54 protein-coding genes (1 of these 54 cut by a window edge) are annotated in these 56,122 nt (G+C 72.9%); 18 read left to right on the top strand and 36 right to left on the bottom strand.

Going from position 1 to position 56,122, the window contains the following annotated elements:
- From ftsH to dacB, 5 genes are all read right to left on the bottom strand, one after another.
- On the bottom strand, positions 1-1,425 hold the 5' portion of the coding sequence (ftsH, locus tag ACZ34W_RS09190) for an ATP-dependent zinc metalloprotease FtsH (protein WP_329489122.1). It extends 627 nt beyond the left edge of the window; the window shows 1,425 of its 2,052 coding nt (coding positions 1-1,425); its start codon is at positions 1,423-1,425; its stop codon lies off the left edge, out of view.
- 231 nt (positions 1,426-1,656) lie between these two features.
- Positions 1,657-2,211, bottom strand: coding sequence for a hypoxanthine phosphoribosyltransferase (hpt, locus tag ACZ34W_RS09185; protein ID WP_030059589.1), 555 nt, complete (start codon positions 2,209-2,211; stop codon positions 1,657-1,659).
- Between the two features lie 71 nt (positions 2,212-2,282).
- Positions 2,283-3,407: a tRNA lysidine(34) synthetase TilS gene (gene tilS, locus ACZ34W_RS09180; RefSeq protein WP_329489121.1), complete on the bottom strand. Its 1,125-nt coding sequence runs from the start codon at positions 3,405-3,407 to the stop codon at positions 2,283-2,285.
- Positions 3,408-3,734: 327 nt separating this feature from the next.
- Positions 3,735-4,910 carry a zinc-dependent metalloprotease gene (locus ACZ34W_RS09175; RefSeq protein ID WP_329489120.1) on the bottom strand — a complete coding sequence of 392 codons (1,176 nt, stop codon included), beginning with the start codon at positions 4,908-4,910 and terminating at the stop codon, positions 3,735-3,737.
- A gap of 161 nt (positions 4,911-5,071) precedes the next feature.
- A complete protein-coding gene (dacB, locus tag ACZ34W_RS09170; protein WP_465602838.1) occupies positions 5,072-6,730 on the bottom strand; it encodes a D-alanyl-D-alanine carboxypeptidase/D-alanyl-D-alanine endopeptidase in 1,659 nt (552 codons plus the stop codon).
- 76 nt (positions 6,731-6,806) lie between these two features.
- On the opposite strand from dacB, the gene ACZ34W_RS09165 reads away from it, so the two are divergent.
- Positions 6,807-7,298, top strand: coding sequence for an inorganic diphosphatase (locus tag ACZ34W_RS09165; RefSeq protein ID WP_329492202.1), 492 nt, complete (start codon positions 6,807-6,809; stop codon positions 7,296-7,298).
- Between the two features lie 224 nt (positions 7,299-7,522).
- Positions 7,523-8,194: a biliverdin-producing heme oxygenase gene (locus tag ACZ34W_RS09160; protein ID WP_465602836.1), complete on the top strand. Its 672-nt coding sequence runs from the start codon at positions 7,523-7,525 to the stop codon at positions 8,192-8,194.
- Positions 8,195-8,309: 115 nt separating this feature from the next.
- Here the strand turns inward: ACZ34W_RS09160 and ACZ34W_RS09155 are convergent, their stop codons facing one another.
- Together ACZ34W_RS09155 and ACZ34W_RS09150 are read right to left on the bottom strand one after the other, a co-directional pair.
- Positions 8,310-9,977 (bottom strand): HtaA domain-containing protein, encoded by a 1,668-nt coding sequence (locus ACZ34W_RS09155; RefSeq protein ID WP_465602834.1) that lies wholly within the window; start codon positions 9,975-9,977, stop codon positions 8,310-8,312.
- Positions 9,978-10,017: 40 nt separating this feature from the next.
- On the bottom strand, positions 10,018-11,532 hold the full coding sequence (locus ACZ34W_RS09150) for an HtaA domain-containing protein (RefSeq protein WP_465602832.1): 1,515 nt from the start codon (positions 11,530-11,532) through the stop codon (positions 10,018-10,020).
- Positions 11,533-11,688: 156 nt separating this feature from the next.
- On the opposite strand from ACZ34W_RS09150, the gene ACZ34W_RS09145 reads away from it, so the two are divergent.
- From ACZ34W_RS09145 to ACZ34W_RS09135, 3 genes are read left to right on the top strand one after another with little or no spacing between them, the layout of a single operon-like run.
- Complete coding sequence (locus tag ACZ34W_RS09145; RefSeq protein ID WP_465602830.1) at positions 11,689-12,720, top strand: heme/hemin ABC transporter substrate-binding protein; 1,032 nt, start codon at positions 11,689-11,691, stop codon at positions 12,718-12,720.
- Entirely contained in the window at positions 12,717-13,784 is a 1,068-nt protein-coding gene (locus tag ACZ34W_RS09140) for a FecCD family ABC transporter permease (RefSeq protein ID WP_465602828.1), read from the top strand. Before ACZ34W_RS09145 ends, ACZ34W_RS09140 begins: the two co-directional genes overlap by 4 nt.
- Positions 13,781-14,602: a heme ABC transporter ATP-binding protein gene (locus ACZ34W_RS09135; RefSeq protein ID WP_465602826.1), complete on the top strand. Its 822-nt coding sequence runs from the start codon at positions 13,781-13,783 to the stop codon at positions 14,600-14,602. Before ACZ34W_RS09140 ends, ACZ34W_RS09135 begins: the two co-directional genes overlap by 4 nt.
- A gap of 100 nt (positions 14,603-14,702) precedes the next feature.
- On the opposite strand, the gene ACZ34W_RS09130 is transcribed toward ACZ34W_RS09135, so the two are convergent.
- From ACZ34W_RS09130 to ACZ34W_RS09120, 3 genes are all read right to left on the bottom strand, one after another.
- Positions 14,703-14,918, bottom strand: coding sequence for a dodecin (locus ACZ34W_RS09130; RefSeq protein WP_329489112.1), 216 nt, complete (start codon positions 14,916-14,918; stop codon positions 14,703-14,705).
- Between the two features lie 144 nt (positions 14,919-15,062).
- Complete coding sequence (locus tag ACZ34W_RS09125) at positions 15,063-16,022, bottom strand: asparaginase (RefSeq protein ID WP_359835494.1); 960 nt, start codon at positions 16,020-16,022, stop codon at positions 15,063-15,065.
- 76 nt (positions 16,023-16,098) lie between these two features.
- The gene (locus tag ACZ34W_RS09120; RefSeq protein ID WP_380385488.1) at positions 16,099-16,719 is read right to left on the bottom strand and encodes an RsiG family protein; all 621 of its coding nucleotides are present in this window, start codon (positions 16,717-16,719) and stop codon (positions 16,099-16,101) included.
- Between the two features lie 478 nt (positions 16,720-17,197).
- Between ACZ34W_RS09120 and dtd the strand changes: the two genes are divergently transcribed.
- Complete coding sequence (gene dtd, locus ACZ34W_RS09115) at positions 17,198-17,647, top strand: D-aminoacyl-tRNA deacylase (RefSeq protein WP_329489109.1); 450 nt, start codon at positions 17,198-17,200, stop codon at positions 17,645-17,647.
- A gap of 25 nt (positions 17,648-17,672) precedes the next feature.
- Here dtd and ygfZ read toward each other — a convergent pair whose 3' ends face one another.
- From ygfZ to ACZ34W_RS09100, 3 genes are all read right to left on the bottom strand, one after another.
- Positions 17,673-18,635, bottom strand: coding sequence for a CAF17-like 4Fe-4S cluster assembly/insertion protein YgfZ (gene ygfZ / locus ACZ34W_RS09110; protein WP_329489108.1), 963 nt, complete (start codon positions 18,633-18,635; stop codon positions 17,673-17,675).
- Between the two features lie 10 nt (positions 18,636-18,645).
- Positions 18,646-19,110, bottom strand: coding sequence for a Fur family transcriptional regulator (locus ACZ34W_RS09105; protein ID WP_329489107.1), 465 nt, complete (start codon positions 19,108-19,110; stop codon positions 18,646-18,648).
- Positions 19,111-19,239: 129 nt separating this feature from the next.
- Complete coding sequence (locus ACZ34W_RS09100) at positions 19,240-19,842, bottom strand: heme-binding beta-barrel domain-containing protein (RefSeq protein ID WP_329489106.1); 603 nt, start codon at positions 19,840-19,842, stop codon at positions 19,240-19,242.
- A 288-nt stretch (positions 19,843-20,130) separates the two neighbouring features.
- Here ACZ34W_RS09100 and ACZ34W_RS09095 point away from each other — a divergent pair, with 288 nt between their 5' ends.
- On the top strand, positions 20,131-20,514 hold the full coding sequence (locus tag ACZ34W_RS09095; RefSeq protein ID WP_329489105.1) for a DsrE family protein: 384 nt from the start codon (positions 20,131-20,133) through the stop codon (positions 20,512-20,514).
- Here ACZ34W_RS09095 and ACZ34W_RS09090 read toward each other — a convergent pair.
- The 7 genes from ACZ34W_RS09090 to ACZ34W_RS09060 all read right to left on the bottom strand — a co-directional run bounded on the left by ACZ34W_RS09090 (position 20,508) and on the right by ACZ34W_RS09060 (position 25,437).
- Positions 20,508-20,792 carry a DUF3099 domain-containing protein gene (locus ACZ34W_RS09090; protein WP_465602822.1) on the bottom strand — a complete coding sequence of 95 codons (285 nt, stop codon included), beginning with the start codon at positions 20,790-20,792 and terminating at the stop codon, positions 20,508-20,510. The genes ACZ34W_RS09095 and ACZ34W_RS09090 overlap by 7 nt on opposite strands.
- Positions 20,793-20,940: 148 nt before the next feature.
- On the bottom strand, positions 20,941-21,231 hold the full coding sequence (locus ACZ34W_RS09085) for a DUF1416 domain-containing protein (protein ID WP_093861460.1): 291 nt from the start codon (positions 21,229-21,231) through the stop codon (positions 20,941-20,943).
- Positions 21,232-21,271: 40 nt separating this feature from the next.
- The gene (locus ACZ34W_RS09080) at positions 21,272-22,105 is read right to left on the bottom strand and encodes a sulfurtransferase (protein ID WP_352293668.1); all 834 of its coding nucleotides are present in this window, start codon (positions 22,103-22,105) and stop codon (positions 21,272-21,274) included.
- A gap of 220 nt (positions 22,106-22,325) precedes the next feature.
- Complete coding sequence (locus ACZ34W_RS09075) at positions 22,326-22,406, bottom strand: Ms5788A family Cys-rich leader peptide (protein ID WP_350517234.1); 81 nt, start codon at positions 22,404-22,406, stop codon at positions 22,326-22,328.
- Positions 22,407-22,676: 270 nt separating this feature from the next.
- On the bottom strand, positions 22,677-23,360 hold the full coding sequence (locus ACZ34W_RS09070) for an LmeA family phospholipid-binding protein (RefSeq protein WP_329489102.1): 684 nt from the start codon (positions 23,358-23,360) through the stop codon (positions 22,677-22,679).
- Positions 23,361-23,623: 263 nt separating this feature from the next.
- Complete coding sequence (locus ACZ34W_RS09065; RefSeq protein WP_465602819.1) at positions 23,624-25,138, bottom strand: hypothetical protein; 1,515 nt, start codon at positions 25,136-25,138, stop codon at positions 23,624-23,626.
- A gap of 5 nt (positions 25,139-25,143) precedes the next feature.
- Positions 25,144-25,437: a MoaD/ThiS family protein gene (locus ACZ34W_RS09060; RefSeq protein ID WP_329489100.1), complete on the bottom strand. Its 294-nt coding sequence runs from the start codon at positions 25,435-25,437 to the stop codon at positions 25,144-25,146.
- A gap of 716 nt (positions 25,438-26,153) precedes the next feature.
- Between ACZ34W_RS09060 and ACZ34W_RS09055 the strand changes: the two genes are divergently transcribed.
- The 5 genes from ACZ34W_RS09055 to ACZ34W_RS09035 all read left to right on the top strand — a co-directional run bounded on the left by ACZ34W_RS09055 (position 26,154) and on the right by ACZ34W_RS09035 (position 31,748).
- Complete coding sequence (locus tag ACZ34W_RS09055) at positions 26,154-26,885, top strand: response regulator transcription factor (protein ID WP_329489099.1); 732 nt, start codon at positions 26,154-26,156, stop codon at positions 26,883-26,885.
- A 124-nt stretch (positions 26,886-27,009) separates the two neighbouring features.
- On the top strand, positions 27,010-28,068 hold the full coding sequence (locus tag ACZ34W_RS09050; RefSeq protein ID WP_359803847.1) for a LacI family DNA-binding transcriptional regulator: 1,059 nt from the start codon (positions 27,010-27,012) through the stop codon (positions 28,066-28,068).
- Between the two features lie 106 nt (positions 28,069-28,174).
- Positions 28,175-29,326, top strand: coding sequence for a S1C family serine protease (locus tag ACZ34W_RS09045; protein WP_465602816.1), 1,152 nt, complete (start codon positions 28,175-28,177; stop codon positions 29,324-29,326).
- A gap of 137 nt (positions 29,327-29,463) precedes the next feature.
- Positions 29,464-30,237 carry a response regulator transcription factor gene (locus ACZ34W_RS09040; protein WP_465602814.1) on the top strand — a complete coding sequence of 258 codons (774 nt, stop codon included), beginning with the start codon at positions 29,464-29,466 and terminating at the stop codon, positions 30,235-30,237.
- Positions 30,234-31,748: a sensor histidine kinase gene (locus ACZ34W_RS09035; RefSeq protein ID WP_329489095.1), complete on the top strand. Its 1,515-nt coding sequence runs from the start codon at positions 30,234-30,236 to the stop codon at positions 31,746-31,748. The genes ACZ34W_RS09040 and ACZ34W_RS09035 overlap by 4 nt, the downstream gene beginning before the upstream one ends.
- Before the next feature lie 72 nt (positions 31,749-31,820).
- Here ACZ34W_RS09035 and ACZ34W_RS09030 read toward each other — a convergent pair whose 3' ends face one another.
- From ACZ34W_RS09030 to ACZ34W_RS09005, 6 genes are all read right to left on the bottom strand, one after another.
- A complete protein-coding gene (locus tag ACZ34W_RS09030; RefSeq protein WP_380385463.1) occupies positions 31,821-33,614 on the bottom strand; it encodes a bifunctional metallophosphatase/5'-nucleotidase in 1,794 nt (597 codons plus the stop codon).
- A gap of 242 nt (positions 33,615-33,856) precedes the next feature.
- Positions 33,857-35,206: an ATP-binding protein gene (locus ACZ34W_RS09025; protein WP_329489094.1), complete on the bottom strand. Its 1,350-nt coding sequence runs from the start codon at positions 35,204-35,206 to the stop codon at positions 33,857-33,859.
- Positions 35,207-35,224: 18 nt separating this feature from the next.
- Positions 35,225-36,799: an SCO6880 family protein gene (locus ACZ34W_RS09020; RefSeq protein WP_329489093.1), complete on the bottom strand. Its 1,575-nt coding sequence runs from the start codon at positions 36,797-36,799 to the stop codon at positions 35,225-35,227.
- A gap of 7 nt (positions 36,800-36,806) precedes the next feature.
- A complete protein-coding gene (locus ACZ34W_RS09015; RefSeq protein WP_359803850.1) occupies positions 36,807-38,066 on the bottom strand; it encodes a hypothetical protein in 1,260 nt (419 codons plus the stop codon).
- 46 nt (positions 38,067-38,112) lie between these two features.
- Positions 38,113-38,931, bottom strand: a complete 819-nt coding sequence (locus ACZ34W_RS09010) for a DUF8175 domain-containg protein (RefSeq protein ID WP_465602811.1) — start codon at positions 38,929-38,931, stop codon at positions 38,113-38,115.
- Between the two features lie 169 nt (positions 38,932-39,100).
- Positions 39,101-39,451 carry a hypothetical protein gene (locus ACZ34W_RS09005; RefSeq protein WP_329489090.1) on the bottom strand — a complete coding sequence of 117 codons (351 nt, stop codon included), beginning with the start codon at positions 39,449-39,451 and terminating at the stop codon, positions 39,101-39,103.
- A gap of 248 nt (positions 39,452-39,699) precedes the next feature.
- Between ACZ34W_RS09005 and ACZ34W_RS09000 the strand changes: the two genes are divergently transcribed.
- Positions 39,700-40,896: a C40 family peptidase gene (locus ACZ34W_RS09000; RefSeq protein WP_465603077.1), complete on the top strand. Its 1,197-nt coding sequence runs from the start codon at positions 39,700-39,702 to the stop codon at positions 40,894-40,896.
- Positions 40,897-41,089: 193 nt separating this feature from the next.
- Positions 41,090-41,800, top strand: coding sequence for a phosphatase PAP2 family protein (locus ACZ34W_RS08995; RefSeq protein ID WP_465602809.1), 711 nt, complete (start codon positions 41,090-41,092; stop codon positions 41,798-41,800).
- Between the two features lie 55 nt (positions 41,801-41,855).
- Here ACZ34W_RS08995 and ACZ34W_RS08990 read toward each other — a convergent pair whose 3' ends face one another.
- Positions 41,856-42,053 (bottom strand): hypothetical protein, encoded by a 198-nt coding sequence (locus ACZ34W_RS08990; RefSeq protein WP_329492412.1) that lies wholly within the window; start codon positions 42,051-42,053, stop codon positions 41,856-41,858.
- Positions 42,054-42,220: 167 nt separating this feature from the next.
- On the opposite strand from ACZ34W_RS08990, the gene ACZ34W_RS08985 reads away from it, so the two are divergent.
- Together ACZ34W_RS08985 and ACZ34W_RS08980 are read left to right on the top strand one after the other, a co-directional pair.
- Positions 42,221-43,120 carry an SCO4651 family lipoprotein gene (locus ACZ34W_RS08985; protein ID WP_352293698.1) on the top strand — a complete coding sequence of 300 codons (900 nt, stop codon included), beginning with the start codon at positions 42,221-42,223 and terminating at the stop codon, positions 43,118-43,120.
- Positions 43,121-43,292: 172 nt separating this feature from the next.
- Positions 43,293-43,586, top strand: a complete 294-nt coding sequence (locus tag ACZ34W_RS08980; RefSeq protein WP_465602807.1) for a hypothetical protein — start codon at positions 43,293-43,295, stop codon at positions 43,584-43,586.
- Positions 43,587-43,608: 22 nt separating this feature from the next.
- Here ACZ34W_RS08980 and ACZ34W_RS08975 read toward each other — a convergent pair whose 3' ends face one another.
- Positions 43,609-44,013, bottom strand: coding sequence for a metal-sensitive transcriptional regulator (locus tag ACZ34W_RS08975; RefSeq protein WP_359835476.1), 405 nt, complete (start codon positions 44,011-44,013; stop codon positions 43,609-43,611).
- A 416-nt stretch (positions 44,014-44,429) separates the two neighbouring features.
- On the opposite strand from ACZ34W_RS08975, the gene ACZ34W_RS08970 reads away from it, so the two are divergent.
- Together ACZ34W_RS08970 and ACZ34W_RS08965 are read left to right on the top strand one after the other, a co-directional pair.
- Positions 44,430-45,050, top strand: a complete 621-nt coding sequence (locus ACZ34W_RS08970) for a DUF47 domain-containing protein (protein ID WP_329489086.1) — start codon at positions 44,430-44,432, stop codon at positions 45,048-45,050.
- Between the two features lie 5 nt (positions 45,051-45,055).
- Complete coding sequence (locus ACZ34W_RS08965; protein WP_352293704.1) at positions 45,056-46,051, top strand: inorganic phosphate transporter; 996 nt, start codon at positions 45,056-45,058, stop codon at positions 46,049-46,051.
- A gap of 133 nt (positions 46,052-46,184) precedes the next feature.
- On the opposite strand, the gene pstB is transcribed toward ACZ34W_RS08965, so the two are convergent.
- From pstB to mshD, 8 genes are all read right to left on the bottom strand, one after another.
- Positions 46,185-46,961 (bottom strand): phosphate ABC transporter ATP-binding protein PstB, encoded by a 777-nt coding sequence (gene pstB, locus ACZ34W_RS08960; protein WP_329489084.1) that lies wholly within the window; start codon positions 46,959-46,961, stop codon positions 46,185-46,187.
- A 67-nt stretch (positions 46,962-47,028) separates the two neighbouring features.
- Entirely contained in the window at positions 47,029-48,105 is a 1,077-nt protein-coding gene (pstA, locus tag ACZ34W_RS08955) for a phosphate ABC transporter permease PstA (protein ID WP_329489083.1), read from the bottom strand.
- Positions 48,102-49,082, bottom strand: a complete 981-nt coding sequence (pstC, locus tag ACZ34W_RS08950) for a phosphate ABC transporter permease subunit PstC (RefSeq protein WP_329489082.1) — start codon at positions 49,080-49,082, stop codon at positions 48,102-48,104. The genes pstA and pstC overlap by 4 nt, the downstream gene beginning before the upstream one ends.
- Before the next feature lie 149 nt (positions 49,083-49,231).
- A complete protein-coding gene (pstS, locus tag ACZ34W_RS08945) occupies positions 49,232-50,362 on the bottom strand; it encodes a phosphate ABC transporter substrate-binding protein PstS (RefSeq protein WP_465602803.1) in 1,131 nt (376 codons plus the stop codon).
- Between the two features lie 274 nt (positions 50,363-50,636).
- Positions 50,637-51,098 (bottom strand): NUDIX hydrolase, encoded by a 462-nt coding sequence (locus ACZ34W_RS08940; RefSeq protein WP_465603075.1) that lies wholly within the window; start codon positions 51,096-51,098, stop codon positions 50,637-50,639.
- 43 nt (positions 51,099-51,141) lie between these two features.
- Entirely contained in the window at positions 51,142-52,227 is a 1,086-nt protein-coding gene (locus tag ACZ34W_RS08935) for a CHAD domain-containing protein (protein WP_359803857.1), read from the bottom strand.
- 139 nt (positions 52,228-52,366) lie between these two features.
- Positions 52,367-54,544, bottom strand: coding sequence for an RNA degradosome polyphosphate kinase (locus tag ACZ34W_RS08930; RefSeq protein WP_329492196.1), 2,178 nt, complete (start codon positions 54,542-54,544; stop codon positions 52,367-52,369).
- Positions 54,545-54,970: 426 nt separating this feature from the next.
- Positions 54,971-56,008, bottom strand: a complete 1,038-nt coding sequence (mshD, locus tag ACZ34W_RS08925) for a mycothiol synthase (RefSeq protein WP_465602801.1) — start codon at positions 56,006-56,008, stop codon at positions 54,971-54,973.
- Positions 56,009-56,122 lie beyond the last annotated feature (114 nt).

Here is a 56,122-nt window from a genome sequence, read left to right as displayed (position 1 = left end):
GTAGCCGAGCGCCCGGCCGCGGGACAGGATGGTGATCTTGTGCACCGGGTCCGCGTTGGGGGAAGCCGCCGCGACCAGGGCGTGACCGCCCTCGTGGTACGCGGTGATCTTCTTCTCCTTCTCGGACATGATCCGGGTCCGCTTCTGCGGTCCGGCCACGACGCGGTCGATCGCCTCGTCCAGCGTGAAGTTGTCGACCAGCTTCTTGTCCGAGCGGGCGGTCAGCAGCGCCGCCTCGTTCAGGACGTTGGCCAGGTCGGCACCGGTGAAGCCGGGGGTGCGCTTGGCGACGGCCTTGAGGTCGACGTCCGGCGCGACCGGCTTGCCCTTCTGGTGCACCTTGAGGATGTCCAGACGGCCCTGGAGGTCGGGGCGCTCGACCGCGATCTGCCGGTCGAAGCGGCCCGGGCGCAGCAGCGCCGGGTCCAGGATGTCGGGGCGGTTGGTGGCCGCGATGAGGATCACGCCGCCCTTGACGTCGAAGCCGTCCATCTCGACCAGCAGCTGGTTGAGGGTCTGCTCGCGCTCGTCGTGACCGCCGCCGAGACCCGCACCGCGGTGCCGGCCGACGGCGTCGATCTCGTCGACGAAGACGATCGCCGGAGCGTTCGCCTTGGCCTGCTCGAAGAGGTCGCGGACGCGGCTGGCGCCGACACCCACGAACATCTCCACGAAGTCCGAGCCGGAGATCGAGTAGAACGGGACCCCGGCCTCGCCCGCGACGGCACGCGCCAGCAGGGTCTTGCCGGTACCGGGCGGGCCGTAGAGCAGCACGCCCTTCGGGATCTTGGCGCCGACCGCCTGGAACTTGGCCGGCTCCTGCAGGAACTCCTTGATCTCGTGGAGCTCCTCCACCGCCTCGTCCGCACCGGCGACGTCCGAGAACGTCGTCTTCGGCGTGTCCTTGGTGAGCAGCTTGGCCTTCGACTTGCCGAACTGCATGACGCGGGACCCGCCGCCCTGCATCTGGTTCATCAGGAACAGGAAGACCAGAACGATGATCACGATGGGCAGCATCGACAGCAGGAGGCTGACGAAGGTGCTCTGCTTCTCCGGGCTGACGGTGTAGCCCTCGGAGAGCGAGTTCTGGTCGTTGTCGTTGATCTGGGCCTGGAGCTTGTCGGCGAGCGCGACACCCTGGTCGCCGATGTACGAGGCCTGGAACTTGCTGCCGGACGGGGTCTTGCCCGTGCCGGCGTTGGACAGCGTGGCGCCGTCCTTCAGTTGGATCTTGATCGTGTTCGAGTCACCAGTGGTGATCTGCGCCGACTTGACCTGCTTGGCGTCGATCGCTGCGACGACCTGCCCGGTGTCCACCGTCTTGTAGCCGTTCGAGTCAGAAACGACCTGCATCAGCACGATGACGGCGAGGACGGCCAGCACGATCCACATGATCGGCGCACGGAAGTATCGCTTGACGTCCATCCATGCGGGGCGTTGCCGCCCCGTCCCTCCTGCCACTCGACGGCGCCGCGGGGCCTGGGCCGCCGGCGCATCCGGTTCTGCTCATGTGAAGAGCGGTTTTATTGGACCGTACCGCAGTCCGACCCGCCGGTGGCGGGAGCACAGCGACACGACCTACTTCTATTTCCCCCGATGCAACGGGCGGGAACGGTCCACTGTTCCCGTCCGTAGCCCGAACGGGCCCCGAAACCCTCAGCCGCCGTAGACGTGCGGGGCGAGGGTGCCGATGAAGGGGAGGTTGCGCAGCTTCTCCGCGTAGTCGAGCCCGTAGCCGACCACGAACTCGTTGGGAATGTCGAACCCGACGTACTTGACGTCGATCTCGACCTTGGCCGCGTCGGGCTTGCGCAGCAGCGTGCAGACCTCCAGCGAGGCCGGGCCGCGCGAGCCCAGGTTGCCCAGCAGCCAGGACAGCGTCAGCCCGGAGTCGATGATGTCCTCGACGATCAGGACGTCACGGCCGGCGATGTCGGTGTCGAGGTCCTTGAGGATCCGCACCACACCGGAGGACTTGGTGCCCATCCCGTACGAGGAGACGGCCATCCAGTCCATGGTCACCTGCGAGTGCAGCGCCCGGGCGAGGTCGGCCATCACCATCACGGCACCCTTGAGGACGCCGACGATCAGCAGGTCCTTGCCTGCGTAGTCCCGGTCGATGCGCTCGGCCAGCTCCAGGAGCTTGGCGTCGATCTCGTCCTTGCTGATGAGCACCTTCGCGAGGTCAGCGCCCATGTCGTTCTGGTCCACCGGGGATACGTCCTCAAACGTTCGGGGTCTGGATGGCCGGCGGCCCGGCGCCCCGGGAGCATGCCTGCCCGTCAGTCGCCCTGCCGCCGAAAGACCAGCGTGCCACACCTACGGGTGGCTTCGACGCCCCCGGGTAGGTGCAACGGCCCCTGGCCGCGCCAACCGGTGACCAGCAGATCGATCGTTTCGAGGTGGCGCGCGAAGAGGTCCCCGGCCGGGCAGCCCGCCCGCAGCGCGGCCCTGCGCAGTACCCGGCGGCGCACCGCGGGCGGCAGTTCGGCCAGCTTCCCGACGTCCAGGGTGCCCTCGCCGGTACGGAGATCGCGCTCGGCGAGCGCGGCCCACTGGTCCAGCGCGTCGGCGTCGTCGCGGAACAGCCGGGCGGTCCGGGCCAGCGCCTCGACCACGCCGCCGCCCAGGTGCTTCTCCAGCACCGGCAGGACCTCGTGCCGCACCCGGGAGCGGGTGTAGGCGGGGTCACAGTTGTGCGGGTCGTCCCAGACCGGGATCGCCTGGGCGGAACAGGCCTGGCGGGTGGCGGCCCGGTCGAGCTCCAGCAGCGGGCGGCGGTAGCGGCCCTTCTGGGCCGGCATGCCGGCCAGCGAGCGGGCACCGGAGCCGCGGGCGAGGCCCAGCAGGACCGTCTCCGCCTGGTCGTCGCGGGTGTGGCCGAGCAGGACGGCCACGGCGCCGTGACGCTCGGCGGCGGCGTCCAGGGCGGCGTAGCGGGCGTCCCGGGCGGCGGCCTCGGGGCCGCCGGCGCGGCCGACCCGGACCGGCACGGCCTCGACCGGGTCGAGCCCGAGCGAGCGGAGCCGCTCGGCGACCTGGGCGGCGCGGTCGGCGGAGCCGTTCTGGAGACCGTGGTCGACGGTGACGGCGCCGACCCGCAGGCCCAGCTTGGGGGCCTCGAAGGCGGCCGCGATGGCCAGCGCCATCGAGTCGGCGCCGCCGCTGACGGCGACCAGGACCAGCGGCGAGCCGGGCGCGGCCGGGGTGCGCGGCAGACCGGACGGGTGGCGGTGGGCGTTGCCGATCAGGGTGGTCCCGACGGCGGCGCCGACCAGCGGCGCACCGCTGGGGCGCTCGCGGGGCTCGCGGGGTGCGGCGAAGGTGGTGCCGGCCTCGGCGGCGAGGTCGGTGAGCGTGCGGCGTACGGCCAGGCGTATCGCGGCGACAGCGGGGTGTGGGCCCACGGCGGACGACTCCTTGACGGAGGGGACAGGACGGCGGTGGGCGCGGCGGGGGCCGCGCATCTGTGAGCGCCGTGTTACCGGGCGCTCACAGATGGTGGCAGAAAGGAGGCACCCGCTACGCCACCCGCGCCACCGGTACGACCACCGTCCCACGTACGGGTGAATGGAGAAACGTATCTTCACCCGCCATCTGCACGATTGGACCACTCGTACGAACGGCTTTGACCGCTGCCGACCGCCTCCGGCCCCGCCCGGAGCGCGCGCACGGAGAGTGACCGGAGCGAGTCCCCCGGCCGCCCGGGCCGAAGGGACGCTCCGGCGGGCGAGTCACCTCGCGACGCGGGCCACCCAGGCGGCGGGGTCGTGGATCTCGTCCTTGGTGGGCAGGGTGTTCGGGGACGTCCAGACCCGGTTGAAGCCGTCCATCCCGACCTGCTCCACCACGCCCCGCACGAAGACCGCGCCGTCCTGGTACTGGCGGAGCTTGGCGTCCATGCCGAGCAGTCGGCGCAGCACCAGGTCGAGCCGGTTGGCACCGCGGTCCCGGCGCTGCTGGAACTTCTCCCGGATCTCGGCCACGCTCGGCACCACGGCCGGGCCCACGCCGTCCATCACCACGTCCGCATGGCCCTCCAGCAGCGACATCACGGCCGTCAGACGGCCGAGGATCTCGCGCTGGGACGGCGACTGGACGATCTCCAGCAATCCGGTCGATCCGGCTTTCTCGCCCCGCCCGCCGAGGCCGGGCAGACCGCCGAGCGTGCCCGCCGCGTCCCGCAGCCGGTCCAGCAGCGCCCCCGGGTCGACGTCCGTCTCGGCCAGGAAGGACTGCACCTCGGACTGGATGTGGTCGCGCAGCCACGGCACCGCGGTGAACTGGGTGCGGTGGGTCTCCTCGTGCAGGCAGACCCAGAGCCGGAAGTCGGCCGGGTTCACGTCCAGCTCCCGCTCGACGTGCACGATGTTCGGCGCCACCAGCAGCAGCCGGCCCGGGCCGGGGCCCTCGGGGCCCAGCCGGGGCTTGTCGAAGAGCGCGGCCGGGCTGTCCGGCGCCTCCAGCGAGGGCTCGGCCGGGGCGAAGGTCTCGTACTGGCCGAGCACCTTGGTCGCCAGGAACGCCAGCAGGGCGCCGACCTCGATGCCGGTGGCCTTCTCCCCCACCGCGCCGAGGACCCCGGCCGCGGCGCTGCCGCTCCGGCGGGCCTGGAGCTTCTCCACCAGGGGCTGGACCACCGTCCGGAAGCCCGCGACGTTGGCCCGCACCCAACCGGGGCGGTCCACGATGAGCACCGGGGTCGCGGTGGCCGCACCGAGGCTGCTGGAGCGCATGCCCGTGAACGCCCGGACGTGCTCCTCCGCCTCCAGGGCGTGCCTGCGCAGTTCGGCGACCACGGCCGCCGCCTCCGCGCGGCTCACCTCCGGCCCCGGCCGTACCAGCCTGGTCGCGGTTGCGACCGCGAGATTCCAGTCGACCATGTCAGCACCGCCGCTCGCGCTCGTCATGCCCTCACCGTACGTGCTCCGGCCCATCGGGGGGAGCCACGGGAGCCCACGTCCTGCCGGACGGGTGCTCGGGACGGCCGGACTCCGGGCGGCGGCCGTGCGGGGCCGAACCCCCCGCCGGTGTACGGGGATCGGCCCCGGTCGGCGTCGCCGCGGGTGACTCAGTGGCAGCCGCAGGCCGCCAGTCTGGCCACGACGCGGTCCATCGCGGCGCGGGCGGTGTCGGCGGCCGCGGTGGTCTTCGTCATCACGGCGAAGGCGAGCAGCCGGCCTTCGGCGTCCACCACCGTGCCGGCCAGGGTGTTGACGCCGTTCAGGCTGCCGGTCTTGGCCCGGACCAGGCCGGCCGCCTCGGCCGCGCCGGAGCCGGCGCCGAAGCGCTTGCCGAGGGTGCCGGTGAATCCGGCGATCGGCAGGCCGGTGAGCACCGGACGCAGCGTCGGGTGATGCTCCGAGGAGGCCAGCGCGAGCAGTTGGACGAGGACGGCGGGCGGGATCGCGTTGCCCGTGCTCAGCCCGCTGCCGTCACCCAGCACCACCCCGGTCATCGGCACGCCGAGCCGGGCGAGCTCCTGGGTGACGGCGGTGGCGGCGCCCTCGAAGCTGGCCGGCTGGTGCGCGGCGAGCGCGGCCTGACGGGCGATCGCTTCGGCGAGGGTGTTGTCGGAGGTGGTGAGCAGGCGCTCGACCAGCCGGGCGACGGTCGGCGAATCGACCCGGCCGAGGACCGGCGCGGTGGCGGCCGCGGGGGCGGCGGCGGGCTTGGCCTTGCCGTCCACGGTGATGCCCTGGGCCTTCAGCTGGGCGGCGAAGGCGTCGGCGGCCTGGCCGGCCGGGTCGGCCACCCGGGCCGGCGCGTCCTCACGGCTCTTCGGGTCGACCTTGCCCTCGTCGATCATCAGCGGGGTGACCAGCGCGATGTTGGCAGCGTCGTAGTTCTTGTGCTGGGGGCTGCCCGCGTAGAGCGAGAGGTCGTAGTCCAGCTTGACGGCGGTGGTGCCGGCGGCCTTGAGGGCGGCGGCGGTCTGCCGGGCCAGGGCCTCCAGGGAGGCGGGGGCGGTGTCCGCGTCGGCGGGCGCGCCGCCGATCTGCACCTGGTCGGCGGGCAGCGCGGTGAGGGTCGGGTCACCACCACCCACGAGGGTGATCTCGCCGGGGTTCGCACCCTTGACGACCCGGGTGGCCAACCGGGTGTCCCCCGGGATCAGCGAGAGCGCCGCGACGGTGGTCGCCAGCTTGGTGGTGGAGGCCGGGGTGGCGGGCGCGTTCTCCCCCGAGCCGTAGAGCACCCGGCCGTCCGCCGCGTCCGCGACGGCGAAGCTGACGGTGCCCAGGTTGCGGTCCGCGAGCGCGGCGGCGAGCGCCTGCTGGAGCCCCTGGGCGGTCGGCAGCGCGGCGCCCGGTCCGGCCTCGGCCGAGGCCAGGACGGCCCCCGCGACCGGGGCCGGGCGGCCGGCGGCCGGGGTGGCGGACGTCCCCGTGGGAGAACCGGCGGGCCCGGCGGGCGGGGTGCCGGGCGGCGGGGTGGTGGACGGCCCGGCGGCCCCGGTCGGGCCGGTCGGCTCCGCCGCTCCCACCCGGTTCCGGCCCTGGTCGCCGCCGCGGTCGTGCCCGCGGTCGCCGTCGCGGCCACCGTCTCCGCCGTCGTGCTTCTTCCCGTCCTCGCCGTGGCCCGCGCTGTGCCCGCCGGCCGGAGGGGAGGGCTGGGCGTACGCGCCGCCGCCCGAGCCCAGCACCGTGCCGGCGACCAGTAGCGCCGCCCCGAACAACCCTGCGGCCGTCCCCCTGCGGCGGTCTCCCGCCCCGACCACTGCTCCCACCGACCGGCCCCTTTCCTGAGCACCCGCTCCCGTAGGAGACACTTGGATTCTGTCAGTCCCTACCTTGGAGGAACCGTTGGAGTTCGACGTCCTTATCGAAATCCCTAAGGGCTCGCGCAACAAGTACGAGGTCGACCACGAGAGCGGTCGCCTTCGTCTTGACCGGATGCTGTTCACCTCGACGCGCTACCCGGCCGACTACGGCTATGTCGAGGGCACCCTGGCGGACGACGGCGACCCCCTGGACGCCCTGGTCATCCTGGAGGAGCCGACCTTCCCCGGTTGCCTGATCAAGTGCCGCGTCATCGGCATGTTCAAGATGACGGACGAGGCCGGCGGCGACGACAAGCTGCTCTGCGTCCCGGCGACCGACCCCCGCTGGGAGCACCTGCAGGACATCCACCACGTGTCGGAGTTCGACCGTCTGGAGATCCAGCACTTCTTCGAGGTCTACAAGGACCTGGAGCCCGGCAAGTCCGTCGAGGGCGCCAACTGGGTCGGCCGCGCCGAGGCCGAGGCCGAGGTCACCGCGTCGATCAAGCGGCTTGCGGAGCAGGGCGGTCACTGAGCCCTCGTACCGATCTCGTTCGCAGGGCGGTTCGAGGTAGGTCGGGGCAGTCGGAGGCCGGGGTTCGCGGATTCGTCCGCGACCCCGGCCTTCGCCGTTCCCGGCCGCGCCCGGAGGCTCCCGCGCCGCTCCCGGACCGGCTTTGCCGACACTCTGTCGGCATGACGGCAACTTAGGTTAGGCTAACCAAAAAGTCGGAGCCCGTTCCGATCCCTGGAGGCCGCATGCCCACGCCCGAGCAGCCCGTCCCGTTCTCCACCGTGCTCCGCACCGCCAGCAGCGAGGAGCACGAGGCCGCGGAGCAGTCGTCCTTCATGAGCCGCCTGCTGGACGGACGGCTCGGCATCGACGCCTACGCCGACCTCACGGGCCAGCTCTGGTACGTCTACCGGGCCCTGGAGGGCCGGACCGCCGAGCTGGCGGACCACCCGGTGGCCGGACCGTTCATCGACCGGGCCCTGCTGCGCACCGCCGCCATCGAGCGCGACCTGGAGCACCTGCGCGGGCCCGGCTGGCGCGAGGGGCTGGCGCCGCTGCCCGCCACCGCCGCGTACGTGGCCCGGGTGGAGGAGCTGGCGGCCGAGTGGCCGGACGGGTACATCGCGCACCACTACACCCGCTACCTCGGCGACCTGTCGGGCGGTCAGATCATCCGCGGCATCGCCGAGAAGACCTGGGGATTCGAGCGCAAGGGCGACGGCGTGCGCTTCTACGTGTTCGAGGAGGTCGACAACCCGGCCGCCTTCAAGCGCGACTACCGGGCCAAGCTGGACGCCGCCGGACTCGCGCTGGACGACATCGAGCGCCGCCGGGTGGTCGAGGAGTGCAAGCGCGCCTTCGTGCTCAACGGCGCGATCTTCCACGACCTGGACGGGCGTTACCCGCTGAGCGCCTGACCACCGCCGCGCGGGAACGTCCCCGCACCGGTGCGCCCGCGCCCGACCGGACGGCGAAGCACCGGGCCCCGGCGAGCGGTTGCTCGCCGGGGCCCGGTGCTTCCTGGGCGCCGGATCAGGCCTGCGCGGCGGTCCGGCGGCGGGCCAGCACCGTGGCGCTGCCACCGAGCAGCAGCAGACCGGCCGCGGTGGCCAGCAGCGGCACCACCGGGGTGGCCGCCCCGGTGGAGGCCAGCGAGGCGCCGCCACCGGGGCTCAGCGAGGCGCCCACGCCGCTCCCCGCGGCGCCGCCGGAGCCACTGCCCGCCCCCGTACCCGTCCCCGCACCCGTGCCGGCACCGGCCGCCGGGCCGGTGGGCAGCTGGGCACCCTTGCCGAAGGCGAGCGCGACGGTGACCGGGTCGAGGGCCTCGCCGGCCGGGTAGCTGCCGAACGCGGGCACGCCCTCGGCGGTCAGCGTGGCCGGCACCCCGGAGAGCGTCACCACGCCGTTGACCGGGGCGAAGCTCGCCCCGGAGAGGTCCAGCCTGGCGATCCGGACGCCGGTGAGCGCGGTGTCGCCCTTCCCGTCCCGGGACTTCGCGTTGACGTCGGCGGTCAGGTAGGCGCCGTCCTTGTCGATCTTCAGGCCGAACCCGGCGAGGGTGGTGTCCAGCTGGTAGCCGCCGCCCTCCGGGTGGCCGAGGAAGCGGACCGAGCCGTTGAAACCGGCCGACACCGTGTGGGTCGCGGTGTCGTAGCTGCCGGTGCCGCCGCCGAAGCGGTAGTCCGCGGCGCCGCCGCCGAACTCCACCTTGCCGTTGGCCATCGTCGTCAGGTACTTGCGGAAGCTCTCCTTGACCGACCAGTCCAGGGTGGCGTTCACGATGGCGAGTTCGCCGTTCGGCGCGCCGGTGGCCGACGGCGAGCCCGGGGCGCTCGGCGACTTCGAGACGGACGGCGAACCGCTCGCGGAGGGCGAGCCCGGGACGGACGGCGAACCCGAGGCGCTCGGGGACTGCGAGGCCGACGCCGAACCGGTGGCGCTCGGCGACCGGGTGGCGGAGGGCGAACCGGTCGCGGACGGCGACCCCGAGGCGGACGGGGACTGCGAGGCGGACGGCGAGGCCGAGGGCGCGACGGTCGCCGTGACGGTCGGCGACGGCGTGGCCGGGCTCTGCTTCAGCAGCAGCGCCAGCGGGTCCATCGCGGCCCCGGCCTGGTAGAAGCCGGCGAACGCCTTGGCACCCTGCTCGGTGAGCGCGGCCGCCGTCGGCACGCCCGTGGTGGTGTCCCGGCCGACCGTGAACGTCACCAGCGGCACGTCGTCCCGGCGGGTGACCTCGGTGGCACCCATCGACTCCTTGGAGGCGGTGTCGGCGGTGAGCGTGCCGGTCGTCCCCGAGGTGAAGATCTTCAGGTCGCTCAGACCGACGTCCAGCGCGCCGTGGTGGGCGGTGAACCGGACGCCGCCGCTGAAAGCCGAGGTGAGCGCGTGGGTGGTGAGGTCGTAGGACGCGCTCGCCAGGCCGAAGTGGAGGCTGCCGTCGGCGTTGGTGGTGGCGCCGCCGGTCAGCTCCACGCTGCCGCCGCCGACCGGGCCGGTGACGTAGCCGCGGAAGCTGGCCTTGACCCCCCAGTCCAGCGCGCCGGTGTCGTACGTGACGCTGCCGGGCCCGCCGGCGCCGAAGGCCAGGGCGGGAGCCCCGAAGGCGGTCAGGCCGAGGCCCGCGGTGGCGGCGGCGAGGGCGGCCAGCCGGGTGCGGTTGCGGCGGCCTGCGGGCATGGCGGAACTGCGGGACATGGTGGGACTCCGTTCGGTGGGCAGGGGACGGGAACCGACGTCAGGCCGCGTCGGCGGGGGTGGCCCGGCGCCGGCGCCGGGCGAGCACCGCGGCGGTCGCGCCCAGTGCGACCACCAGGGCGCCGCCGGCCACCGCCACCGCCGGGACGCCGCCCGAGGAGGAGGACGCGGCGACGGGGGCGGCGGAGGCCGTGGTGGTGGCGGCGGGGCCCGGCGCGACCGGCGGGGCGCTGCCGATGTCGGGCAGCGGGGGGAGCGCGGCGGCCGGGTCGAGGGCGACGGCGAAGCTCAGCGGGTCCATCTCGGTACCCGCCGGGTAGAGCGTGCCGAAGGCCTTGGCGCCCGCCTCGGTGAGCTTGAGCGGGAGTTCGGCGGCCTTCAGCAGGCCCGCCTCGGACGTGAGCCCGGCCGGATCGAAGGCGGCCAGCTCGACCCCGGTCAGCGCCTGCGAACCGCCGTCCGGCGTACGGCCGGAGACGTCCGCGACCAGCCGGCCCCGACCGCCGGCCACCGTCACTCCCGGGTTGGCGAGGGTGAGGTCGAGCCCGTAGCCGTCGCCGCTCCGCACGCCGGTGAAGCGGACGCTGCCGGAGAAGGCGGCGGTGAGGGTGCCGGCCGCCGGGTCGTACCCGCCCTTGGCCGGGGTCCAGCGGAAGAACGCGCCGCCGTCGGCCGCGCCGCCGGCGAGCTCCCAGCGGCCCTGGGCGATCGCGCCGGTGACGTAGTCGCGGAAGGTCCGGCGCACCCCCCAGTCGAGGGCGCCGTTCGCGAACTCCGTCCGGGCCGGAGCCGCGGGGGCGGCCGCCGACGGGGGCGTCGACGCCGGGGCGGCCGTCGGCTGTTCCGGCGTCGCGGACGGCCGGTCGGCGGTCGGGGCGGCGGCCGGCGCGGACGGCGACGGGGCCGCCGGGGTCGGCTGGGCCGCCGGCAGGTTGACCGAGAGGTTGACCGGGTCCAGCGCCGTCCCGGCGGTGTAGAAGTTGCCGAAGGCCTTCGCTCCGGCATCGGTCAGCGTCGCGGGCACGTTGCCGAGCGTCAGGGTGCCGGCGGCGCCGCGCAGGTCGACCCCGGCCAGCGAGAGGTCGGCGAGCTTGGCCTGGCTCACGCTGCTGACCCGGCCGGTCTCCTCGGACTTGCTGCTGACGTCCGCGTACAGCCCGGCGCCACCGCCGGCGGCGGCCCGGAAGGTGAGCCGGCCGATGCTCAGGTCGAGCGCGTCGACGCCGTTCTCCTGGTGCCCGGTGAACCGGACCCCGCCGGAGAACGCGGCGCTCAGCGCGCCGGTGGCCGGGTCGTACGCGCCGGTGGCCGAGTGGAACCGGAAGGTGCTCCCGCCGACCGTGGCGGCGCCCCCGGTGAGCGCCCAACTCCCCTTGGCGATCGGGCCGGTGACGTAGGTCAGGAAGGACTGCCGGATCCCCCAGTCCAGCCGGCCGCCGGACACCCTGCCCTCCGCCGCCCCGGCCTGGACCGGCAGCAGCGCCACCGTCAGGAGGGCGGCGAGGGTGGCCACCAGGGTGGCGGCCAGGCGACGGAGCCGTCTGGGCAGAGGCACGGCGGATCACTCCTCGGCACGACTGGGGAGGGGTGGGCGCGGCGCCGACCCCCTTGCGGAACTCAGGTAAGGCTAACCTAATATATGGAGTCAAGAGTCCCGCCGATCTCCCCGGCCCGCCGCCGATGGCGACGCCAACTCCCACCGAAGGGACGCATGTTGAGCAGCAGCACGATCCGACCCCGGGTGGCCCGCGGCCCCCTCCTGCTGCTGGTGGCCCTCGGCATGCTGCTCGGGCTGACCGCCTGCGGATCGGGCGCCGGCGCCACCGGAGCGGCCGGCCGGGCCGCCGCCACCCGCGCCCCGGACACCGTGGAGCCACTGGCCGAGACGCCCGCTCCCCGGCTCCCGGTCACCGCCGCCTCCGCCGACGGCCGCCAGGTCACGGTGACCAGCGCCGAGCGGATCATCCCGCTCGACGGGAGCCTCGCCGAGATCGTGTTCAGCCTCGGCCTCGGCCCCAGGGTGGTCGCCCGGGACGTCTCCACCACCTTCCAGCAGGCCGCCGCGCTCCCGGTGATCACCCAGGCGCACGACGTCTCCGCCGAGGGCGTGCTCTCGCTGCACCCGACCGTCGTCCTCGCCGACCGCTCCACCGGCCCGGCCGAGGCGATCGCGCAGATCCGCGCGGCGGGCGTCCCGCTGATCGTCCTCGACGATGCCAAGAAGCTCGCCGACGTCGGCCCCCGGATCGACACCGTCGCCGCCGGCCTCGGCGTCCCGGACGCCGGACGGCAGCTCAAGGAGCGCACCGAGCAGCGGATCACCGAGGCGAAGGCCGCGCTGCCCACCGCCGGCCGACACCCCAAGGTCGCCTTCCTCTACCTGCGCGGCAGCGCCTCCGTCTTCCTCCTCGGCGGCCCGGACTCCGGCGCCGGCTCGCTGATCGAGGCCGTCGGCGGCGCGGACGCCGGCCAGGGCGCCGGGCTCACCGGCGACTTCACCCCGCTCACCGGCGAGGCCCTGGTCAAGGCCGCCCCCGACGCGATCCTGGTGATGAGCAAGGGCCTGGAGTCGGTCGGCGGCGTCGACGGCCTGCTGAAGCTGCCCGGCGTCGCCCAGACCCCGGCCGGGCTGGACCGCCGGATCGTCTCGATCGAGGACGGCCAGCTGCTCAGCTACGGCCCGCGCACCCCGCAGGTGCTCCGCGAGATCGCCGACCAGCTCTACCCGGCGGCCGCCAAGTGAGCACCGCCGTACGGAAGAAGGCCCTCGCACTGCCCGGACCCCGGCGCACCGCCGTGATCACCGCCGGTCTGGCCGCCGCCCTGGTGCTCTGCGCCCTGCTCGCGGCCGGCATCGGCGCCTACCGCATCCCGCTCGGCGACATCCTCGCCTCCTTCGGCCACCGGCTCGGCCTCGGCGGCCAGCCGCTCGACCGCGTCCCGGAGTCGGTGCTCTGGAACGTCCGCCTCCCCCGGGTGGTGCTCGCCCTGCTGGTCGGCGGCTCGCTCGGCTGCGCGGGCGCGTTGATGCAGGGCGTGTTCGGCAACCCGCTGGCCGAGCCCGCCGTGATCGGCGTCTCCTCCGGCGGCGCAGTGGGCGCGGTCGGCTGCATCGTGCTCGGCCTCGACGCCTTCGGCAACTGGACCGTCACCGCCTTCGCCTTCGCCACCGGCCTGCTGACGGTCTTCGCGGTGTACGCGATGTCCCGCTCCGGCGGCCGCACCGAGGTGGTCACGCTGATCCTCACCGGTGTCGCGGTGAACGCCTTCTGCGGAGCGCTGATCGGCCTCTTCCTCTTCACCGCCGACTCCGCCGCGATCAGCCAGGTGACGTTCTGGCAGCTCGGCTCGCTCTCCCAGGCCACCTGGGGCAAGGCGCTGGCGGTACTGCCGTTCGCACTCGTCGGCCTGGCCCTCGCCCCGCGCTACGCAAGGCAGTTGGACCTGCTGGCGCTCGGCGAACGGCCGGCCCGCCACCTCGGCGTGGACGTCGAGCGGATGCGCCTGGTGCTGATCACCCTGGTCGCCCTGCTCACCGCCGCCGCCGTCGCGGTCAGCGGCATCATCAGCTTCGTCGGCCTGGTCGTCCCGCACCTGCTGCGGATGCTGGCCGGACCGGGCCACCGGTTCCTGCTGCCCGCCTCCGCCCTCGGCGGTGCGCTCGTCCTGGTCGTCGGCGACCTCGCCGCCCGCACCCTGGCCGAGCCCGCCGAACTGCCGCTCGGCGTGCTCACCGCACTGATCGGCAGCCCGTTCTTCTTCTGGCTGCTGCGCCGCACCAGGACCAAGCAGGGAGGCTGGGCTTGAGGCTGCGGACCCGGCCCGAGGTACCCGGACGCCCCGCCCCGGGCACCGAGCTGCTCGCCGCCGAGGGCGTCCGGCTGACGGTCGGCGGGCGCGAGCTGCTGGCCGGCGCGGACGTCCGGGTGACGGCCGGCGAGGTGGTCGCCCTGCTCGGGCCGAACGGCGCCGGCAAGTCCACCCTGCTCTCCGTACTGGCCGGCGACCTCGCGCCGACCGCCGGCACCGTCCGGCTGCTCGACCGCCCGCTGGCCGGCTACCGGCCGGCCGAACTCGCCCGGCACCGCGCGCTGCTGCCGCAGTCGGCCGCCCTGTCCTTCCCGTTCCCCGCCGACGAGGTGGTCCGGATGGGCCGGGCCCCCTGGGCCGGCACGGCGGCCGCCGCCGAGGACGACGCGGTGGTCGCCGGGGCGATGGCCGCGACCGAGTCCACCGCCTTCGCCGGGCGGCCGTTCACCGCGCTCTCCGGCGGCGAGCGGGCCCGGGTGGCGCTGGCCCGGGTGCTGGCCCAGCGGACCGCGCTGCTGCTGCTCGACGAGCCCACCGCCGCCCTCGACCTGCGTCACCAGGAGCTGGTGCTGCGGGTCGCCCGGGCGCGGGCCGCCGCCGGGGACGGTGTGGTCGTCGTGCTGCACGACCTGTCGCTGGCGGCGGCCTACGCGGACCGGGTGGTGCTGCTGACCGCCGGTGCGACGATCGCCGACGGCCCGGTGGCCGAGGTGCTGCGCGCGCCGCTGCTCAGCGAGGTCTACGGGCACCCGGTGGAGGTGCTGGCGCACCCGCGCACGGGCGTCCCGCTGGTCCTGCCCGAGCGCGACCGCTGAGCAGGGGACGGGCGCCGGGCACGGGCGGGCGCCGAACTCCGGCGACCGCTGGACACGGCCGATCGCTGCGCACCGGGGCCCGGCGCGCGCCGGGCCCCGGTCAGGCGTCGTCGTCGAGCCGGAAACCGACCTTCAGACCGACCTGGTAGTGCTGGATCCGGCCCTCCGCCAGGTGCCCCCGGACCTGCGTCACCTCGAACCAGTCGAGGTTGCGCAGCGTCCGGGAGGCCCGCTCCACCCCGTTGCGGATGGCGGCGTCGATGCTCTCGGTCGAAGACCCGACGATCTCGGTCACCCGGTAGACGTGCTCGCTCATGACGGACTCCCTCACCTGTGCGACGGCCCCCGTCCACCGTGCACCGCCACCGGCCGGTCCGCACTCCGGCGCCCGCCGGGCGGGCCCGGGGCCCGTCCTCGGGAGCGCGGCGCCGCCCCCGTGCCGGGGAACCCGGGCACGGGCCTAGAAGGCCGCCCGGATCTCGCCCACCGGCACCCCACCGCCGAGCAGCGGCGCGGCCGCGATCCGCTCCACCGTGCCGTCCGCCGTGGTCACCCCGAGCCGGCGCAGCGCGGCCGCCAGAACCGGCCCGCGGGCCCGCTCGGCACCGTCATCGATCTTGAAGGCGAGAGCCCGGCCGTCCGGCAGCGCCACCGCCTGCACGGCCTCGGCCCCCATCTTGGACAGCGCGCCCGGCACCGCCCGCATCAGCCAGGTGTCGGCCCGGCGGGTGCCGGCCACGTACTCGGGGTGGGCGCGCATGGCGTCGGCCACCCGGCGCTGCGGCGTCCCCGGCTCGGCCCCCAGCAGCGCCCGGTAGCCGCGGGCCAGGCCGGTCAGGCTGACGGCCAGCAGCGGGGCGCCGCAGCCGTCCACCCCGGCGTGCGCCGCCGGCTCGCCGGTGGCCTCCGCCATGGCCTCGCGGGCCAGCACCTGGAGGGGGTGCGCCGGGTCGAGGTAGCTCTCGGTCGGCCAGTCGTTGGCGACGCAGGCGGCCAGCCAGCCGGCGTGCTTGCCGGAGCAGTCCATCAGGATCGGTGCGCGCCCGCCGCCGGACCGCAGGTGCAGCTCGGCCTCGGTCTCGTCGAGCGGCAGGTCGGCCGGGGTCCGCAGGGCGGACTCGTCCAGCCCCGCGTCACCCAGGATCCGCCGTACGCCGTCCAGGTGAAACGATTCCGCGGAGTGGCTGGAGGCGGCCAGCGCCAGCAGCTCGCCCTCGATCGCCAGGCCCGCCCGCAGGGTGGCCACCGCCTGGAACGGCTTGGCGCACGAACGCGGGAAGACCGGGGCGTCGGGGTCGCCCAGCGCGAAGTCCACCGAGCCGTCGGCGGCGAGCAGGACCAGCGATCCGTGGTGCCGGCCCTCGGTGAAGCCGGAGCGTATGACCTCGGCGAGCACGGGCAGGGCGACGGAGTGGGACATGGCGGAAGCCTTCCGGGGTGAGGGTGGGCCGGGGGCGAGCCGGACCGCACGCACCCGCCCCGGACACCTCACCCGGTCAGAGCGGGCCGCCCGCGAGCAGGTCGTCGACCCGCGCTTCCCCATCACGGTACCTGCGGGTGATCTCGGCACTGCAGCCGTCCGCCGTCCGCAGCAGCAGCTGCCGCCGGCCGGACACCTCGCGCTCGTGCGCGCGCAGCCGGTCCAGCGCGGCCAGCAGCTCCTCGGGCGGGTGCGCGGCCAGGTCGGCCAGCTGGACATCGCCCATCAGGGCGTCCGCCTCCAGCTGGGACTGCTGGCCGCGGGGCGGCCCCAGGGTGACGTGCCGGGCGGAGCGGCGGACCGTCGACGGGGCATCGGTGAGGATGGCCGGCAGCCGGTCCAACAGCGCGCCGCCCGCCGGGCTCTCACCCCCGGCCGCCACCAGGAGCGCGCCCGGCCGGCGGTCGAGTTCGGCCCGCAGGATGTCCATCCGACCGTGCAGCAGGCGCCGCAGATAGGAGAGGTCCGCCTCCTGCTCCAGGGTCTCCCGGCGCAGGGTGCGCAGCTGCTCCAGGCCCAACCGCCCCAGATCGGGCTCACCCTCCGTACCCGCTGCCGGGCCGGAGGAGCCCCCCACCGGCTCCGGCCCCTCGGGCGTCTGCCCGGACCGGCCCCGTGCCGTGCTGCTCGCGTCCATCAACCAACCACCTGCCGTCGTCCGATCCCGCCCGCTCGCGGCACCCCGTCGCCTGCCGCCGGTCCGACCCGTCCCCCGGGCGGGCCGTCGCGCGTACCCGCCGCGCACACCCGTCCGATGGCACGCGCGATCGCCCCCGAAAGGTTCCCGCCCCCGCCGATGCCACCCCACGGGGCGACACCACCAGAACGCCTGACCTACCGACTCGACCACCCGGCCGAACGGACCCGGCGCGGCGGACCTCTGGCGCCCCGGACCCTCGTACCGCCCCAGCGTGCCACCCCGCCCACCGCCGGTGCACCGCCCGTGCACCCGAACGGCCCCCTGGCGAACGGGGGTGGCTGATATGACCGGGGCTTTTCGCAGCGAGAGCGGCATCCCCTGGCGCGCAGGCGCGCACCACCCGGCGCGTACGGGCCTTGCGCACGCCCCTCAGGGGGCCGCCGGAACGCGCCGCCCGCTCCGGCACAATGGCCGCATGCGAGCAGTGGTGCAGCGAGTGACCGAGGCCAGGGTGACGGTGGCCGGCGAGACCGTCGGCGCGATCGAGGGACCGGGGCTCTGCGTCCTGGTCGGCGTCACCCACGAGGACACCCCCGCCAAGGCGGCCCAACTGGCCCGCAAGCTCTGGACGCTACGACTGCTGGAGCCGGACGAGGCCCGGGCCGACGGGGTCGAGCAGTCCTGCTCGGACCTGGGCGCGCCGCTCCTGGTGATCAGCCAGTTCACCCTCTACGGGGACGCCCGCAAGGGCCGCCGCCCCACCTGGAACGCCGCCGCCCCCGGCCCGGTCGCCGAGCCGCTGGTGGACGAGGTGGTCGCCCAACTGCGCGCCCTGGGCGCCAAGGTCGAGACCGGCCGCTTCGGCGCGGACATGCGGGTCGCACTGGTGAACGACGGCCCGTTCACCGTCCTGGTCGAGGTCTGACCGGACCGGGGCCCGACCGGCCCGGCTACTGCGGGACGATCACGTCCTGCGTCCCCGGCACCGTCCCGGCCAGCAGCACCGCGTCCACCGGGACGTTCCGCTTGACGATCGCCAGCGCGATCGGCCCCAGCTCGTGGTGGCGCGCCGAGGACGTCACGAAGCCCAGTGCCCGGCCGTCCGGGTCCGAGGCGAGCCGCACCTCGGTACCGTGCGGGGGCAGCGTCTCCTCGGTGCCGTCCAGGTGCAGGAAGACCAGCCGGCGCGGCGGCCGGCCCAGGTTGTGCACCCGGGCGACCGTCTCCTGGCCGCGGTAGCAGCCCTTCTGCAGGTGGACGGCGGTCGTCAGCCAGTCCACCTCGTGCGGGATGGTCCGGTGGTCGGTCTCGAAACCGAGCCGCGGCCGGTGGCCCTCGATCCGCAGCGCCTCGTACGCCCAGATCCCGGCCGCCGGGCCGTAGCCCCCGGTCAGCGCCGCCAGCTCGGCACGCGGCAGGAAGAGGTCCCGCCCGTAGGCCAGCTCGCGGACCGCCGCCGCGCCGTCCGCCGCGGCGGTGGAGCCGGCCGGCAGGTGGACCACCGCGTAGTCGGCGGTCGCGTCGGCGACCTCGACCCGGTAGAAGAACTTCATGCTCTCCAGGTAGCCGAGCAGTGCCTGCGCCGTTCCCGGCTCGACGTGCGCCCAGGTGGTGGTGCCGTCGTCGACCAGGTACAGGGCGTGCTCGACGTGTCCGTTCGGGGAGAGCACCAGCGCCTCGGTGGCCTGCTGCACGGGCAGCTCGCTGACGTGCTGGGTGAGCAGCAGGTGCAGCCAGGCCAGCCGGTCGTCGCCGGTCACGGTGATCACGCCGCGGTGGGAGAGGTCCACGAAGCCGCTGCCCCGCGCGAGGTTGCGTTGCTCGCGGAAGATGTCGCCGTAGTGGGCGGCCACGCCCTCGTCGGTTCCCTCGGCGGGGACGGCACCGGGCAGCGCAAGCAGCGGGCTCTTCATACCGGCCAGCTTACGGCCGGTCCTCGGCGAGCTTGGCGGTGCAGTCGGCGCAGCGGCCGAAGATGGCGAAATGCTTGAGGTCGGTGTCGAAGCCGTGCTGCTCGCGCAGGCTCTCGATCAGCGGGCGGGCGATCTCGGTACCGGTCTCGGTGACCTTCTCGCAGTCCCGGCAGACCAGGTGCAGGTGGTGGTGACGGCCCGCCAGGTGGTACGTCGGAGCGCCGTGGCCGAGGTGCGCGTGCGACACCAGGCCGAGCTCCTCCAGCAGCTCCAGGGTCCGGTAGACGGTGGAGATGTTGATGCCGCTGGCCGTCCGGCGGACGTGCCCGAGGATGTCGTCCGGAGTCGCGTGGTCGAGCACGTCGACCGCCTCCAGGACGAGCTGGCGCTGGGGCGTGAGGCGGTAGCCGCGCTGACGCAGATCGGCCTTCCAGTCGCCGGAGAGCTGCCAGTCTGTGGTGCCGGTGTCCGCCACGGTGCTGTCCCTGCCAAGGTCGGGGTCCTGATGCAAGTGTAGGGACCGGCCGTCGGCCGGTCCCTACCTCGTGCGCGGTGGGCTGTGGGCTGTGCCCGGCGGTGAGCCGTGCTCAGCGGTGAGCCGTGCTCAGCGGAAGAAGGCGATGCCGTCGTCCGGCAGGTCGTTGATGTCCTTGATCAGCTGGGCCGGGCTGAGCACCTTCTTCAGCTGCGCCGACATGTACGGGCGCAGCGGCACGTTCGGGGCGGCCTTCTCGCCGACCCAGAGCAGCTCCTCGTTGACGAAGCCGAAGAGACGCTTGCCGCCCGAGTACTCCGGCGAGCCCTCGATCCGGGCCACCGCGTCGGTGGAGACGTCGATCTGCGGCTTGCCGTCGGCCAGCTCGCCGTACCAGATCTCGACCGCGCCGTCGTCCCGGACGGAGGAGATCTCGATCCCGCGGGCACCGCTGGTGCCGTGCTGGTTGCTGGTCACGCGCCAGAACGCGTGCTCGTTCTCCAGCGGGCGGACCTTCTCGCCCTCGCTGTCCAGCACCCAGGTGCGGGAGCGGAACTCCAGGAACGGCCGGCCGTCGTGCCGGAAGACGATCTCCTGGCCGAAGTTGCACTTCTCCGCACCGGCGGCCTCCTCGCCGGGCAGCGGCGCGTAGACGCCCGCGCCCTCCCAGGTGCCGAGGAGGAAGGCGAGCGGGACGACGTCCTTGTGGAGGTCAGAGGGGATCTCGATCATGTTCCTGGTCGCTGTCGTCGACGATGTGGGGCAGCTTCAACCGTACGGCAGCCGGACTCAGCGCTGGCCCTGGTACAGCTTCATCACCGAGAAGATGGCGAACCAGGTGATCAGCACGGCCATGAGGGCCAGCAGACCGTCGAAGAAGATTTCCAGACCGGACACGGGGGGCTCCCAGGGCGGCGACAGTGTGGTGGATTTTGCTGGCGCTCACTCTATCCGCCGGGTGACGACGGGTCTCGGTGAGCCCCACCACGTCGGCATTTCGCCGGGATCTAGGGTGGCGGCATGTCCTCCGATACGAAGTCCGACTCGAAGAAGCTCGTCATCAAGGTCACCGCCGGTGCGGACGCGCCGGAGCGCTGCTCGCAGGCCTTCACGGTGGCGGCGGTGGCCGTCGCCAGCGGGATCGAGGTCTCGCTCTGGCTGACCGGCGAGTCGTCCTGGTTCGCCCTGCCGGGGCGGGCGGCGGAGTTCGAGCTGCCGCACGCGGCGCCGCTGCCGGACCTGCTGGAGTCGATCCTGGCGGCCGGCACCGTCACCCTCTGCACGCAGTGCGCGGCCCGGCGCGGGATCGAGCAGAAGGACACCGTCGAGGGCGTCCGGATCGCGGGCGCGCAGGTCTTCGTCAGCGAGATCATGGCGGACGGCGTGCAGGCCCTCGTCTACTGATCCGGCCCCCGCCGCCCCTCGTGGTCCGGGTGGTCCCGGTCGTGACCGGGGTCGCCCCACTTCGGGTCCTCCCAGCGCGGGTCGTTCCACCAGTCGTCCTCGGGGTCCCGCTTGTTCGCGAACACCGCGGCGGCGGGCGGGATCACCATCGCGACCACGCACATGCCGATCGCGGCCGGGACGGACCAGAACCGGACCACGCCCCAGGCCAGGACGAACAGCCCCAGGCAGACGCCCATCATGGCGAAGTAGTAGCGATGCCGCCGGCTCCCCTGCACGCTTCCACCGTACGACCGAGGGCCCCTGCGGAAGCAGGGGCCCTCGGGATCGGATCCGGCCGTTTCGGGCCGGATCCGGCGCACTCGGTCACCCGGAGCGCTCGGCGTGCGAAGCGCACGCGGGGCGCTCGGAGCGGGGTCAGAGCGCTCAGACGGCGATGGCGACCTCGGTCAGGTTACCCTGGGAGGCGACCACCTGGCGGTCCACGGTCTGCCCCGGGACGAGCGCGCGCAGCGTCCACTTGCCCGGGCGGGCGAAGAACCGGAACTGGCCGGTCGCCGAGGTGGGCACCTCGGCCGTGAACTCGCCGCCCTCGTCGAGCAGCCGGACGTAGCCGTTCACCGGCTCGCCGTCTCGGGTCACGGAACCCTGGATGATCGTCTCGTTCGCCACGTCAACTCCTGCCAGGTCCGGCCCACCGGCCTTCGCACCGCACATGTCTTGTCTTCCCTTCAGCCTTACGGGTGGAGCCGGCGGTTCAGTTGCCGAGCTCGATCGGCACGCCGACGAGGCTGCCGTACTCGGTCCAGGAGCCGTCGTAGTTCTTCACGTTCTCCTGGCCGAGCAGCTCGTGCAGCACGAACCAGGTGAGCGCGGAGCGCTCGCCGATGCGGCAGTAGGCGATGGTGTCCTTGGCCAGGTCGATGCCCTCGGCCTCGTACAGGGCCTTCAGCTCGTCGTCGCTCTTGAAGGTGCCGTCGTCGTTGGCGTTCTTGGCCCACGGGATGTTGCGGGCGCTCGGCACGTGGCCGGGGCGCTGCGACTGCTCCTGCGGGAGGTGGGCCGGGGCGAGCAGCTTGCCGGAGAACTCGTCGGGCGAGCGGACGTCGACCAGGTTGAGGGTGCCGATGGCGGCGATCACGTCGTCGCGGAAGGCACGGATCGAGGAGTCGACGGCCTGCGCCTTGTACTCGGTCGCGGGGCGGGCCGGCACCTCGGCGACCAGGTCGCGGGAGTCCAGCTCCCACTTCTTGCGGCCGCCGTCCAGCAGGCGGACATCGCCGTGGCCGTACAGCTTGAAGTACCAGTAGGCGTACGAGGCGAACCAGTTGTTGTTGCCGCCGTAGAGCACCACGATGTCGTCGTTGGCGATGCCCTTGGCGCTCAGCAGCGCCTCGAAGCCGGCCTGGTCGATGAAGTCGCGGCGGACCGGGTCCTGGAGGTCGCTCTTCCAGTCGATCCGGACGGCGTTGCGGATGTGGTTCTTGTCGTAGGCGGAGGTGTCTTCGTCGACCTCGACGATGACGACCTTCGGGTCGTCCAGGCGGGCCTGGACCCAGTCGGCGTCGACCAGGACGTCGCTGCGGCTCATGGTGGTGTTCTCCATCCGAGGGCGGTTTGCGGAAGGTGCTGCTGCGGGTGCTCGTCGGCGGCCGTTCCGAATTCATGTCCGAATAATGGGACGAACCAGGGAGGCGCACTGTTCCGAGCGGTGGTCTGCGGTGTGCAGCGGGAACGGCCGGTACGGGGTACCGGGCCAGATCACCGGGGAAATCGGCGGCGGGCGGGAAATGCCCTGCAAAGACGCCGAGTTAGCGCATTCGACACAGACAGGCGGCCACGCGGCACAGGTCTACCGCCCGCCGCTTCGTGAGGTCCGTCTGTCGCTTCATGCCGACGATGCTAGGGACACGGGGTACCCGCTGTCATCAGCGTATCGAATACTGAGACCAGATGGCTCAGATAACGAGATTTGACCTTCGTATGGTGGGCGGGAACCGGCCAACCGCCGTTCGGGGCCTCCGGGGGGACGGTCGGGGGCGGGAAGCACACCGCTCCACGGTCGGCGCTGGACAGCGCGTCTCGCGGAGCGGAACAGGGGCAAGGGGTACGGGGTATGGCGGTACGGGGCATGGCAGTGCGGGCCGGCGCTGCGGCCGGCGTCAGCCGATCAGGGTCACGCCGTCGCCCTGGAAGGACAGCTGGAGGCCCTCCTCCTTCGGGGTCACCCCGGACAGCTTCAGCCCGGCCGGGAGCTGGTCGAGGGTGAAACTGACCGGATCGACCTTCTGGTTGGTCAGGCCCGCCACCATCGCGGCCACCCCGCTGAGCTGGAACCCGTCCGTCGTGACGGTGTTGCCCTGGCTGTGCACCGAACCCTCGCCGACCGCGAGCGGGCCCAGCGCCGCCTTGATCCTGCCCGGCCCGCCGTACGACAGGCTCAACCGGGCGTTGGGGGCCACCGGCAGCTTCCCGGCGGCGGGCACCATCTCGGCGGCGGGCGGCAGCAGCTGGGCGAGGTCGGCGTAGGAGATCAGGCCGCTGCCGCTGCCCTTGGCCACCGTGGCGCTACGCAGGCTGTCGCTCACCGCGACGCCGGACAGCCGGGCCTCGAAGGAGTGCAGCGCCACCTGGTGGGTGCCGTCACCGACGGTCAGCCCGTCGGCCGAGATCCGGAGGTCGTCCACCTTCTTCGACAGCAGATCGGTGAGGAACGGGACGTCGCCGATCGACACGTCCGGCCGATGGCTCATCCGGCCGCTCTTCACCAGTTGCTCGGCGACCTCGTCCTCGGCCAGGCCCACGGCGATCCGGTCCGCGCCCACCAGCAGGCCGGAAAGGACCACCAAACCGATCGTCGCCTTCAGCCAACCGCGCATCGCTCTCCCCCGTCGTCGCCCGCCGCTGTCGTCGTACGCGTCGTTCTCTTCGTCGATCTCGTCTTACCGGTCGGTCCGGTCCTACTCGTCGGTCCGGTCGGCGCCACCGGGCCCGCGAGCGCCCCGCCCGGACGGCCGGCCGCCGCGACGGCCGCGCTCGCACGACCGTACGACGCCCGGCTCCGGACCATGGTTCCGGAACCGGGCGTCGCGGGGCGTGCCGCCGGACCTCAGCCCGCCAGCAGCCGGGTGGCGATCCAGATCAGCGGCGAGGCCACCGCCAGCGGCAGGGCCACGCCCGCCGTCATGTGCACGAAGCGGGACGGGAAGTCGTACCCGGCCACCCGGCGGCCGACCAGGGCGCCCAGACCCGCCAGCACGCCCAGCGCCGACGGGGCGCCGACGACCAGGCCGAACACCACGGCCGCCAGCAGTCCGAGCACCGGGCCCAGCTGCTTCGGACCGGGCAGCGGCGCCGCGGCCAGCACGGTGGCCAGCGCGACAGCGCCGACCGCCGCCGGCACCCAGTCCGCCAGCAGCAGCGCGGTGCAGAGCACCGTCACCACGCTGGCCGAACCGAGCACGGTGAGCGCGTAGAACCGCTCCTTCGGGTCCGAGGGGCGGAACGTCTGGAGCACCAGGACCAGCAGGAAGAACCCGCCCAGGGTGCCGACGACGGCTGCCGCCCCGCCGTCCGAGTCGGCCAGCAGAACCGCCACGTCGGCGGTGAGACCGGCCAGCACGGCGAGGGCGATGCCCTGACGGGCCGGCCACATGCCGTTCAGCCGGAACCAGCCGGCCGCGGTCAGCACCTGGAGCAGCGCGACGACCAGCGCCAGCGCCGGCTGCCCGATCGCCGCGCCCCCGGCCAGCAGCGCGGCCGCACCGGAGGTGATCAGGGCGGGCTGCAGGCCCGGGTCGATGATCGGCGAACCGGTCCGGACGGGCGCGGCGGAACCGGGCGCGACCGGTCCGGGCGCGGCGGTGCCTGGTCGACCCGGCACAGCGCCGTGCGGGGCACCGGCGCGGCGGCGGCCGGTGGGGGCACCGGGGCCGTCGGCGGGGGCCGTCGGGCGCTTGAGCGTCATGGTCGGCGAGTCGAGGACGTGCGCCGGGGCCGGGGCGGGGGCCGGGTTCGCGGCCGGGGCCGGCGCGGGCGGCATCGCGCCCGACACCACCACCGGTGGGAGCAGCGTCGTCGCCGCGTCGTCCATCGGCGGGACGGGCGGGAGCAGGGCCGTCGCCGCGTCGTCGACGGGCGGCTGGGCGTACGGCTGCTGCCCGAGCGGCGGCTGCCCGTACGGCTGCGGCTGTTGCCCGTACGGGGGTCCGGCCTGCTGCGGTCCGGCCTGCTGCTGACCGCCCGGCCGGGCCTGCTGACGCGGCTGCCCGTACGGCTGCTGCGGAGGCCGGGGCTGTCCGTACGGCGGGGGCTGCGGGGGCTGCTGCTGCCCGTACGGCTGCTGGGGCGGCTGCTGGGCGGGCCCGCCGCCGTACGGCGGCGGCTGCCCGGGAGCACCGGCCGGCGACCGTCTTCCCGGGTGCTCCGGCTGCCCCGGTGCCCGGCCCGCGGCGGGGCCGGGAGCGGGGGCGTACGGCCGGGCCACCTGCTCCTGCGGCTCCGGCGCGTACCCCTGCTCGGGGGCGTACGGGTGCTGGGACTGCGCCTGCGGCTGCTGCGGCTCCTGCCAGCCGCCCGGGCCGGCGCCCTGCGGGCCGCCGTTCACGTTGTTCGGGTCCGTCACGCCGCTCACCCTCCCGCGAACGGCGGGAGCACCTCGACCGTGCCGCCCTCGGTGAGGGACACCGTCGCGTGGTCACGGCCGCCGACGGGAGAGCCGTCGACCAGGTAGGAGCAGTGTCCGAGCAACCGGACGAGCTTCGGCCGGTCGGCGTGCCGCGTCCTGGCCGCCGCGAGTGCCTCCGCCAGGGTCGCCGCCTCGTACGGCTCCTCGGCCAGCCCGGCCTCCGACTTCGCCGCCGCCCAGTAGCGGATCGTCCCGCTCACCCGAGCGGCGCCCGCTGGTTCGGTGGTCGCGCCCATGGCAACCCCTTCTCGTCGTCCTCGCCCGGGCCCGGTGCCCCGGGCGGGTCCCCACCGGCGGCCGAACACCACTCGAAAGAGGTACGCGTACGGTGCCGCCGATACGCGTCCCATGATGGCGTGTCCGCCGACCCGACCGGCAATCGCCCTGGCCGCGCGGGTGCCGGCGCGCGCGACGCTGTGGTCAGGCTCACCCCCGGCGTGCCCGAAAAGGCCGAACGGCCGCTTTCGAGCCCTCCCGGCGAGAGAGCAGGTCGGCTATCCTCGACCCCTGAGGGATCCGGGCAGAGTCGCCCCCGGATCCTTTCGTGCTTTCAGGACGCCAGTACGGACGTTCTTGCGATTCGTCGGCCCACCCCCGGCGCGGAGCAGGAACCGCCCCGCCATTCCCGGCACAACGACGTACCGGGACCAGGACGGGGTGTCGGATCCCGGCTCCGGGCCGCCGCCCGGTACGGGACAGACCGGAAGGTTCACGGGATGGGCAGGGCAGAAACGGTGCACCAGGGGTTGCGGGACCTCCGACGCACGCCTCGTTCTGCCGTGCACGCCGGTGAATCCTCCGGTGGACGCCTGGCCTCCTCCCCCACCTCCCTCGCGTCGCCCGCCGCCGCCCCACCCGGGGCCCGCGCGCGACACCTCCCCGCACGTGCGCCAACCGGCTGTGGCGGCAGCCGTCACGCGACCGCGACGACCCGGAAAGGGGACTACCGGGTATGAGTTCTCTGCTCCTCCTCACCAACGCGCTGCAACCCTCCGCGGAGGTACTGCCGGCCCTCGGCCTGCTGCTCCACAACGTCCGGGTGGCGCCCGCCGAGGGCTCCGCCCTGGTGGACACCCCCAGCGCGGACGTCATCCTGGTCGACGGCCGGCGGGACCTGCCGCAGATCCGCAGCCTCTGCCAGCTGCTCCGCTCCACCGGCATCGGCTCACCGCTGATCCTGGTGGTCACCGAGGGCGGCCTGGCCGCCGTCACCGCGGAGTGGGGCATCGACGACGTCCTGCTGGACACCGCCGGCCCCGCCGAGGTGGAGGCCCGGCTGCGGCTCGCCCTCGGCCGCCTCCAGGTGACCACCGACGACAGCCCGATGGAGATCCGCAACGGCGACCTCTCGGTCGACGAGGCCACCTACTCCGCCAAGCTCAAGGGCCGGGTGCTCGACCTCACCTTCAAGGAGTTCGAGCTGCTCAAGTACCTCGCGCAGCACCCCGGCCGGGTCTTCACCCGGGCGCAGCTGCTCCAGGAGGTCTGGGGCTACGACTACTTCGGCGGCACCCGGACGGTCGACGTCCACGTCCGGCGCCTGCGGGCCAAGCTCGGCGTCGAGAACGAGCAGCTGATCGGCACCGTGCGCAACGTCGGCTACCGCTTCGTCGTCCCGGAGAAGCCGGACAAGGGCGAACGGCCGGACCTCGCACAGCGCTCCTCGGCCTCGCTGGAGGCCTGACCGTCGGCCGGGCGGCCGACCGCCGCCCGGCCTGTCCGGATTCGCCCCGCGCTGTCCTGCCGGCATCAGCCGGGCAGCCGAGGTACCACTGCCCGGGCGGACGCCACACGCGTAGACTCCTCCCGTGGCCAAAGTGACGCGCGACGATGTAGCCCGACTGGCTGGTACCTCGACCGCGGTCGTCAGCTACGTCATCAACAACGGGCCGCGCCCGGTCGCGCCCGCGACCAAGGAGAAGGTGCTCGCGGCGATCGAGCAGCTCGGCTACCGGCCGAACAGCGTCGCCCAGGCGATGGCCTCCCGCCGCACCAACCTGATCGGCATGGTCGTCCCCGACGCCCGCCAGCCGTTCTTCGCCGAGATGGCGCACGCCGTGGAACGCGCCGCCTCCGAGCGCGGCAAGCTCGTCCTGATCGGCAACTCCGACTACGTGGACGACCGCGAGGTGCACTACGTCCGCGCCTTCCTCGGCATGCGGGTCTCCGGCCTGATCCTGGTCAGCCAGGGCCCCTCGCAGCGGGCGGCCGAGGAGTTCGCCGCGATGGAGGGCGCCAAGGTGGTGCTCCTGCACCGCCGGCCCGAGGCGATCGACGACGTCGCGGTGGTCACCGACGACGTGGCCGGCGCCGAGGCCGTCGTCCGCCATCTGCTGGAGGAGCACGGGCACCCCTACGTGGCCTGCTTCGGCGGCCCGGTCGAGTCCCCCGCCCCCGGCGACCCGGTCATCGACCACGTCGAGGGCTGGCAGCGCGCCATGGACGCCCACGGCCTGCCTACCGAACCGCACCTGATCGACGCGCCCTTCCACCGCTACGGCGCCTACGAGGTCGCGCTCGGCCTGCTGGGCTCGGCCGAGCGGCCGCCCGCCGTCTTCTGTTCCACCGACGACCAGGCGATCGGCGTGCTGCGAGCCGCCCGCGAGCTCGGCCTGCGGGTCCCGGAGGACCTCGCGGTGGCCGGCTTCGACGACGTGCCCGAGGCCGCCTTCGCCGACCCGCCGCTGACCACCGTCGCCTCCGACCGCGACGCGATGGCCCGGGCCGCGGTGGACCTCGTCCTCGACGACTCGCTGATGGTGCCCGGCTCGGACACCGAGCGGGTCCGGAAGTTCCCGTCGCGCCTGGTCATCCGCCGTTCCTGCGGCTGCCGGCCGAGCGCGCCGCAGGAGACTCGGCCGTCCTAGCGGCGGTCCCGGCCTGACCAGGCTTTATGAGAAGTCAACGGGCTTCTCGGGGGCTTCTGACCCCGTTCTCATCGGATCCTCATCCGGCGGGCGGACGTTGGTCGGCATGAGCGATCAGCAGCACGGCAGCGAGCAGTACGACCCGTACCGGGCCCCGCACGGACACCCGCACCCCGCCGAGGTACCGGTCGTCCAGGGCACCGTCCTCGACAGCACGACCACCGGGTACCCGGCCGCCGGCCACCCCTCGGTCGGCACCCCGCCCCCTCCCCCGCCCGCGGCCCCGCCGATGCCGCCGGCGCCCCCGGCCGCCGACGGACCGACGTCCCACGGCGGGCACGGCGGGCACGGCGGCCGGGGCAGGCGCGGCCTCCTGCGCGGCCGGGTCGCGCTGGTCACCGCCGTCGCGGCGGTCGCCGCCGTCCTCGGCGGGGTGACCGGCGGTGTGGTCGCCGCCCAGGAACACGGCTCGGCCACCCGGACCGGCACCATCGCCAGCCCGGTCTCCGCCCGCTCGGACGGCAGCGCCGACGTCGCCGCGATCGCCTCGGCCGTCTCGCCGAGCGTCGTCCAGATCACCGTGAAGACCGCGAACGGCACCGCCACCGGCACCGGCGTGGTGCTCGACAAGGACGGCCGGATCCTCACCAACTACCACGTCGTCTCCGGCGCCTCCGACGGCGGTCAGGTCACCGTCACCTTCAAGGACGGCTCCACCGCCAAGGCCACCGTCACCGGCACCGACAAGTCGCTGGACGCCGCCGTGATCACCGCGAGCGGCGCCAAGGGCCTCAGCCCCGCCACCCTCGGCGACTCCTCCACCGTCGGGGTCGGTGACGCGGTCGTCGCCATCGGCAACCCGGAGGGCCTCACCGGCACCGTCACCTCCGGCATCATCAGCGCCGAGAACCGCGAGGTCACCGTCCAGGTCGACGAGGGCACCACCAGCGGCAACGGCGGCTTCGGCTTCCCGAACCTGCCCGGTCTGCGCGGCAGCACCCCGCAGCAGAACAGCGGTGAGACCGCGACCTACAAGGCCTTCCAGACCGACGCCGCGCTCAACCCCGGCAACTCCGGCGGCCCGCTGATCAACGCGAACGGCCAGGTCATCGGCATCAACTCGGCGATGTACTCGGCCGGCGGCTCCAGCTCCACGGCCGGCGGCGGCACCGCCGGCAGCGTCGGCCTCGGGTTCGCCATCCCGATCAACGACATCAAGCAGGTGCTGCCCGAGCTGCAGGCCGGGCAGAACATCTAGACGGACAATTACTCCGAGCAGGTCACCTCAGCACCCCAGCAACAGCACACCAGCAGCAGCACCCCAGCAGGCAGCAACCCAGCAGGCTCCCGACAGGCTCTCCACCGACGAGAGACGACGAGAAAGGGCAACCGCCCATGACCCCGGCCGCCGACGACCGCACCCCCGCCGAGCCCGGACCGGCCTCCGCCCGGCTCCTCGTGGTCGACGACGAACCCGCCCTCCGGGACGCCCTGGAGAGCAGCCTCGCCTTCGAGGGCTACGAGGTCGCCACCGCCACCGACGGCTACGAGGCGCTGGAGACCGTCGAGCGGGAGAAGCCCGACCTCGTCCTGCTGGACATCATGATGCCCCGGATGGACGGCCTCACCGCCGTCCGCCGGATGCGCTCGCGCGGCGACACCGTCCCGGTCCTGATGCTCACCGCCCGCGACGCCGTCGGCGACCGGGTCACCGGCCTGGACGTCGGCGCCGACGACTACCTCGCCAAGCCCTTCGAACTCGACGAACTGCTCGCCCGGGTCCGCGCCCTGCTCCGCCGCTACGCCCTCGCCACCGAGGCCGCCGCCCGCGCCGCGGCCGTCGAGGACGACAGCGAGGTCCTGGCCTTCGCCGACCTCCGGATGAACACCGCCACCCGCGAGGTCACCCGGGCCGGCAGGCCGGTCGAGCTGACCCGCACCGAGTTCATGCTGCTGGAGATGTTCCTCTCGCACCCCCGCCAGGTGCTCACCCGCGAGCAGATCCTCAAGGCGGTCTGGGGCTTCGACTTCGAGCCCTCCTCCAACTCCCTGGACGTCTACGTGATGTACCTGCGCCGCAAGACCGAGCAGGGCGGCATGCCCCGGATCATCCAGACCGTACGCGGCGTCGGCTACGCCCTCCGCCCGGCCGCCGGCACCACGGCGTGAGCGACACCGCCACCCCGCCCCCGCCCCTGCTACCGCCCCGCGTCCACCGCCGGCAGCGGCTCGCCCACTGGTACCGCGCCCAGTCCCTGCGCCGCCGGCTCACCTTCCTGACGGCGGCGGCGGTGGCGGTGGCGATCGCCCTGTCGGCACTGGCCTGCTGGTTCATCGTGGAGAAGCAGTTGTACGGGCAGGTGCGCAACGACCTGCGCAGCGTCCAACTACCGAAGGTCCGGCTCCCGGCGTACTGCCCCACCACTCCGGAAGAGGCTCTCAAGCAGGCCGCCCTGCCCTTCCCGCGCAACGGCAGCTCGCAGCAGGACCCGCCCAACTTCGCGTTCCGGGACACCCAGCTCGTCATGACCGACCCGGCCGGAGTCTGCCTGCCGCTCGGTGCCACGAGGGCGATCGCCCTCCAGCCGGACGATGCCAAGGTCCTCCAACTGCCGCCGAACCAGTCGATCTTCCGCAGCGGCCACTACACCAACGGCGCTCCCGCCCTGGTCCGGGTGTTCTGGGTCGGCACCGACAGGCCCGACGGACCACCCGTCCTGGTCATGATCGCCGCACCCACCGAACCGGTCGAGGAGTCCCTGCAGAACCTCGCCCTGATCCTCGGGGGCGTGGCCCTCGGCGGCATCATCCTCGCCGGGGTCGCCGGCCGGTTCGTGGCCCGCTCGGCGCTCAAGCCCGTCGACCGGCTCACCGACGTGGTCGAGCACATCGCCCGCACCGAGGAGGTCGGCAGCACGATCCCCGTGCACGGCAGCGACGAGATCGCCCGGCTCTCCGCCTCGTTCAACTCGATGAGCACCGCGCTCGCCAACTCCCGCGACCGCCAGACGCGGCTGATCGCCGACGCCGGGCACGAGCTCCGCACCCCGCTCACCTCACTGCGCACCAACGTCGACCTGATGATCCGCAGCGACGACACCGGCCGTCCGCTGCCCGCCGCGACCAGGACCAAGCTGCTCGGCAACATGAAGGCGCAGATGCAGGAGCTCACCGTCCTGATCGGCGACCTGCTCCAGCTCTCCCGGCCCGACACGCCCAAACCGGGCCGGATCCTGGCGGTGGTCGCCCTGCACGAGCTCGCCGACCGGGCCGTCGCCCGGGCGAAGCTGCGCGGTCCGGGGCTGGTCTTCGAGACCGACGTCGAGCCGTGGTTCGTCCAGGGCGACGCCGCCGCGCTGGAGCGCGCCGTGATCAACCTGCTGGACAACGCGGTCAAGTACAGCCCGCCCGGCGCCGCGATCGACGTCCGGCTCCACCAGGGCGTGCTGACCGTCCGGGACCACGGCCCCGGGATCCCGTCGGACGAGCTGCCGTACGTCTTCGACCGCTTCTGGCGCTCGCCGTCCTCGCGCCAGCTCCCCGGGTCCGGCCTGGGGCTGTCGATCGTCGCGCAGAGCGTGCGGGAGGCGGGCGGCGAGGTGTCGCTCGGCCCGGCGCACGACGGGGGCCCGGGCGCCCTGGCCACCGTCCGGCTGCCGGGCGGCCCCTCGGCCGACTAGCGGCCGGACCCGGACGGACGGAACGGGCGGGGCGCCCCGACAGCGCCCCGCCCGTTCCTCCGTCGGCTCCGGTCAGTCGTTGTCGACGCCCGGGCCGATGACCTTGATGCGGTCCTGCGCCGGCGCCTTCAGCGGCGCGGCCGCCGAGCTGTTGGCACCGAGGTAGGCGGCGAAGACGTCCAGGTCGGAGGCGCCGACCAGCTTGTCGGTGCCGGCCGCGAAGGCCGGGAAGCCGTCGCCGCCGCCGGCCAGGAACTCGTTGGCCGCGACGCGGTACTTGGCGGCCGGGTCGATCGCCGCACCGTTCAGCCGGATCGAGTCCACGAGCACCCGGTCCGCACCGGCCTTGCGCATGTCCAGGGTGTAGGTCAGGCCCTTGGAGGACTGCAGGACCTTCGGCGAGGCCGCGTTGGCACCGCTCACCTGCTGCTGGAGCAGCTGGACCAGCTGGGCGCCGGTCAGCGTCTTGACCTGCATCATGTTGGTGAACGGCTGGACGGTGAACGCCTCGCCGTAGGTCACCACGCCGTCGCCCTCGGCCCCACTCGCCTTGTAGACCAGGTCCGAGCGGATGCCGCCGGGGTTCATGAAGGCGAGCTGCGCCCCGCCCTTGTCGGCGGGCGCCAGGCCGGCCAGCTGGGCGTCGGCGATCACGTCACCGAGCGGCTTCTCCAGGTCGCTGTTGCCGCGGCCGTTGATGTCCGAGGCGATGTAGCCCAGCGGACGGTTGGCGATCGGCGCGGCCAGCTTGGAGTAGTGGTCGATCAGCGCCGTCATGTCCGGGGCCTTCTCGACCGTGCGGCGCACGATGTGGTTCTCGGCCTTGACCGAGGGGCGCACGATGGTGCCCGTGGTCTTGTCGAGCTTCAGGTCGATCTCGGTGTAGAGCCGGCCGAAGGAGGCGGCGCTGGTCACCGAGCGCGGCACGCCCTGCGGGTCGGGGATGGTGCAGGCGTAGGCGTTGTGGGTGTGACCGGTGACGATGGCGCCGATCGCCGGGTCCAGGTTCTTGGCGATGTCGACGATCGGGCCGGAGATGCCCTCGCCGGCGGCGCCGCAGTCGTAGTTGTAGGTGCTGCTGGCCGGCAGCCCGCCCTCGTGGATCAGGGCGACGATCGAGTTCACGCCCTGCTTCTTCAGCTCGGCCGCGTACTTGTTGATCGTGTCGACCTCGTCGCCGAACTTCAGGCCCTTGACGCCCTCGGCGGTGACGATGTTCGGCGTGCCCTCCAGGGTCGCGCCGATGAAGCCGACCTTGACGCCCTGCGACCTGGTCACCCAGTACGGGGCCAGGATCGGCTTGCCGGTCTTCTCGTTGGTGACGTTGGCGGCCAGGTAGTTGAAGTTGGCGCCCTTGAACTTGCGCCCCTCCTCGTAGCAGCCGTCCACCGGGTGGCAGCCGCCGTCCTGGAGGCGGATGAGCTCCTTGGAGCCCTCGTCGAACTCGTGGTTGCCGACCGCCGTGACGTCCAGGCCGAGCTTGTCCATCGCCTCGATGGTCGGCTCGTCGTGGAAGAGCGCCGAGGTCAGCGGGGAGGCTCCGACGATGTCACCGGCGGCGACGGTGATCGAGTCGTCCGCCGGGATCCGGGCCTGGCGCAGCGCGGTGGCCAGGTACTCGATGCCGCCGGCCGGGGTGCTGACCGGCTGACCGGTCGCCGGGTCGATCTCCCGGATGGTTCCGGACGAACCGGCCGGGGGCTCCAGGTTGCCGTGGAAGTCGTTGATCGCCAGCAGCTGGAGGTTGACGGTCTTGTGACGCTTGGCGTCCGCGGCCTGGGCGGCGGTCGGCATGGCCACGGTGCCGACGAGGCCGGCCGCGGCGACGGCGGCCAGAACGGCACGTCGGGATCTGACGGTGAGCATGAAGGTCCCCTGCACCTTGAGAGAGCGCCCGGCGGTCGACATGCGTGGACGGGCGACGGGAGGCGTTGCGCCAGTGCAGCCTAGAGTCAACGCGCGTAGCTGTCAGGACCCTGGACGTAACGACAGGGTTACCTGCTGACGAACCGTCGCCGCACGGCGGGCCGCCGGGCGGGCGCGCCGCAGCGGCCCGGAGCCGGACCGGGTTGACGCGGCGGGGGCTCCGGCGCACGCCGGAGCGGGGTTCAGAGACCTGGTTCGGATGCCAACTGGCGCTCTGCACGGGTCCGCTCGGCGACCGTGTCCTCCGTCATCGCGCGGTCGGTGTAGACCAATGGCCGCTCGGCCTCGGTGATGATGTGCTTCACCACCTGGACGTTGCCGTTGACGTCCCAGACCGCGATGCCGGGCGAGAGTGTGGGGATGATCTCAACCGCCCAGCGCGGCAGACCCAGCACCCGGCCGGTGGCTCTCGCCTCCTCGGCCTTCTGCATGTAGATCGTCCGGGTGGAGGCCATCTTGAGGATCGCCGAGGCCTCCTTGGCGGCCGCGCCGTCCACCACGTCGGACAGGTGGTGCACCACCGCCACGAAGGAGAGACCGAGCCGGCGCCCGAACTTCAGCAGGCGCTGGAACAGCTGGGCGACGAAGGGGCTGTTGATGATGTGCCAGGCCTCTTCCACCAGGAAGATCCGCTTGCGCCGGTCCGGCCTGATCCAGGTGTGCTCCAGCCAGACGCCGACGATCGCCATCAGGATCGGCATCGCGATCGAGTTCCGGTCGATGTGCGACAGGTCGAACACGATCAGCGGCGCGTCCAGGTCGATGCCGTCGGTGGTCGGCCCGTCGAACATGCCGCGCAGGTCACCGTCGACCAGCCGGTCCAGCACCAGGGCCACGTCCAGACCCCAGGACTGCACCTCGTCCACCCCGACCCCGAGCGACTCCACCGAGGCCAGCTCGGGACTGCGCAGGGTGTCGATGATGTCGTCCAGCACCGGCTGCCGGTCGGTCACCGAGGCGATCACATGGGCGTGCGCCGCCTTCAGCGCGAACCCCGCCCGCTCCTCCAACCCGCGCCCCATCGCCACCTCGACGATGGTGCGCAGCAGCGACAGCTGGCCGGTCTGGGTGATCGCCGGGTCCAGCGGGTTGAGCTTCACCCCGCCGTCCCGGGCCGCCATCGGGTCGAGCCGGATCGACTTTATGCCCAGCGCGTTGGCGATCAGGTTCCACTCGCCGACGCCGTCCTCGCCCTGCGCGTCCAGCACCACCACCTGCCGGTCACGGAACCGCAGCTGGCGCAGCACGTACGTCTTCTCCAGCGCGGACTTGCCGTTGCCCGACTCCCCGAGCACCAGCCAGTGCGGAGCCGGCAGCTGCTGCCCGTACAGCTGGAAGGGGTCGTAGACGTAGCCCTTGCCGCTGTACACCTCGCGGCCGATGATCACGCCGGAGTCACCCAGTCCCGGCGCGGCGGTGGGCAGGTAGACCGCCTGCGCCTGGCCGGTGGAGGTGCGCACCGGCAGCCGGGTGGTCTCCACCTTGCCGAACATCAGGCTGGTGAACGCGTCGGTGAGGTTGCCGATCGCCATGCGGGGCCTCCAGGTGGATCAGCGGCGGATGCCGGTGGCGAACGGCAGGGTGTTGACGAATGCCCGGTGGTGCTCGCGGTCGCACCACTCCAGCTTGAGGTAGCTCTTGCCGGCCGAGGCACGGATGGTCCGCTTGTCGCGGGCCAGCGCCTCCGGGTTGCGCGAGGAGACGGTGATGTAGCCGACCAGGTTGACCCCGGCCGCGCCGGAGGCCAGGTCGTCACCGCGCTGGTCGACCCGGCCGGTGTGGGCCAGGTCGCGCGGGTCGACCGTCCGGTTCATCTTCGCGGCGCGGCTGGCCTCCGCCTCGTCGTTGGTCTTCTCGGTGAGCATCCGCTCGATCGCGACGTCGGTGGGCTCCAGGTCCATCGTCACCGCGACCGTCCGGATCACGTCCGGGGTGTGCACCAGCAGCGGCGCCAGGAAGTTGACGCCCACCGGGGTCAGCGGCCACTCCTTGATCCACGCGGTGGCGTGGCACCAGGGCGCGCGGGTCGCCGACTCGCGGGTCTTCGCCTCCAGGTACTGCGGGTTCGTCGCGTCCAGCTCGGCCGGCCAGGCGTTGCGCCGGGACATCGCCTGGATGTGGTCGATCGGGTGGTCCGGGTCGTACATCGAGTGCAGCAGCGAGGAGAGCCGCGCCTGCCCGAGCGGCTGGCGCACCCGGATGTCGGCCTCCGCCAGCCGCGCGCAGATGTCCGTCAGCTCACGGGCCATCACCGCGGCCAGGCCCTCGTCGTCCCGGGCCCGCCGCCCGGTCGCCGTCCGGCCCATCGCGTGCGCCTCGGCGGCCAGGTCACGGGTGTAGTGCATGCAGGCCACCAGGTACGCCCGGTGCTGCTCGGAGGAGGTCGACACCATCGACTGCAGCTGGTCGTACGAGTCCTTCAGCCAGCCCGGCGCGTCGTGGTCACCGCGTCGCTCCACGTCCTTGGCGTGCGCGTCCGGGTCCGCCGGCAGCGTACGGGCCAGGATCTGCAGCCGCGTCACGAAGCCGTCGCCGTTGGCGACGTGCTTCAGCAGCGTGCCGAACCGGTCGACCAGGGCCTCCTGGTCCTCCGAGTCGCGCAGGCCGACGCCCGGGCCCTCGATCTCGATCGCGGCCGTCACCGTCCGCCGCTCCAGGTGCATCAGCACCCCGACCTCGTCCGGCCCGAACGGCGCGGCCAGCCAGCGCAGCCGCCCCACCCCGGGCGGCGGGCCGACCTCGACCTCCCGCCCGTCCATCCGGGTCCCGGCGTCCATCACGTCCGACTTCCACACCGCCCGGCCGCTGCGGACCGTCCGGCGGTAGGTGCGGTTGATCTCCACCCACTTGTAGAACGTCCGGCGCCGGTACGGCACGTACACCGCCGCGATCGCCAGCAGGGGCAGACCGACCAGACCCGCGATGCGCAGCGGCAGGATCGGCATCAGCAGACCCCAGAGCATGCCGAGGAACGCCCCGAAGATGATCAGGACGATCTCGCCGGACTCCCGGTTGCGGCCGATCGGCGCGTTCGGGCGGGCCTTGCCGATCAGGTAGGTGCGGCGCTGGTGCACGTACGGCTGGGCGTACTGGGCGCCGTACTGGCCGAGTGGTTCGCTGCTCACTTACCCGTCACCCTCCCTTCGCTGGATTGCTGTCGCGGGTCGAGGCCGAGGCCGGCGAGGCCTGCGGCGGCGGCGCGGGGGACCGCGTGGCGTGGGCGGCGATGCCCGGCGCGACCGAGCCGCCGCCCACCCCCGGGCTGCCGCCGCCCCCCTGCGCGCCGCGGTCGCCGTGCGTGCTGATGCCCTGCTTCACCAGGTTCGCCGTGCCGTTGATCATCGCCGACCCGGCCGACACCGCGCTGGCCCGGGCATGGCGCATGCTCATGATCTCGTCGCCGAAGCCCGGCACGAAACGGTAGACGGAGGCGCTCGCGAAGATCGAGAGGAAGAGGATCGCCAGGCCGGACAGCACCCGGGCGAAGTCGTCGTTGGCCCCGGCGCCGGTGGCCACCGCGCCGGCCAGCCCGAGGATGATCACGATGATCGGCTTCGCCAGGTCCACCGCCAACATCACCCCGGCCCAACGGCGCACGTGCTTCCACAGCTGCTTGTCGACCAGCCCCGCGTACACCGCCGTCCCCAGCAGCGCGCCCACGTACAGCATCGCCGCGCGGATCAGCAGCTCGACCCAGAGCACCGCCGCCGCCAGCACGGCCACCAGCGACACGATGATCAGGATCAGCGGGCCGCCGCCCATGTCACCCTTCTCCAGGGTGTCCGCGAACCCGCCCAGGTACGTCCCGGTGTCGGACTTCGTCCCCACCGCGATCGCCGTGGTCAGCCCGTCCGTCGCGCTCACCACGGTGTACAGGATCAGCGGCGTGAACGCGGAGGCCACCACGGTCAGCCACAGGAAGCCGATCGCCTCCGAGATCGCCGTCGTCAGGGGCGCGCCGCGCACCGCCCGCTTCGTCACCGCCAGCAGCCAGAGCACCAGCGTGATGATCGTCGAGGCGGCGAACACCACCGCGTACTGCTGCAGGAACGACGCGTTGGTGAAGTCCACCTGCGTCGTCCCGTCGATGGCCCCCGACAGCTTCCGCACCACCCAGGACGCCGCCTGCGCACACCCCTTCGCGAGCGCCCCGAGCGGATCGGTGACACTCCCGACGGTCCCTGAGCCGGGGATGACCACCGCCCCGTTCGGAGCACAGCCCGCATCGCTGCCGGGAATCGGCAGGTCGACCTTCTGACAGGTGGCGCTAGGGGACGGCGTCGCCGTCGGCGACGGCTCCGCGAAGGCGCGCTGCGCCGTCAGCAGCGCGGCCACCTGCACGGCGGCCAGCGCCCCCGCGAACGCGCCGGCCCGGCGGGCACCGGGGCGCACGGCGGAGGGGGCGACAGGACGTGCGGCACGGCGCCGCGGAGTGAACTCAACGGGCATAGCGGAAACCCCCGAACTGCTGGACGGCGCCGGTGATCTCCTCGGCGGTGGCGGCCTGCTGGTCGCCCGGCATCGGGGCTGGGCCCGGCCGGCTTGCGTAGTCGGCGAGCTTCCAGTCACTGCCCGCCCAGCGCAGGGTCAGGGTGAGGGTGAACCAGTTCTCCATGACCGGCTGGACGGAGCGCTCGCCGGCGAGCCCGGTGAGGCCCGTGCACCAGACCTCGATCTTGGCCTCGCCGTCGCTGTAACCCACCTGCTTGGCACCCACCGGGACGGTGCGGCTGACGAAGGTGAGCCCCTTCGGCGCGCGGCCCTGGGCGTCGAGGCCGTAGCGGGCCGCGGTGTCCCCGCCGAACCCCTGGTCCAGGCGGGTCTGGAGGGCCGCGACGGCCGACGGGTCGGCGATGGTGGCCACGATGGTGTGGCGGCTGTCGGTGCGGAACATGTCGGCCGAGCCGATGGCGACCGCGTAGTTGGTGGCGGCCGACTGCGCGCCCTGGTCGGTGTGCGGGAAGCCGCCGGCGATCCCGTTGGTCGTGGTGCCGACGGGCTGGTCCCCGCTGGGCGCCGGCCCGGCGCCGGAGGCGGCCGTGGGGGCGACGCCGTCGGCCGAGCGGGCGGGCCCGGAGCCGGGGTCGGCCTTGCCGCGGTTGGCGATGGAGATCGCCACCACCAGCAGGGTCACGACCACCAGGACGGCCAGCAGGGTCCGCAGCGGCCGGGGCTGACGGGCAGTCGGCTGGGACGAGGGCTGTTCGCCGACCGGCAGCCGCGTACGGGTGTGCGGCTGGTCGTCGGACAACGGCACGGCGGCCCTCCTGGTGCTGGGAGCCGGGGAGGCTCCGGGGGCCCCTCCGCCCGTGGGCGGGCGCGGAGGGAGGGGTGGTGGGGTGGACTCCCGACGAGGGCTCCGACGGAACCGGCGGCCGGGCGGGCGGACAGCCGTGCCGCCCACGCGCGCCCGAACTGTCCGATCGTCAGATGGCCATGCCGTACACAATGGTGAACAGAGTGCCAAGTGATCCAATGATGAACACGCCGGTCAGCCCGGCGATGATCAGTCCCTTGCCCTGTTCGGCACCGAAGCTGTCCCGCATCGCGGTCGCGCCGATCCGCTGCTTGGCCGCGCCCCAGACGGCCAGGCCGAGGCAGGCCAGGATCGCCACGGCCATGACGACCTCGACCATCACCCGGGCCTCCGACCCGAGACTCGCGAACGGGCCCCAGTCCGGGGCGATCCCGCCGATGATGGTGTCGATATTCGGCTTCTTAGGAGGGTCTTCGGCCAGGTGGCCGATCGCGAGTCTGTCCACGCTGCTCAGGTTCATTTCCATCTCACCGCCCGATCAGGCAAATTCAAGGGCCCAGACCCCGTCCGCGCGAAGGGTCGGTACCTATTCTTGGCCAGATCTGATGTCGACTTGGCTGCTTCTCGCGGATTGGTCGTGCGGCACCGGACACGTACGCGAGGATGTCCACCGTACGAAGGATAGCGCTCACTCTTTGTATCTCTGATGATTGCGGTGAGCAACGCCTTCCGGGACACTTCGACTGACGATTCGTCGGGATGGTGCTGATGGTACTCCGGAAGGCCGGTACGGCCGCCGCCGCTGCGGGAGTTGTAGCGGTCGGCTTCATCGGGCTGGTCACGGTTGCGACGTATGCGGCCAGTGGTGCGCCGCAGCAGTCGGCCAATCGCGCCACGCTCTCCCCGGGCACCGTTCCGGCGGCCTACCAGGGGCCGATCCAGCAGTGGGGCTCGCTCTGCCCGGAGATCTCCCCGCCGATGCTCGCGGCGCAGCTGTACCAGGAAAGCGGCTTTGACCCGGGTGCCCGATCGCCGGTCGGCGCGCAGGGAATGGCGCAGTTCATGCCGGCCACTTGGGGAACATACGGCACGGACGGCAACAATGACGGCAAGAAGGATGTCTGGGACCCGCTGGACGCGATCGCCTCGGCCGCCACGTTCGACTGCGCACTCGCCGACGACGTCGCCAAGGTCCCGGGCGACCGCCAGGCCAACCTGCTGGCCGCCTACAACGCCGGTCCGTACGCGGTCACGAAGTACGGCGGGATCCCGCCGTACAAGGAGACCCAGGGCTATGTGAAGAACATCCAGGCCATGGCCCGCAGCTTCACCGCGCCGACCGCGCCGGTGGCCGTCTCCCAGCAGTCGGCCGGGGCGATCTACTTCGCCCAGACCAAGCTCGGTACCCCGTACCTGTGGGGCGGCGAGGGCCTGCCCTCGCAGAACGGGCGGTTCGACTGCTCCGGGCTGACCCAGGCGGCGTACGCCAGCGTGGGAATCACGCTCCCCCGGGTCGCCAACGACCAGTGGTACGCCGGGCAGCACCCCTCGCGCGACCAGCTCCGCCCGGGGGACCTGGTGTTCTGGGCGACCGACCTGGGCGACCCGCGCACCATCCACCACGTCGGCATCTACGTCGGCGGCGGTTACATGATCAACGCCCCGCACACCGGCGCGGTGATCCGCTACGACAAGATCGACAGCAAGGAGTACATCGGCGCCACCCGGGTCACCTCGGACGGCGCCGAGGCGCTGCCGGTCCGCAACACCGACGGCAGCATCACCGGCCCCAGCCGCCCGGGCACCCCGGACTCCCCGGCCCCGTCGGCCCCCGCCGCCCCGGCCAACCAGGCCGCCCCCGCGCCGCCGTCCGCCCTCGGCGCGCCCGGCTCCGCGGCGACCCGCCGGGCGGTCGCGGCCGACCCCTCCCCGACAGGTGCAGGTCAAAACGCTGCAAAGAGCTGAACCCTCCGGGCCGCCGGGTGTGAGTGCGCTGTGGACGCTGAGTCAAGTTTCCATAACCGCGCGTTTCCGTGGAACGCTGTGCACCGGTTATGACGTTGTGTTCGTTGGCTCCACGTCAGCTCCCTGAACAGGGCGGGGACGGCGGGCCACGGCCGGATCGAACAGGTGCTGCGGAACCAGAAGGAGGTGCGGCGTGTCGACGCCGCTTGCCGACACGACCAACCCCGACCTCGGACTGCTCTACGCCGTCAACGGCCTGGCCAAGCGCTCCCCGCAGTGGTTGGACCACGCGGTCTCCTGGATCGGCGAGTACGGCATCCTGATCGGCCTGGCCCTGCTGGGGCTGGTCGGCTGGCTCCAGGCGCGACGCCGCCCGGACGCCCCGGTGGCCGTCGCCGGCCTGCTCTGGGCGCCGCTCGCGGTCGCCCTCGCCGAGCTGGCGAACCTGCCGATCGCCGCCATCGTCAACCGCCCGCGGCCGTTCGTCGACCACGCCGGGCTGGACGTGCTGGTGGAGGGCAAGGAGGGCACCCACTCCTTCGTGAGCGACCACTCGACGATGTCGATGGGCATCGCGGTGGCCCTGTTCCTGGTGAACCGGCGGCTGGGCTGGATCGCCGGCGGCCTCGCGCTGCTGCAGGGCTTCTGCCGGATGTACATGGGCGTCCACTACCCCACCGACGTGATCGGCGGCTTCGCGCTCGCCACCGCGGTGGTCCTGCTGCTGGCGCCGATCGCGATGGCCGTGCTGGTCCCGCTCTGCCACGCGCTGAGCCGCACCGCCGCCGCCCCGCTGATCCGGGCACCGCAGTCCGGCAACCGCCCGCGCGGCGGCCGACGGGGGCGGACGGGCGGCACCGTGACGTCCGGCGAGCAGCCGCCGGAGTCCGACCTCGCGGCCTAGCGGCGGGACTGTCGAGGCCGCGTCCGGCCGACGCCAGACCGTCGTCCTGCCGGCGCTAGACCGTCGTCCGGCCGGTGCCGTTCCCGGCCAGGTGGTCGGCGGCCTCGCGTCTGGTCAGGTCCCGGGAACGGCGGGCCGGTGAGAACCAGCCGCACGCGCAGGTCGCGAAGCAGAAGGAACCGCGCTCGCCGATCTCGACGCGGTGCTCGGGCATCCGGGCGGTGCCGGGCTCGGCCGGCAGCTCACTGTGCACGTGCTTCACCGTAACGCGCCCGGGACCCGGCGCGCGACGCCCGCCGTGCGCCGGGTGCCGCGTAACCCTTCGATGCCCAACTCGTTTGCCCGGAAAGAGCTCTGCCCACCCGGTGGTGGTGGCCGGCGGGGCAGTCGGGGCCCGAGGGGGTTGTCGCGAGGATGAAGATGACCGACCAGCAGCGCAGCGGCCGGCGGCACGGTCGCCCACTGCCCCACCTGCGCTCGGCGGCCGGCGCCGCCGTGCTCGCCGCCGCGCTCGCCGGGCTGGCCGGCTGCTCGGGCGCCACCGCCGACTCCGGCGGCTCGGCCGACCAGAAGGCGGGCGCCGACCGGCTCTCCGCCGACCCGGTGACGGCCGTCCGCAGCGCCGCCGACATCACCGGCCGGACGGGCTCCGCGCACACCGCGACCGAACTGGTCACCGAGTCGGCCGAGAAGAAAGCCGTCTTCACCGGCACCGGCGGCTACGACTACGTGAAGCGGATCGGGCGGCTGGAGGTCGCGGTGCCACCCGGCGCGGCGACCACCGGGAAGATCGTCGAGGTGGTCCTGCCGGGCACCGTCTACCTGCAGAACAGCGGCGCCAAGGTGCCCGAGGGCAAGTGGGTCAAGCTCGACGTGCGCCAGCTGCCGGACGGCAACCTGGTCAGCAGCGGCGCCACCGAACCGGCCTCCGCCGCGGGTGCGCTGCGCGGGGCGCAGAAGGCGGACCTGGTCGGCACCGAGACCGTCGACGGGGTCCCGCTGAAGCACTACCGGGGCACCCTGGACCTCGCCAAGGCCGCGGACGCGACCGGCGGCCGGGGCGGGGACGGCCTGCGGATGGGCTCCCAGACCTTCACGGTCAAGGACGTCCCGTACGACGCCTGGCTGGACGAGCAGGGGCGGCTGCACAAGGTGGTCGAGATCTTCACCTTCGCCGGCGTGGCCGGGTCCAAGGAGGCGAAGGACCAGGTGAAGGTGACGTCGACCACCACGCTGTCGGACTTCGGCAAACCGGTGGAGGCGGCCGAGCCGCCCGCCGCCGACATCTACGCGATGAAGCCCACGGAAAGCCCGAAGTAGCCGGCGGCGGGGACGCCGCCGGATCGGGTGGGCCACCCCGGGCAGCGCGGCCCACCCGTTTCGGCGGCGCCGAGATGGCCCGTCCGTGCCATGTGGACGGGCTGCGAAGTGCCTAGGCTGGACATCGGGTGGCTGCCGCCCGGGCTGGCGAGGCGCTGAAGGGGTGGTGCAGGTGGTGTCGTCCACGGGCGGCCGCAGCGGCGGCCACGAGGACGCGGCCCTCGACGAGATCGACCTGGCCGGCGAGCTGATGATCGCCGCCACGGCCAGCGACGGCGACCGGCTCCCGCCGGAGCGGATCGACGAGGTGCTGCTGCTGGACCGGCCCGACGGCGCCGCGGCCGCCGACCGGCCGTCGGAGGCGGGGCACCGGCCGCCCCAGGAGCGGGCGCCCGGACGCGTCGGCCGACGCTCCGGAGCCGGGCCCGCGGCGGGCCCCGGAACCGGTCGCCAGGGCAGCTCCTAGGCCCCCGCCCCCGGCCGAGGGGCTAGCTGCGCAGCAGCCGGCCGATCGCGGCGGTGGCCTCCGCCACCTTGGCGTCCAGCTCGGCGCCGCCCTCCTCGGCGGCCGCGGCGACGCAGTGCCGCAGGTGCTCCTCCAGCAGGGACAGCGCGAAGGACTGCAGGGCCTTGGTACCGGCCGACACCTGGGTCAGCACGTCGATGCAGTAGACGTCCTCGTCGACCATCCGCTGGAGGCCGCGGATCTGGCCCTCGATCCGGCGCAGGCGCTTGAGGTGGGCGTCCTTCTGGGCGCTGTACCCGTGCGGACCGTGTCCGCCGTGCCCACCGTGCTGTGCGGGCGCCTCCGGAGCGGCCGGCCCGGCGGCGGCGCCGTGCGGCTCGCCCCCCGGCGCCTGGTCCGGGTCGGTGCGCGCTTCCGTCGTGGTCATCGGCCCGCCTTCGTCTGGATGCCTGGGTGGCTGCGTCGGCCTCCAGTGTCCAACACCGGGGCCGGTCGTGGTGTTCCTCCGGCGCGGTCCACGGCCCGGAGCGGTCCCAGAGGGGCCCCAGAGCGGCCCCGGACGGGCTCCGGGCGGGGTCCGGCCGGGCCCCGGGGCCGGGCCGGAGGGTGGTTCCCCCGTCCGGGCCACACCCCGCTGTTCCGCGCGCACGGCAGGGGCAAACCGCGCGAGGTTCCGTCAGACTGGGGGCTCACGTCCGCACATGGGTGTGCGGGCCGGGTGCACCACTACGGCGACCAAACGGAAGCGGAGGATCCGCCTCCCCTCGCACCACCCCGTTTGCGCAATTGCGCTTGGTTGCACCTAGCATCGTTCAGTCCCTACCCCGCACATCGGAGATTTCCGTGCGTTTTAGCCTGACCCCGAAGGAGACGAGTTTCTACGACATGTTCGCCGCGGCCGCGGAGAACCTCGTCGTGGGATCGAAGCTCCTGCTGGAGCTGCTGGGATCAGACGTGTCGGCCCGCGCGGAGATCGTCGAGCGCATGCGCGCCGCCGAGCACGCCGGGGACGACACCACCCATGCGGTCTTCCACCAGCTGAACTCGTCGTTCATCACGCCCTTCGACCGCGAGGACATCTACAGCCTCGCCTCGTCGCTGGACGACATCATGGACTTCATGGAGGAGGCCGTCGACCTGGTCGTCCTCTACGACATCCAGACCCTGCCCAAGGGCATCGAACAGCAGATCGAGGTGCTGGCGCGCGCCGCCGAGCTCACCGCCGAGGCGATGCCGAACCTGCGCACCATGTCCAACCTCACCGAGTACTGGATCGAGGTCAACCGGCTGGAGAACCAGGCCGACCAGATCCACCGCAAGCTGCTCGCCCACCTGTTCTCCGGCCAGTACGACGCCATCGAGGTGCTCAAGCTCAAGCAGGTCGTGGACGTCCTTGAGGAGGCGGCGGACGCGTTCGAGCACGTCGCCAACACGGTGGAGACCATCGCCGTCAAGGAGTCCTGACCCCCGTGGACCTGGCTGCACTCATCGCCGTCCTCGGCGTTGCGTTCTTCTTCACCTACACCAACGGCTTCCACGACTCCGCGAACGCCATCGCCACCTCGGTCTCCACCCGGGCCCTCACCCCGCGGGCCGCGCTCGCGATGGCCGCGGTGATGAACCTGGCCGGCGCCTTCCTCGGCAGCGGCGTGGCGCACACCGTCTCCAAGGGCATCATCGCCACCCCGACCGGCAACCAGGGCATGGCGATCCTGTTCGCCGCCCTCGTCGGCGCGATCGCCTGGAACCTGGTCACCTGGTACTTCGGCCTGCCGTCCTCCTCCTCCCACGCGCTGTTCGGCGGCATGGTCGGGGCGGCCCTGGCCGGCGGCACCGAGGTGATCTGGAGCGGCGTCCTCGACAAGATCGTCATCCCGATGATCGTCTCGCCGATCGTCGGCCTGGTCGGCGGCTACCTCGTCATGCTGGCGATCCTGTGGATCTTCCGGCGGGCCAACCCGCACCGCGCCAAGCGCAACTTCCGGGTCGCGCAGACCGCCTCGGCCGCCGCCATGGCCCTCGCGCACGGTCTGCAGGACGCCCAGAAGACCATGGGCATCGTGGTCATGGCGCTCACCATCTCGGGCCACCACGACAGCAGTGACATCCCGGTCTGGGTGAAGATCTCCTGCGCCACGATGCTCTCGCTGGGCACCTACGCGGGCGGCTGGCGGATCATGCGGACCCTCGGCCGCAAGATCATCGAGCTGGACCCGCCGCAGGGCTTCGCCGCCGAGGCCACCGCCTCGACGGTCATGTACATCACCTCGTTCGTCTTCAAGGCGCCGATCTCCACCACCCACGTGATCACCTCGGCGATCATGGGCGTGGGCGCCACCAAGCGGATCCGCGCGGTCCGCTGGGGCGTCGCGAAGAACATCGTGCTCGGCTGGTTCATCACGATGCCGGCCGCGGCGATCGTCGCGGCGCTGATGTACTGGTTCGTCCACCTGTTCTGGGGCTGACGCCCCGGGCCGGGCAGGACGCGCCGGCGGACATGGCAAGGGCCCGCCCCCACGTCTCGGGGGCGGGCCCTTCCTCATACTTCGCGGCGGCACCGCCATGCAGCACCACGAAGCAGCTCTGGCTCCGGGCGGTCTAGCCGAAGCGGCCGGAGATGTAGTCCTCGGTCGCCTGCACGGACGGGTTGGAGAAGATCCGCTGGGTGTCGTCCAGCTCGATCAGCTTGCCCGGCTGGCCGACCCCGGCGAGGTTGAAGAAGGCGGTGCGGTCGCTGACGCGGGCCGCCTGCTGCATGTTGTGCGTCACGATCACGATCGTGAACTGGGACTTCAGCTCGCCGATCAGGTCCTCGATGGCGAGGGTGGAGATCGGGTCGAGCGCCGAGCAGGGCTCGTCCATCAGCAGGACCTGCGGCTCGACCGCGATGGCGCGGGCGATGCAGAGGCGCTGCTGCTGACCGCCGGAGAGGCCGGCACCCGGCTTGTTCAGCCGGTCCTTGACCTCGTTCCACAGGTTGGCGCCCTTGAGGGACTTCTCCACCACGCCGTCCAGGACGGACTTCTTGCGGACGCCCGCGAGCTTCAGCCCGGCGATCACGTTGTCGTAGATCGACATCGTCGGGAACGGGTTCGGCCGCTGGAACACCATGCCGACCGCCCGGCGGACGGCGACCGGGTCGACGTGCGAGCCGTAGAGGTTCTCGTCGTCCAGGAGCACCTTGCCCTCGACACGGGCGCCGGGGATCACCTCGTGCATCCGGTTGAGGGTCCGCAGGAAGGTGGACTTGCCGCAGCCCGAGGGGCCGATGAAGGCCGTCACCGAGCGGGGCTCGATGCTCATCGAGATGTCCTCGATGGCCTTGGTGGTGCCGTAGAAGGCGGACAGTCCGCTGACGTCGATGCGCTTGGCCATGATCGTTACTTCTCTCGCCCGCGGCCGGGGGCCGCTAATGAATTCTGGGTCGTACGTCAGTCGGCGCTCAGCGTCCGCCCTTGGGCGAACGCCAGCGTGCGATGCCCCGGGCGATGAGGTTGAGCCCCATCACGAAGGCGATCAGCACCAGCGCCGCGCCCCAGGCACGGGCGTAGCCGTAGTCGTTGTTCACCACCGCGTACTGCTGCCAGATGTACATCGGCAGCGACTGCTGCGGCCCGTTGAACGGGTCACTGTTGATGAAGTCCGCGCCGAAGACCAGCATCATCACCGGGGCGGTCTCGCCCGTGATGCGGGCGACCGCGAGCATCAGACCGGTGGTGATGCCGCCGATCGCGGTGGGGAGGACGATCCGCAGGATGGTCTTCCACTTCGGCACGCCGAGGGCGTACGACGCCTCGCGCAGCTCGTTCGGGACGAGCTTCAGCATCTCCTCGGTGGAACGGACCACGACCGGCATCATCAGGATCGCCAGCGCGAGGGAGCCCGAGAAGCCCGAGTAGGAGAAGCCGAGGGCGATGTTCCACAGGGACAGGATGAACAGACCGGCGACGATCGACGGGACACCCGTCATGACGTCGACGAAGAAGGTGACCGCCTTGGCGAGCCGGCCCCGGCCGTACTCGACCAGGTAGACGGCGGTCAGCAGACCGATCGGGGCGGCCATCGCGGTGGCCAGCAGGACCTGCTCGATGGTGCCGATCAGCGCGTGGTAGATGCCGCCGCCGGGGCCCGAGTAGCGGACGCCCTTCATCGAGTGCGTCAGGAAGTTGCCGTTCACCACCTCCGCGCCCTGCTGGACGGTGTAGATGGTGAGCGCGGCCAGCGGCACCACGGCCAGGATGAAGGCGACCCAGACCACCGAGGTGGCGAAGCGGTCCTTGGCCTGGCGGCGGCCCTCGACCCGGGCGGCGAGCCCGTAGCTGATCCCCAGGAACAGCAGCGCCGAGATGAGGCCCCACTGCAGGTGGCTCTCCAGCCCGCCGACCGCGCCGATCCCGCAGCCGAGCGCGATCGAGCCGGCGGCGACGGCGGCCGGGGTCCACCTGGGCAGGCGGTTGGAGGTCAGCGGGCGGCCGACCGGGCGGGTGTCCGCCGGAACGGACGTGGTCGCGGCGCTCATGCGTTGGCCCCCGAGTACTCCTTGCGGCGGGCGACGATCAGCCGCGCGGCACCGTTCACCACGAGGGTGATCACGAACAGGACGAGGCCGGAGGCCATCAGCGCGTCCCGGCCGAAGGGCTGGGCCTCGGCGAACTTCAGCGCGATGTTCTGCGCGAAGGTGCCACCGCCCGGGTCGAGCAGGTGGAGCGAGAGGACGTTGTTGGAGGAGAGCACCACCGCGACCGCGATGGTCTCGCCGAGCGCACGGCCGAGGCCGAGCATCGAGGCCGAGATGATGCCGGGGCGGCCGAACGGCAGCACCGCGGTGCGGATCATCTCCCAGCGGGTCGCGCCGAGCGCGAGCGCCGCCTCCTCGTGCATCCGCGGCACCTGCCGGAAGACCTCCCGGGTCACCGCGGTGATGATCGGCAGGATCATGATGGCCAGCAGGATGCCCACGGTGAACAGCGTGCGCGGCACGGTGCCGACCCGGGACTGGTCGAAGACGTACGTCCAGCCGAGGTACTCGTCCAGCCAGCTGGTCAGCCCGTAGAGGTGCGGCACCAGGAAGAGCGCGCCCCAGAGGCCGTAGATGATGCTGGGCACGGCGGCCAGCAGGTCCACCAGGTAGGCGAACGGCTGGGCGATCCGGCGCGGCGCGTAGTGCGAGATGAACAGCGCGATCCCGATGGCCACCGGGACGGCGATCGCCATCGCGAGCGCCGCGCTGATGATGGTGCCGAACGCCAGGACGGCGATGCCGAAGACGGGCTTCGCGGCGTCCGGCGTCCACTCGAAGGTGGTGAGGAAGTTGCCCTCGTTCTTGCTCAGCGCGATGCCCGCGCGCCAGGTCAGGAAGCCTGCGATGGCGGCCATGATGACCAGCAGCAGGATGCCCGACCCACGGGCGGCGTTCATGAAGATCTTGTCGCCGAGCCGGCTGTCACGCTTGCGGCGTTCCCTGCCTCGCGGGGCGGCAGGGGAGGATGAAGTCATGTGGTCTACTCCGGTCTGGTGGTGCTGCCCCGAGGGGGCGGCACCCTGGCGGCGGTGCCCCGGACGTGCTCATGGCGAAGTCGTGCTGTCCGGCGGAGCGGCCCCGGCCCCCTCGTCCACGGGGCCGCTCCACCGGAGGTCGGGCTGGATCAGGCCAGGGTCGGGATGACCGCGTTGACCTTGTCCGTCAGCTCCTTCGGGAGCGCGACGTAGCCGGTGTCGCCGACCGCCTTCTGACCGGCGTCGCTGGCGGCGTAGGTCAGGAACGCCTTCAGCGCGTCGAGCGTGTCGGCCTTGTTGCCCTTGTCGCAGACGATCTCGTAGGTGACCAGGACGATCGGGTAGGAACCCTCCTCCTTGGTGCCGTAGTCGAGGGTCAGCGCCAGGTCGCTGCCGGTGCCGGCGATCTTCGCCTTGGCGAAGGTGGTGGCGGCGTTGGCGGCAGTGGCCTCGACCGGCTTGGAGGCGCCGGTGGCGATCGCGGCGCTCTTCAGGTTGTTGCTCTGCGCGTAGGACAGCTCGGCGTAGCTGATCGAGTTCTTGACCTGCTTCACCTGGGCCGCGACACCGGCGGAGCCGTTCGCGCCCTGGCCGCCCTTGCCGGCCCAGGCCTTGGCGGCCGGGTAGCTCCAGGCGCCGTTGGAGACCTTGGCGAAGTACTTGGTCAGGTTCTCGTTGGTGCCCGAGTCGTCCGTGCGGTGGACGGCCTGGATGTCGGCGTCCGGCAGCTTGGCGCCCGGGTTCAGCGCGGCGATCGCCGGGTCGTTCCACTTGGTGATCTGCGAGTCGAAGATCTTGGCGGCGGTCGCGCCGTCCAGGACCAGGTTGTCGACGCCGTCCACGTTGTAGACGATCGAGATCAGACCCGCGACGAGCGGCAGGTTGATGCCCTGACCGCCGGTGCAGACCTTCTTGCTGTCCTCGACCTCGGCCGGCTTCAGCGGCGAGTCGGAACCGGCGAACTGGATCTTGCCCTGGTTGAACTGCTGGACACCCGCGCCCGAGCCGCCGCCGCCGTAGTTGATGCTGGAGCCGGAGCACGCGGCGCCGAAGTTGTTCTTCCAGACGTCGATCGCGTTGCCCTGCGCGGTGGAACCCGCGGAGATCAGGGCGGCGGGCTTGCTGCCACAGGCGATCGCGGGAGCCGAGGCGGAGCCGCTGCCGCCGGACGCGTTGGTGTTGTTCTCGTCCGAACCGCAGGCGGCGAGCGACAGCGAGCTGACGAGCGCCATGGCACCGATGGCGAGGGCCTTGGAGCGGCCGTTCCGCTGGAGCTTCACAGGGGTGTCCCTTTCTGTGGCATTGCCCGGCACGCGGACCGTACGAGGACGGCGGGGCGCGGGTTTTGCTGTGGTCCGGGGCCCGTGCGGCCCTCCGGTAACCCCGAAGTTAAGCCGGGTAAGTGACACGTCAGCCGGTCGGAAGTGAACGGGGAGTGAACCTCGGACGGATGACAGGAAACTACGTCAGGTAGTAACGGTTGCGTCACGAGCAGGGCGCGGGAAGATCACTGCCGACGTCCCGTCGCCGGTCCGGCCAGGAGGGCGGGCCAGGCTACGAGGACCGGACCGGCCGCGCGCCGAGCATCCCGAGCAGCGCGTCCAACAGCACCCGGTCGCGCTCGTGCGTCAGCCTGGCCCTGGCCTTCCCCGCCGGCAGCCACTCCAGCCGGTCCACCTCCCGGTTCGGCCGGAACTCCCCGGCCGCCGGCACCGCCGCCCAGTACCGGACCTCCTTCGGCCGCCCCTGCGCCAGGTAGTGCTGCGTCGGCAGCTCGTCCCCCAGCACGCAGGAGAACCCGGTCTCCTCGCGCACCTCGCGCAGCGCCGCCTCGACCACGCCCTCCCCCGGGTCGAGCTTGCCCTTCGGCAGGCTCCAGTCGTCGTACTTGGGCCGGTGGATCACCGCGATCCGCGGCCGCCCGAGCCGGCCGCTCTTCTTCGGGCGCCCCGGCAGCCAGAGCACCGCTCCGGCGGCCAGCACCACCGGCCCCCGCCCGGGCCGCGGGCTGCTGATGGTCGAGCCGTGGGCCCGCTCGGTGCTCAGGCGGTCGTGCACGTCATGCCGTCCGGGGTGCGGGGGTGTACCCCCAGCCCTCGGCAGGGGGGATCTCCAGCCAGCCGTCCAGGCCCGGCGGGAGTTCGGGCCACCGGCGGCCGAAGGCGTACCGTGCCGCCTCCACCTCCAGTCGTTGATCAGCATGCACCACGCCGAGCACGTAGGCGGTCGCGGGTGTGATCCTCGGCGTCCGCGCCGCCGTGGCCGCGGTGACCGCCGCGTCGGCCGCCTCCTGGTGCCGGCGCAGCACCTCGTCCAGCGCGTCCAGCTCGGCGGCCGGAAGGCCGCACACCTCCAGCGCGTAGCGGGCCCGCTTCACCAGGATCCGCACCCGGTGCCACGGCGCGTCGTCCGCCGCCAGCGCCGCGTCGGCGTCCATCGCGCCCCGGGCCGCCGGCACCGCGCCGAGCCGGCGCAGACCGTCCCCGCCGTACGGGGTGGCCGCCCGCCGCAGCGGCAGCTGCTGGGCGCTCGCCGTCAGCGCGCCGAACGCCGTCGCCGCCTGCGGCAGCAGCACCGCGCCGGCCCGGCCGTCCGCCGTCTCCAGCAGCGGCGCCTCGGCGACCAGCAGCGTCATCCGGTCCGCCAGCGCGTGCAGCCGCGCCGAACGGAGCTCCTGCAGCACGGTCGAGTGCGCCCTGGTCCGGGCCAGCGTCAGCTGGCGGTCGAGCAGCGCCCGCGCCTTCGGCGCCCCGGCGTGGCCGGCCAGCATGCCGGGACCGTCCGCCTCGCTGCCGGTCAGCGCGTCCAGCGCGCCCAGCAGCCGGGCCGACCGGCGGACGTACCCCGGCTCCAGCGCCAGCAGGTTCAGCAGCCAGCGCAGCTCGGTGCGCGACTCCTGCGCCCAGGCCTGGTCGAAGGACCCGCCGAAGGTGTGCAGCAGCCCGCCGATCCGCCGTACCGCCCGCAGCAGTCCGGCCGTGCCGGTGGACGGGACGACGGCCGCCCCCGGTCTGGCGCCGACCTCGCCCACGGCCATCGGCAGCGCCCGCAGGAACGCCCCGGCCTGGGCCGTGAGATGGCTGGAGAGGATGTCCCCGGCGGTCGCGGTGGAGGCCGTCTGGGCCGTCATCGGCGCATCGGTCATGACTAGGTAGATCCCCGTTCCCCCGGAGCCGTCCCCCGGGGCTGGTGGCCGACCGCCGCAGCGGATCCCGACGCTGGGCGGCCCGTGTCGGCGGCTCGCCCCGGTGGGTCGCTCCATGGGTCGTGGCGGCGGCTCGCGGTCAGCGGGCGGTGGCGGCGCGGCGGCGCTGGCGCGAGTCGATGAGCAGGTCCTGGACGTGTCGCAGCGGCTTGCCCTCGGCGTCCTGGGCGTGACGGGTCCAGGCGCCGTCCGGCCCGAGGTGCCAGGACTCGGTCTCGTCCGACACTCCCAGGTCGATCAGCCCGGACAGCTCGGCCCGGTGCGCCGGGTCGGTGATCCGCATCAGCGCCTCGATCCGGCGGTCCAGGTTGCGGTGCATCATGTCGGCGCTGCCGATCCACACCTCCGGGTCCCCGTTGTTGCCGAAGACGAAGATCCGCGAGTGCTCCAGGAACCGCCCGAGGACGCTGCGCACCCGGATGTTCTCGCTCAGCCCCGGCACACCCGGGCGGATCGCGCAGATCCCGCGCACCCAGACGTCCACCGGTACTCCGGCCTGGGAGGCCCGGTAGAGCGCGTCGATCACGGCCTCGTCGACGATCGAGTTGACCTTGATCTTCACGAACGCCGGACGGCCGGCCCGGTGATGGGCGATCTCGTTGTGGATCCGGGAGATCAGCCCGTCCCGCAGGCCGCGCGGCGCGGTCAGCAGCCGCCGGTAGGACTCGCGGCGCGAGTAGCCGGAGAGCCGGTTGAAGAGGTCCGAGAGGTCCGCGCCGACCTGCGGGTCCGAGGTCAGCAGCCCGATGTCCTCGTACAGCCGGGCCGTCTTCGGGTGGTAGTTGCCGGTGCCGACGTGCGAGTAGCGGCGCAGGGTGTCGCCCTCCTGGCGGACCACCAGGGACAGCTTGCAGTGCGTCTTCAGCCCGACCAGGCCGTAGACCACGTGGCAGCCGGACTCCTCCAGCTTGCGGGCCCACTTGATGTTGGCCTGCTCGTCGAAGCGCGCCTTGATCTCGACCAGCACCAGCACCTGCTTGCCCGACTCGGCGGCGTCGATCAGCGCGTCCACGATCGGCGAGTCACCGGAGGTCCGGTACAGCGTCTGCTTGATCGCCAGCACGTCCGGGTCGCCCGCGGCCTGCTCCAGGAAGGCCTGCACCGAGGTCGAGAAGCTGTCGTACGGGTGGTGCAGCAGGACCTCCCGCTCGCGCATCGCGGCGAAGATGTCCGGCTGCGAGGCCGACTCGACGTCGGTCAGACCGCGCGCCGTACCCGCGACGAACTTCGGGTACTTCAGCTCGGGGCGGTCCAGGTCGGCGATGCCGAACAGACCGGTGAGGTCGAGCGGACCGGGCAGCGGGAAGACCTCCGCCTCGGTGATGTTCAGCTCCCGCACCAGCAGGTCCAGGATGTAGGGGTCGATCGACTCCTCGACCTCCAGCCGCACCGGCGGGCCGAAGCGCCGCCGCATGAGCTCCTTCTCCAGGGCCTTGAGGATGTTCTCGGTGTCGTCCTCCTCGACCTCCAGGTCCTCGTTCCTGGTGACCCGGAAGGCGTGGTGCGCGAGCACCTCCATCCCCGGGAAGAGCTCCTCCAGATGGGCGCCCATGACGTCCTCCAGCGGCACGTAGCGCTGGGGGGAGGCCTCCAGGAAGCGGGCCAGGGACTGCGGCACCTTCACCCGGGCGAAGTGCTTGTGCCCGGAGACCGGGTTGCGCACCACCACGGCGAGGTTGAGGGAGAGCCCCGATATGTAGGGGAACGGGTGGGCCGGGTCCACCGCCAGCGGGGTGAGCACCGGGAAGATCTTCTGCCGGAACAGGGTGTGCAGGCGGGCCTGCTCCTTCTCGGCCAGCTCGGGCCAGCGGACCAGCTCGATGCCCTCGCTCGCGAGGTCCGGCAGGACCTCCTGCTGGCAGGCGGCGGCGTGCCGCGCCATCAGCTCGCGCGAACGGGTCCAGATGAGGTCCAGCACCTCGCGCGGCTGGAGGCCGGAGGCACTGCGCTGGGCCACCCCGGTGGCGATCCGGCGCTTCAGGCCGGCCACCCGGACCATGAAGAACTCGTCCAGGTTGCTCGCGAAGATCGCGAGGAACTTGGTCCGCTCCAGCAGCGGGATCTGCGGATCCTCCGCCAGTTCCAGCACCCGCTCGTTGAACGCGAGCCAGCTGCGCTCGCGGTCCAGGAAACGGCCCTGGGGCAGTTCGTCGAACAACTCGTCGTCTGCGGCCGGAAGCTCCGGCGGTATCCCCAGCGCACTGGACATCCGGGCCGGAGGGGACAGCGGGGCAGAGACAGGGCGGGGGATGCTCATGGGCTCCAGCTCCTCCAGCAGGACGGCGTCCGGACGGGAAAGGCTCTGCGGGCCGTCGTCCTCGCCCAGCGCCAACGCCCACCCGCCCGGCGCGGTCAACACGGGACCGGCCGGCAGGCGTCGCCGACGCTGCACGAGCGAGACACTACGGACTTCATCCTGTGATCTTCGCGGCAGCAATTGAATCCACGGTAAACACCGCATGGCCAGGAGGAAAGCTGAATCGGTCGGAGCCGGGGCTTGGCGGCCCACCCGTTGCTTCGGCCCCGACTGTCCGCTATGCCGTCCCGGCGCCGCGCCGGACCGTGGTTCCGTGTCTGCCGACGGGTACCCGCGCGCGATCAACCCTACTGCGATCGGGTGGCGGCCCGGTCGCGGTACGACACCGGCGCGCGGGGTCGCTCGGCCGGTCTCATTCGGCCGGTCTCATTCGGCCGCTGCGGGCCCGCAGTACTGGACGCGGTACATCAGGTCGACCTCGTGGACGGTGAACCCCAGTCGTTCGTAGACGCGCACGGCGGCCGGGTTGTCCGCATCCACGTAGAGCAGGACCGTCTCCAGCCCTCGCTCGCCCGGTCCGCCGCCGGTCAGGTGACGCAGGCCGGCCGCGGTCAGCGCACGGCCGAGGCCGCTGCCCTGTTCCGCCGGGTCCACGCCGACCACGTACACCTCACCGAGGGCCGGCTCGGTGGCGGCCGCCGGGTGCACCTTGGTCCAGTGGAAGCCGACCGCCCGGCCGCCGCGGGTCGCGAGGAAGAAGCCCGCCGGATCGAACCACGGCTCGGCCAGCCGGTCCGCGAGGTCCTGCTCGGTCCAGGAGCCCTGCTCCGGGTGGTGCGCGAAGGCCAGCGCGTTCAGCCGCAGCCACTCGGCGTCGTCCTCGCCGGGGCGGAAGGTCCGCAGCTCGATGCCGTCCGGGAGGGCGACCGCCTCGGTCTGCGGACCGGTGCGGCGCATCTGCCGCAGCTCGCGGACCAGCTCGGCGCCGTACTTCCCGGCCAGGTGGCGGGCCGCCGGGTGCCCGCCGTGCACCCAGACGTCGACGTGGTCGCGGCCGGCCCGATGTGCCTCGGTCAGTACCGCGTCCAGCAGCGGGCGGCCGAAGCCGCGGCCCCTGGCGGCCGGCGCCACCACGAGCTCGGCCGACGGGTTGGCGCCGGCCGGGTCGCCCTGGGGGAGTTCCAGCTGTGCGTAGCCGACGACGTCGTCCACCGGCTGTGCCGGATCTGCTGCCCGCTGGACGAAGTGGACGACTCCCGGGCGGGCCGTGTCCGAGGAGCGGAGCCGCAGACGCCCCTGCTCGGAGACCGCGGCACGGCCGTCCACCGCCTGGGCCTCCGTCAGCACGCGCAGCGCACCGTCGCGCGCCTCCGGCCGGAGCACCTCGCGCGCGACGACCACCCCCTCGCCGGTCGCCGGCGTTCCCTCGTAGACCCGTTCCTGCTGCGCGTCCTGATCGTCCATGCTCTGACGATACGTCAAGGGAAACGCAAAGAACCCCCCGATCCGTAAGGATCGGGGGGTTCTTCACAATGATTGTTCGGCGGCGTCCTACTCTCCCACAGGGTCCCCCCTGCA

This window comes from Kitasatospora sp. NPDC022856 (assembly GCF_055561235.1).
Note: the sequence above shows the minus strand (reverse complement) of the source record. Positions and strands in the feature narration are given on the sequence as shown.

Bases quoted from the DNA above. Each gene is read 5' to 3' on its own strand.
- dtd (WP_329489109.1), top strand. From the start codon at position 17,198: ATGCGAGCAGTGGTGCAGCGAGTGACCGAGGCCAGGGTGACGGTGGCC.
- pstA (WP_329489083.1), bottom strand. From the start codon at position 48,105: ATGAGCGCCGCGACCACGTCCGTTCCGGCGGACACCCGCCCGGTCGGC.
- ACZ34W_RS09045 (WP_465602816.1), top strand. From the start codon at position 28,175: ATGAGCGATCAGCAGCACGGCAGCGAGCAGTACGACCCGTACCGGGCC.
- ACZ34W_RS09160 (WP_465602836.1), top strand. From the start codon at position 7,523: ATGCCCACGCCCGAGCAGCCCGTCCCGTTCTCCACCGTGCTCCGCACC.
- ACZ34W_RS09055 (WP_329489099.1), top strand. From the start codon at position 26,154: ATGAGTTCTCTGCTCCTCCTCACCAACGCGCTGCAACCCTCCGCGGAG.
- ACZ34W_RS09145 (WP_465602830.1), top strand. From the start codon at position 11,689: ATGTTGAGCAGCAGCACGATCCGACCCCGGGTGGCCCGCGGCCCCCTC.
- ACZ34W_RS09060 (WP_329489100.1), bottom strand. From the start codon at position 25,437: ATGGGCGCGACCACCGAACCAGCGGGCGCCGCTCGGGTGAGCGGGACG.
- mshD (WP_465602801.1), bottom strand. From the start codon at position 56,008: ATGGACGATCAGGACGCGCAGCAGGAACGGGTCTACGAGGGAACGCCG.
- ACZ34W_RS08985 (WP_352293698.1), top strand. From the start codon at position 42,221: ATGACCGACCAGCAGCGCAGCGGCCGGCGGCACGGTCGCCCACTGCCC.
- ACZ34W_RS08930 (WP_329492196.1), bottom strand. From the start codon at position 54,544: ATGAGCATCCCCCGCCCTGTCTCTGCCCCGCTGTCCCCTCCGGCCCGG.
- ACZ34W_RS09095 (WP_329489105.1), top strand. From the start codon at position 20,131: ATGTCCTCCGATACGAAGTCCGACTCGAAGAAGCTCGTCATCAAGGTC.
- ACZ34W_RS09040 (WP_465602814.1), top strand. From the start codon at position 29,464: ATGACCCCGGCCGCCGACGACCGCACCCCCGCCGAGCCCGGACCGGCC.
- ACZ34W_RS09130 (WP_329489112.1), bottom strand. From the start codon at position 14,918: ATGAGCGAGCACGTCTACCGGGTGACCGAGATCGTCGGGTCTTCGACC.
- ACZ34W_RS09125 (WP_359835494.1), bottom strand. From the start codon at position 16,022: ATGTCCCACTCCGTCGCCCTGCCCGTGCTCGCCGAGGTCATACGCTCC.
- ACZ34W_RS09025 (WP_329489094.1), bottom strand. From the start codon at position 35,206: ATGGCGATCGGCAACCTCACCGACGCGTTCACCAGCCTGATGTTCGGC.
- ACZ34W_RS08935 (WP_359803857.1), bottom strand. From the start codon at position 52,227: ATGACCGATGCGCCGATGACGGCCCAGACGGCCTCCACCGCGACCGCC.
- pstB (WP_329489084.1), bottom strand. From the start codon at position 46,961: ATGGCCAAGCGCATCGACGTCAGCGGACTGTCCGCCTTCTACGGCACC.
- ACZ34W_RS09075 (WP_350517234.1), bottom strand. From the start codon at position 22,406: ATGAAGCGACAGACGGACCTCACGAAGCGGCGGGCGGTAGACCTGTGC.
- ACZ34W_RS09100 (WP_329489106.1), bottom strand. From the start codon at position 19,842: ATGATCGAGATCCCCTCTGACCTCCACAAGGACGTCGTCCCGCTCGCC.
- ACZ34W_RS09155 (WP_465602834.1), bottom strand. From the start codon at position 9,977: ATGTCCCGCAGTTCCGCCATGCCCGCAGGCCGCCGCAACCGCACCCGG.
- ACZ34W_RS09120 (WP_380385488.1), bottom strand. From the start codon at position 16,719: ATGGACGCGAGCAGCACGGCACGGGGCCGGTCCGGGCAGACGCCCGAG.
- ACZ34W_RS08975 (WP_359835476.1), bottom strand. From the start codon at position 44,013: ATGACCACGACGGAAGCGCGCACCGACCCGGACCAGGCGCCGGGGGGC.
- ACZ34W_RS09085 (WP_093861460.1), bottom strand. From the start codon at position 21,231: ATGTGCGGTGCGAAGGCCGGTGGGCCGGACCTGGCAGGAGTTGACGTG.
- pstC (WP_329489082.1), bottom strand. From the start codon at position 49,082: ATGACTTCATCCTCCCCTGCCGCCCCGCGAGGCAGGGAACGCCGCAAG.
- ACZ34W_RS09080 (WP_352293668.1), bottom strand. From the start codon at position 22,105: ATGAGCCGCAGCGACGTCCTGGTCGACGCCGACTGGGTCCAGGCCCGC.
- ygfZ (WP_329489108.1), bottom strand. From the start codon at position 18,635: ATGAAGAGCCCGCTGCTTGCGCTGCCCGGTGCCGTCCCCGCCGAGGGA.
- ACZ34W_RS09175 (WP_329489120.1), bottom strand. From the start codon at position 4,910: ATGACGAGCGCGAGCGGCGGTGCTGACATGGTCGACTGGAATCTCGCG.
- ACZ34W_RS09030 (WP_380385463.1), bottom strand. From the start codon at position 33,614: ATGCTCACCGTCAGATCCCGACGTGCCGTTCTGGCCGCCGTCGCCGCG.
- ACZ34W_RS09000 (WP_465603077.1), top strand. From the start codon at position 39,700: ATGGTACTCCGGAAGGCCGGTACGGCCGCCGCCGCTGCGGGAGTTGTA.
- ACZ34W_RS09005 (WP_329489090.1), bottom strand. From the start codon at position 39,451: ATGAACCTGAGCAGCGTGGACAGACTCGCGATCGGCCACCTGGCCGAA.